This is a genomic window from Streptomyces sp. NPDC102274, assembly GCF_044766385.1.
GTDB lineage: Bacteria > Actinomycetota > Actinomycetes > Streptomycetales > Streptomycetaceae > Streptomyces.
The window spans coordinates 337,382-391,744 of the sequence record NZ_JBIWLW010000004.1 but is presented as its reverse complement, the minus strand read 5'-3'; the positions used below and the strand labels follow the sequence as shown (position 1 = coordinate 391,744).

The 54,363-nt window shown below is 70.4% G+C and carries 57 protein-coding genes and 1 pseudogene (1 of these 58 running past the window's edge); 22 read left to right on the top strand and 36 right to left on the bottom strand.

What is annotated here, in order from left to right; translation table 11 throughout:
• Positions 1–36: 36 nt before the first annotated feature.
• Both ACIRQP_RS08405 and ACIRQP_RS08400 read left to right on the top strand, forming a co-directional pair.
• Positions 37–573: an RNA polymerase sigma factor gene (locus ACIRQP_RS08405; protein WP_403885400.1), complete on the top strand. Its 537-nt coding sequence runs from the start codon at positions 37–39 to the stop codon at positions 571–573.
• Positions 564–1,223, top strand: coding sequence for a hypothetical protein (locus ACIRQP_RS08400; RefSeq protein ID WP_403885280.1), 660 nt, complete (start codon positions 564–566; stop codon positions 1,221–1,223). The genes ACIRQP_RS08405 and ACIRQP_RS08400 overlap by 10 nt, the downstream gene beginning before the upstream one ends.
• A 509-nt stretch (positions 1,224–1,732) precedes the next feature.
• On the opposite strand, the gene ACIRQP_RS08395 is transcribed toward ACIRQP_RS08400, so the two are convergent.
• Positions 1,733–2,119: a peptide ligase PGM1-related protein gene (locus ACIRQP_RS08395; RefSeq protein WP_403885277.1), complete on the bottom strand. Its 387-nt coding sequence runs from the start codon at positions 2,117–2,119 to the stop codon at positions 1,733–1,735.
• A gap of 508 nt (positions 2,120–2,627) precedes the next feature.
• A pseudogene (locus ACIRQP_RS08390) lies at positions 2,628–2,957 on the bottom strand (hypothetical protein); the annotation flags it as partial.
• A gap of 289 nt (positions 2,958–3,246) precedes the next feature.
• Between ACIRQP_RS08390 and ACIRQP_RS08385 the strand changes: the two are divergent.
• From ACIRQP_RS08385 to ACIRQP_RS08375, 3 genes are read left to right on the top strand one after another with little or no spacing between them, the layout of a single operon-like run.
• Entirely contained in the window at positions 3,247–3,930 is a 684-nt protein-coding gene (locus ACIRQP_RS08385) for a HemK2/MTQ2 family protein methyltransferase (protein WP_403885274.1), read from the top strand.
• On the top strand, positions 3,914–4,201 hold the full coding sequence (locus ACIRQP_RS08380) for a CDGSH iron-sulfur domain-containing protein (protein ID WP_403885271.1): 288 nt from the start codon (positions 3,914–3,916) through the stop codon (positions 4,199–4,201). Before ACIRQP_RS08385 ends, ACIRQP_RS08380 begins: the two co-directional genes overlap by 17 nt.
• Positions 4,198–5,238, top strand: a complete 1,041-nt coding sequence (locus tag ACIRQP_RS08375) for an iron-containing redox enzyme family protein (protein WP_403885268.1) — start codon at positions 4,198–4,200, stop codon at positions 5,236–5,238. The genes ACIRQP_RS08380 and ACIRQP_RS08375 overlap by 4 nt, the downstream gene beginning before the upstream one ends.
• Before the next feature lie 203 nt (positions 5,239–5,441).
• On the opposite strand, the gene ACIRQP_RS08370 is transcribed toward ACIRQP_RS08375, so the two are convergent.
• The 6 genes from ACIRQP_RS08370 to ACIRQP_RS08345 all read right to left on the bottom strand — a co-directional run bounded on the left by ACIRQP_RS08370 (position 5,442) and on the right by ACIRQP_RS08345 (position 10,004).
• Positions 5,442–5,852 carry a gas vesicle protein K gene (locus ACIRQP_RS08370; RefSeq protein WP_403885265.1) on the bottom strand — a complete coding sequence of 137 codons (411 nt, stop codon included), beginning with the start codon at positions 5,850–5,852 and terminating at the stop codon, positions 5,442–5,444.
• A complete protein-coding gene (locus ACIRQP_RS08365) occupies positions 5,849–6,136 on the bottom strand; it encodes a gas vesicle protein (protein WP_403885262.1) in 288 nt (95 codons plus the stop codon). The genes ACIRQP_RS08370 and ACIRQP_RS08365 overlap by 4 nt, the downstream gene beginning before the upstream one ends.
• A complete protein-coding gene (locus ACIRQP_RS08360) occupies positions 6,133–6,741 on the bottom strand; it encodes a GvpL/GvpF family gas vesicle protein (RefSeq protein WP_403885397.1) in 609 nt (202 codons plus the stop codon). The genes ACIRQP_RS08365 and ACIRQP_RS08360 overlap by 4 nt, the downstream gene beginning before the upstream one ends.
• A 97-nt stretch (positions 6,742–6,838) precedes the next feature.
• A complete protein-coding gene (locus ACIRQP_RS08355) occupies positions 6,839–8,467 on the bottom strand; it encodes a phytoene desaturase family protein (protein WP_403885260.1) in 1,629 nt (542 codons plus the stop codon).
• Complete coding sequence (locus tag ACIRQP_RS08350) at positions 8,464–8,979, bottom strand: SRPBCC family protein (RefSeq protein ID WP_403885257.1); 516 nt, start codon at positions 8,977–8,979, stop codon at positions 8,464–8,466. Before ACIRQP_RS08350 ends, ACIRQP_RS08355 begins: the two co-directional genes overlap by 4 nt.
• A 473-nt stretch (positions 8,980–9,452) precedes the next feature.
• Positions 9,453–10,004, bottom strand: a complete 552-nt coding sequence (locus tag ACIRQP_RS08345; RefSeq protein WP_403885254.1) for an isochorismatase family cysteine hydrolase — start codon at positions 10,002–10,004, stop codon at positions 9,453–9,455.
• Positions 10,005–10,126: 122 nt separating this feature from the next.
• On the opposite strand from ACIRQP_RS08345, the gene ACIRQP_RS08340 reads away from it, so the two are divergent.
• Positions 10,127–10,453, top strand: a complete 327-nt coding sequence (locus ACIRQP_RS08340) for a plasmid stabilization protein (RefSeq protein ID WP_403885251.1) — start codon at positions 10,127–10,129, stop codon at positions 10,451–10,453.
• 161 nt (positions 10,454–10,614) lie between these two features.
• Here ACIRQP_RS08340 and ACIRQP_RS08335 read toward each other — a convergent pair whose 3' ends face one another.
• The 4 genes from ACIRQP_RS08335 to ACIRQP_RS08320 all read right to left on the bottom strand — a co-directional run bounded on the left by ACIRQP_RS08335 (position 10,615) and on the right by ACIRQP_RS08320 (position 15,105).
• Entirely contained in the window at positions 10,615–11,394 is a 780-nt protein-coding gene (locus tag ACIRQP_RS08335) for an Fpg/Nei family DNA glycosylase (protein ID WP_403885248.1), read from the bottom strand.
• Between the two features lie 656 nt (positions 11,395–12,050).
• Positions 12,051–12,659, bottom strand: a complete 609-nt coding sequence (locus ACIRQP_RS08330) for a hypothetical protein (protein WP_403885245.1) — start codon at positions 12,657–12,659, stop codon at positions 12,051–12,053.
• A 114-nt stretch (positions 12,660–12,773) separates the two neighbouring features.
• A complete protein-coding gene (locus ACIRQP_RS08325) occupies positions 12,774–13,304 on the bottom strand; it encodes a hypothetical protein (RefSeq protein ID WP_403885242.1) in 531 nt (176 codons plus the stop codon).
• A gap of 175 nt (positions 13,305–13,479) precedes the next feature.
• Positions 13,480–15,105 (bottom strand): glycoside hydrolase family 20 protein, encoded by a 1,626-nt coding sequence (locus ACIRQP_RS08320; protein WP_403885239.1) that lies wholly within the window; start codon positions 15,103–15,105, stop codon positions 13,480–13,482.
• 439 nt (positions 15,106–15,544) lie between these two features.
• Here ACIRQP_RS08320 and ACIRQP_RS08315 point away from each other — a divergent pair, with 439 nt between their 5' ends.
• From ACIRQP_RS08315 to ACIRQP_RS08285, 7 genes are all read left to right on the top strand, one after another.
• Positions 15,545–16,102 (top strand): 2-oxo-4-hydroxy-4-carboxy-5-ureidoimidazoline decarboxylase, encoded by a 558-nt coding sequence (locus ACIRQP_RS08315; RefSeq protein ID WP_403885236.1) that lies wholly within the window; start codon positions 15,545–15,547, stop codon positions 16,100–16,102.
• A 169-nt stretch (positions 16,103–16,271) separates the two neighbouring features.
• Positions 16,272–16,652, top strand: coding sequence for a succinate dehydrogenase, cytochrome b556 subunit (gene sdhC, locus ACIRQP_RS08310; protein WP_356515869.1), 381 nt, complete (start codon positions 16,272–16,274; stop codon positions 16,650–16,652).
• Between the two features lie 10 nt (positions 16,653–16,662).
• Positions 16,663–17,154, top strand: a complete 492-nt coding sequence (locus ACIRQP_RS08305) for a succinate dehydrogenase hydrophobic membrane anchor subunit (RefSeq protein ID WP_403885233.1) — start codon at positions 16,663–16,665, stop codon at positions 17,152–17,154.
• 19 nt (positions 17,155–17,173) lie between these two features.
• Positions 17,174–18,928, top strand: a complete 1,755-nt coding sequence (sdhA, locus tag ACIRQP_RS08300) for a succinate dehydrogenase flavoprotein subunit (protein ID WP_403885230.1) — start codon at positions 17,174–17,176, stop codon at positions 18,926–18,928.
• Positions 18,928–19,716, top strand: a complete 789-nt coding sequence (locus tag ACIRQP_RS08295; RefSeq protein WP_403885227.1) for a succinate dehydrogenase iron-sulfur subunit — start codon at positions 18,928–18,930, stop codon at positions 19,714–19,716. Before sdhA ends, ACIRQP_RS08295 begins: the two co-directional genes overlap by 1 nt.
• A 124-nt stretch (positions 19,717–19,840) precedes the next feature.
• Positions 19,841–20,428: a hypothetical protein gene (locus tag ACIRQP_RS08290; RefSeq protein WP_403885225.1), complete on the top strand. Its 588-nt coding sequence runs from the start codon at positions 19,841–19,843 to the stop codon at positions 20,426–20,428.
• A 78-nt stretch (positions 20,429–20,506) separates the two neighbouring features.
• Complete coding sequence (locus ACIRQP_RS08285; RefSeq protein WP_403885222.1) at positions 20,507–20,704, top strand: hypothetical protein; 198 nt, start codon at positions 20,507–20,509, stop codon at positions 20,702–20,704.
• Between the two features lie 166 nt (positions 20,705–20,870).
• Here the strand turns inward: ACIRQP_RS08285 and ACIRQP_RS08280 are convergent, their stop codons facing one another.
• Positions 20,871–21,044, bottom strand: coding sequence for a hypothetical protein (locus tag ACIRQP_RS08280; protein WP_403885219.1), 174 nt, complete (start codon positions 21,042–21,044; stop codon positions 20,871–20,873).
• A gap of 120 nt (positions 21,045–21,164) precedes the next feature.
• On the opposite strand from ACIRQP_RS08280, the gene ACIRQP_RS08275 reads away from it, so the two are divergent.
• Both ACIRQP_RS08275 and ACIRQP_RS08270 read left to right on the top strand, forming a co-directional pair.
• A complete protein-coding gene (locus tag ACIRQP_RS08275) occupies positions 21,165–21,980 on the top strand; it encodes a helix-turn-helix domain-containing protein (protein ID WP_403885217.1) in 816 nt (271 codons plus the stop codon).
• Positions 21,980–22,180 (top strand): DUF397 domain-containing protein, encoded by a 201-nt coding sequence (locus tag ACIRQP_RS08270; RefSeq protein ID WP_403885214.1) that lies wholly within the window; start codon positions 21,980–21,982, stop codon positions 22,178–22,180. Before ACIRQP_RS08275 ends, ACIRQP_RS08270 begins: the two co-directional genes overlap by 1 nt.
• Before the next feature lie 328 nt (positions 22,181–22,508).
• Here ACIRQP_RS08270 and ACIRQP_RS08265 read toward each other — a convergent pair whose 3' ends face one another.
• Positions 22,509–23,018: a nucleotidyltransferase domain-containing protein gene (locus ACIRQP_RS08265; protein ID WP_403885211.1), complete on the bottom strand. Its 510-nt coding sequence runs from the start codon at positions 23,016–23,018 to the stop codon at positions 22,509–22,511.
• A gap of 154 nt (positions 23,019–23,172) precedes the next feature.
• On the opposite strand from ACIRQP_RS08265, the gene ACIRQP_RS08260 reads away from it, so the two are divergent.
• On the top strand, positions 23,173–23,994 hold the full coding sequence (locus ACIRQP_RS08260) for a TetR family transcriptional regulator (protein ID WP_403885394.1): 822 nt from the start codon (positions 23,173–23,175) through the stop codon (positions 23,992–23,994).
• 93 nt (positions 23,995–24,087) lie between these two features.
• On the opposite strand, the gene ACIRQP_RS08255 is transcribed toward ACIRQP_RS08260, so the two are convergent.
• Positions 24,088–25,401, bottom strand: coding sequence for a metallophosphoesterase (locus tag ACIRQP_RS08255; RefSeq protein ID WP_403885208.1), 1,314 nt, complete (start codon positions 25,399–25,401; stop codon positions 24,088–24,090).
• Between the two features lie 11 nt (positions 25,402–25,412).
• Positions 25,413–25,679 carry an SCO4848 family membrane protein gene (locus tag ACIRQP_RS08250; protein WP_403885391.1) on the bottom strand — a complete coding sequence of 89 codons (267 nt, stop codon included), beginning with the start codon at positions 25,677–25,679 and terminating at the stop codon, positions 25,413–25,415.
• Positions 25,680–25,827: 148 nt separating this feature from the next.
• Between ACIRQP_RS08250 and ACIRQP_RS08245 the strand changes: the two genes are divergently transcribed.
• Entirely contained in the window at positions 25,828–27,144 is a 1,317-nt protein-coding gene (locus ACIRQP_RS08245; RefSeq protein ID WP_403885205.1) for a D-alanyl-D-alanine carboxypeptidase family protein, read from the top strand.
• On the opposite strand, the gene ACIRQP_RS08240 is transcribed toward ACIRQP_RS08245, so the two are convergent.
• Positions 27,092–28,114, bottom strand: coding sequence for a YihY/virulence factor BrkB family protein (locus ACIRQP_RS08240; protein WP_403885202.1), 1,023 nt, complete (start codon positions 28,112–28,114; stop codon positions 27,092–27,094). The two genes, ACIRQP_RS08245 and ACIRQP_RS08240, sit on opposite strands and share 53 nt — an antisense overlap.
• A gap of 90 nt (positions 28,115–28,204) precedes the next feature.
• Between ACIRQP_RS08240 and ACIRQP_RS08235 the strand changes: the two genes are divergently transcribed.
• A complete protein-coding gene (locus ACIRQP_RS08235) occupies positions 28,205–29,635 on the top strand; it encodes an FAD-binding protein (RefSeq protein ID WP_403885199.1) in 1,431 nt (476 codons plus the stop codon).
• Between the two features lie 112 nt (positions 29,636–29,747).
• Complete coding sequence (locus ACIRQP_RS08230) at positions 29,748–30,503, top strand: decaprenylphospho-beta-D-erythro-pentofuranosid-2-ulose 2-reductase (protein ID WP_403885196.1); 756 nt, start codon at positions 29,748–29,750, stop codon at positions 30,501–30,503.
• Positions 30,504–30,587: 84 nt separating this feature from the next.
• Here ACIRQP_RS08230 and ACIRQP_RS08225 read toward each other — a convergent pair whose 3' ends face one another.
• The gene (locus tag ACIRQP_RS08225) at positions 30,588–31,187 is read right to left on the bottom strand and encodes a 2'-5' RNA ligase family protein (protein ID WP_403885388.1); all 600 of its coding nucleotides are present in this window, start codon (positions 31,185–31,187) and stop codon (positions 30,588–30,590) included.
• Positions 31,188–31,444: 257 nt separating this feature from the next.
• Complete coding sequence (trpS, locus tag ACIRQP_RS08220) at positions 31,445–32,458, bottom strand: tryptophan--tRNA ligase (RefSeq protein WP_403885193.1); 1,014 nt, start codon at positions 32,456–32,458, stop codon at positions 31,445–31,447.
• A gap of 295 nt (positions 32,459–32,753) precedes the next feature.
• Here trpS and rocD point away from each other — a divergent pair, with 295 nt between their 5' ends.
• A complete protein-coding gene (rocD, locus tag ACIRQP_RS08215; protein WP_403885190.1) occupies positions 32,754–33,959 on the top strand; it encodes an ornithine--oxo-acid transaminase in 1,206 nt (401 codons plus the stop codon).
• Between the two features lie 138 nt (positions 33,960–34,097).
• Here rocD and ACIRQP_RS08210 read toward each other — a convergent pair whose 3' ends face one another.
• From ACIRQP_RS08210 to ACIRQP_RS08195, 4 genes are all read right to left on the bottom strand, one after another.
• The gene (locus tag ACIRQP_RS08210; RefSeq protein ID WP_403885187.1) at positions 34,098–35,279 is read right to left on the bottom strand and encodes a glutathionylspermidine synthase family protein; all 1,182 of its coding nucleotides are present in this window, start codon (positions 35,277–35,279) and stop codon (positions 34,098–34,100) included.
• Between the two features lie 33 nt (positions 35,280–35,312).
• Entirely contained in the window at positions 35,313–35,597 is a 285-nt protein-coding gene (locus ACIRQP_RS08205) for a hypothetical protein (protein WP_403885184.1), read from the bottom strand.
• A 362-nt stretch (positions 35,598–35,959) separates the two neighbouring features.
• A complete protein-coding gene (locus tag ACIRQP_RS08200; protein WP_403885182.1) occupies positions 35,960–36,349 on the bottom strand; it encodes a VOC family protein in 390 nt (129 codons plus the stop codon).
• Positions 36,350–36,576: 227 nt separating this feature from the next.
• A complete protein-coding gene (locus ACIRQP_RS08195; RefSeq protein WP_403885179.1) occupies positions 36,577–38,004 on the bottom strand; it encodes a PLP-dependent aminotransferase family protein in 1,428 nt (475 codons plus the stop codon).
• A 47-nt stretch (positions 38,005–38,051) separates the two neighbouring features.
• Between ACIRQP_RS08195 and ACIRQP_RS08190 the strand changes: the two genes are divergently transcribed.
• Together ACIRQP_RS08190 and ACIRQP_RS08185 are read left to right on the top strand one after the other, a co-directional pair.
• Positions 38,052–38,579, top strand: coding sequence for a carboxymuconolactone decarboxylase family protein (locus tag ACIRQP_RS08190; protein ID WP_403885176.1), 528 nt, complete (start codon positions 38,052–38,054; stop codon positions 38,577–38,579).
• Positions 38,579–39,379 carry an isocitrate lyase/phosphoenolpyruvate mutase family protein gene (locus ACIRQP_RS08185; RefSeq protein WP_403885173.1) on the top strand — a complete coding sequence of 267 codons (801 nt, stop codon included), beginning with the start codon at positions 38,579–38,581 and terminating at the stop codon, positions 39,377–39,379. Before ACIRQP_RS08190 ends, ACIRQP_RS08185 begins: the two co-directional genes overlap by 1 nt.
• Here the strand turns inward: ACIRQP_RS08185 and ACIRQP_RS08180 are convergent.
• The 13 genes from ACIRQP_RS08180 to ACIRQP_RS08120 form a co-directional block, all read right to left on the bottom strand.
• Entirely contained in the window at positions 39,366–40,337 is a 972-nt protein-coding gene (locus ACIRQP_RS08180; RefSeq protein ID WP_403885170.1) for an ABC transporter substrate-binding protein, read from the bottom strand. The two genes, ACIRQP_RS08185 and ACIRQP_RS08180, sit on opposite strands and share 14 nt — an antisense overlap.
• 1 nt (position 40,338) lies before the next feature.
• The gene (locus ACIRQP_RS08175) at positions 40,339–42,384 is read right to left on the bottom strand and encodes an ABC transporter permease (RefSeq protein WP_403885167.1); all 2,046 of its coding nucleotides are present in this window, start codon (positions 42,382–42,384) and stop codon (positions 40,339–40,341) included.
• A complete protein-coding gene (locus ACIRQP_RS08170) occupies positions 42,381–43,646 on the bottom strand; it encodes a glycine betaine/L-proline ABC transporter ATP-binding protein (protein ID WP_403885164.1) in 1,266 nt (421 codons plus the stop codon). Before ACIRQP_RS08170 ends, ACIRQP_RS08175 begins: the two co-directional genes overlap by 4 nt.
• Positions 43,643–45,235: a GMC family oxidoreductase gene (locus ACIRQP_RS08165; RefSeq protein ID WP_403885161.1), complete on the bottom strand. Its 1,593-nt coding sequence runs from the start codon at positions 45,233–45,235 to the stop codon at positions 43,643–43,645. Before ACIRQP_RS08165 ends, ACIRQP_RS08170 begins: the two co-directional genes overlap by 4 nt.
• Before the next feature lie 84 nt (positions 45,236–45,319).
• Positions 45,320–46,822 carry an aldehyde dehydrogenase family protein gene (locus ACIRQP_RS08160; RefSeq protein ID WP_403885158.1) on the bottom strand — a complete coding sequence of 501 codons (1,503 nt, stop codon included), beginning with the start codon at positions 46,820–46,822 and terminating at the stop codon, positions 45,320–45,322.
• Between the two features lie 141 nt (positions 46,823–46,963).
• On the bottom strand, positions 46,964–47,470 hold the full coding sequence (locus ACIRQP_RS08155) for a hypothetical protein (RefSeq protein WP_403885155.1): 507 nt from the start codon (positions 47,468–47,470) through the stop codon (positions 46,964–46,966).
• On the bottom strand, positions 47,467–47,715 hold the full coding sequence (locus ACIRQP_RS08150) for a helix-turn-helix transcriptional regulator (protein WP_382878685.1): 249 nt from the start codon (positions 47,713–47,715) through the stop codon (positions 47,467–47,469). The genes ACIRQP_RS08155 and ACIRQP_RS08150 overlap by 4 nt, the downstream gene beginning before the upstream one ends.
• Positions 47,716–47,858: 143 nt before the next feature.
• Positions 47,859–48,848, bottom strand: a complete 990-nt coding sequence (locus tag ACIRQP_RS08145; RefSeq protein ID WP_403885152.1) for a malate dehydrogenase — start codon at positions 48,846–48,848, stop codon at positions 47,859–47,861.
• A gap of 205 nt (positions 48,849–49,053) precedes the next feature.
• Positions 49,054–50,187 carry a DUF2690 domain-containing protein gene (locus tag ACIRQP_RS08140; protein WP_403885149.1) on the bottom strand — a complete coding sequence of 378 codons (1,134 nt, stop codon included), beginning with the start codon at positions 50,185–50,187 and terminating at the stop codon, positions 49,054–49,056.
• A 496-nt stretch (positions 50,188–50,683) separates the two neighbouring features.
• Positions 50,684–51,664, bottom strand: a complete 981-nt coding sequence (locus tag ACIRQP_RS08135) for a helix-turn-helix domain-containing protein (RefSeq protein WP_403885146.1) — start codon at positions 51,662–51,664, stop codon at positions 50,684–50,686.
• Positions 51,661–52,464 carry a peptidoglycan-binding protein gene (locus tag ACIRQP_RS08130; protein WP_403885143.1) on the bottom strand — a complete coding sequence of 268 codons (804 nt, stop codon included), beginning with the start codon at positions 52,462–52,464 and terminating at the stop codon, positions 51,661–51,663. Before ACIRQP_RS08130 ends, ACIRQP_RS08135 begins: the two co-directional genes overlap by 4 nt.
• Before the next feature lie 426 nt (positions 52,465–52,890).
• The gene (locus tag ACIRQP_RS08125; RefSeq protein ID WP_403885140.1) at positions 52,891–53,646 is read right to left on the bottom strand and encodes a DUF3017 domain-containing protein; all 756 of its coding nucleotides are present in this window, start codon (positions 53,644–53,646) and stop codon (positions 52,891–52,893) included.
• Positions 53,647–53,676: 30 nt separating this feature from the next.
• Positions 53,677–54,363 carry the 3' portion of a bifunctional methylenetetrahydrofolate dehydrogenase/methenyltetrahydrofolate cyclohydrolase gene (locus tag ACIRQP_RS08120; RefSeq protein ID WP_403885137.1) on the bottom strand. It continues 177 nt past the right edge of the window, so only the last 687 of its 864 coding nucleotides appear in the window; the start codon falls outside the window, past its right edge — the gene reads right to left on this strand; its stop codon occupies positions 53,677–53,679.

The window sequence follows — 54,363 nt, the reverse complement described above, 5'->3', positions numbered from 1 at the left end:
GAGCGGACCGGTGATCCCGGCGACGACCTCGGCGGCCTGGACAACGGGCTATTGGTCGCCCGGGCCGCTGAAGGCGACGACGACGCGTTCGCCGTACTGGTCCACCGCCACAGCGCACCGCTGCTGGCACTCGCATACCACATGCTGGGTAACCTCTCGGACGCCGAGGAGGCCGTGCAGGACGCCTTCATCAGCGCATGGCGGCGCCTCCCGGAGTTCCGCGGGGACGCCACGTTCCGCACGTGGATGTATCGCATCGTCACCAACCGATGCCTCAACGTCCTGCGCGGGCAAGCGCCTGCGGTGTCCTTGGACACCGTTCCCGAACCGACGGCCCACGACGCCGGTGGCGAACCCGCCCGTGCCGCCGAAAACGCGGCTGCCACGGCCGCGTTGGCTCAGGCGCTCCATGACCTCCAGCCCGGCCAGCGCGCCTGCTGGATCCTGCGGGAGCTGCACGGACTGTCGTACGAGGAGGTCGCACAAGTCCTGGGCGAGAGCGAACAGACCGTACGCGGCAGGCTCTTCCGGGCACGGCGCACCCTGATGAAGGAGATGTCCTCATGGCGCTAGACAACCCCCGTGCCTCGCGCGCGTGCGACGAGTCGGCCGCCTCGCGCCAGGACGTCGACGCCGCAAAGCTCGTCGGGGACGAGCGGCTGCCCTGCGGGCGACTGGTCAGCCACGTCTGGCAGCAGGCCCGCGCCTTCATCGACCAGAACGACCCCCACGCGGCCGACTGCGTGTTCTGCCGACAGGCGGTCGAGGGGCTGACAGCCCTGGACAACACCACCCGCACACTCCGCGCGGAACACCTCAGCGCTCACACCGTCGCGCGGCGGGTCATGCGCGCGGTACGCGCCGAGGTGCGGCTCGGTCGACTGCTGCCCTTGGACGATCCCGCGCAAGAACTGCGGATCGCGGAGACCGCGGTGGCGAAGGTCCTGCGTGGGGCCGCCGACCGCGTCCCCGGAGTGCGCGCCGCGAGCTGCCGCCTCAGCCCCGACGACGGCAGCACCAAGGTGACCATCACCATGACCCTCGCCATGACCCTCGACCAGCCCCTCCCCGGTCGGGCCACCGCGGTGCGCCGGGCCGTCGCGTACGCCGCCGCACAAGGGCTCGGTCTCGCCATCAGCGACATCGACCTGAGAATCGTGTCCGTACTGGAGCCCCTGACGCCCACAGCCTCTGCCGAACCCGCGGAACGGAAGAGGAGCTGACTGTGACCGCCGGAAACACAACACGCATCGAGCGCACCGCCGCCCGGGCGGCGCTGGCGGTCCCCGGGGTGGCCGGACTGCAGCCCAGCCTCCGCCAGGCCCTGGCCGGCGCCGCCACCCGAGTCCGGGAGGCCATCGGCTCCCCGGCACTGTCCCCCGAGGCCGGCATCCACGTCGAACACACCCCCGGAACCGGTGCCTGGCACGTCGAAGTCCGTTGCGTACTCACCGACGACCGCCGCGCTCTGGACACCGCACGCGATGTCCGCGACAACGTCCGATCGGCGGTCGGTTCACACGTAACCCGCCACGGCATACCGGAACCCGTCACCATCGTCGTTACCGTCACACGTATCACCGGACATCGCCCGTCACTCCACCCCCGAAACCACCGGGCCGTAACACCGACGGGGTCTCCCACCAGTCCCGTGTAAACAGCCGTGTCCCAAGGACGGCGGTCCGGTGCCGGTCCCACGGGTAGGGGCGTCGGTTGCACCCCTGCAAGCCGTTCAGCGCAGCGTCGCGTCCACTGCGGCGGCCAGCTCGGACAGCCGTTCCTGTCCCGTTGCGATCACCAGGTAGCGCCACGCGCCTCCGTCTGCCGGGCGGTCGGTGTGCAGGACCGCGCCGTCGCCCCGCTCAGCTTCGTATGCCAGGGACGCGTGGCGCAGCCGGGCCAGAGCCTGGGGGAAGGTGAGCGGCACCGCGGGCATGGTGGTGGCCATCAGCCAGGCGGGATTGGGGCCGGTGCGGCCGTTGCCGGACGTCAGGCGGCCAACCAGGGCGTGCGGCGTGGTCGTCGCGGTGCGCCGGACGTTGCTCTCTGTCGCGTACAGTCGGCCGTCCTCGCCCAGCAGAGCGTCGATTCCGTACGGTCCGACGTAGCCTTGCGCCAAGCAGATCACCCAGGGCCAGACCCCAGCGGTTCAGCTCATCACGCACCCCGGTTCGCTCGTCGCCAGGGAGCGGCGACCGATACCCGGTGAAGGTACCGCCGAGGGTGTCCATGCGACCGTCGAAGACCAGGCGTGGCCCCTCGAACGTGGCCAGGAACTGGGCGCTGACCGCTGCCGAGTGTGGCACGTGTTCTTCTACGATCCAGCAGCCTCGGGGGTCCTCGGCCCCGGCCGCAGGGTCGTCGCGGGTCACGAACCGCAGCCCGTAGCCACCGGCGGAGCGGTCCGGCTTGACGACGACGCGGGGGTATCGGGCCAGCATTCGGCCGACCGTGCCGGGCAGATCGCCGCCGCTGCAGACGCGGCCAGACGGTAGCCGCATGCCGACGTCGGCGGCGGCCGCCCGAAAGCCCGCTTTCGTGTTGTAGTCGGAAACCGCTGCCAGGGCTTCGGCGCCGATCGCCGGACCGGCCCGGCCCAGGGGAGAGACGGCCGCCCCGATCGCGTCGGCCAGCGCTAGCGTCGGAGCGTCCAGCGCGATCGGCAGCAGCCGCGCGCCCGAATACCGCATGACATGGCTCCGCAGCCGTTCGGCGAGCGGGCTGCGGTGGACCGTATCGGCGGTCGACCAACCTGGTTCATCACGGACCGTGATGATATCCACGGAGCCGTGTGGCAGGCCGAGGAGGGTGTGCACGTATGCGGTGAAGGGTTCGGACAGCACAACCGGCGACACCAGGGCGTCCCCCGGCCGGGCCAGAAACAGCTCGCGGGGAGCCTGCTCGGCCCATCGCGACAGCGTCGTGTGTTCTCGCAGGTCGAGAGCTACTGGGGACATGAAGTTGGCCAGGATGATCAGGGGCGCGTCTGCGCCGGGGGGCACGGCCATACGGCATCTGTTCCCGTCCGGCGGACCGGGAAGCGCCGTTGCGGAGAACGAACCCAACGGGCGGGGACCGGCGGCGCGCGGCCATACGCCGGACAGGGAGCATCGGACCCGACGAGATCCCCGGTGCAGCGGTACGCACGTTCCGTGACCGCCCCGAGTGGCCCCGCGTCCTCGTCACGCCGACCCTGGAAGACAGGTCGGGCGCGATTTCATCCGACGACGACGTGATGGTGGTTCCATGGCCGTACTACGAACCGACAGACCGCAGCGCATGCTGGCGATCCCCGGTGTCTACGCTCCGCAGCAGGACTCTCACCTGCTGATGCGGGCCATTCGCAGAGAGGGCGTCGGGCCAGGCATGGACGTTCTCGACCTCGGCACCGGGACCGGAGTCCTGGCCCTGGGCGCGGCCCGGCTCGGCGCCCGGGTGACAGCCATCGATGTCTCGCGGCGGGCGGTGCTGTGTGCCCGCGTAAACGCCGCACTGTCCCGCCGCCGAGTTGTGGTTTGCCGCCGTGACTTGTCCGCGATCGCGTCGTCGTTCGGCGGGCGGTACGACGTGGTAATCAGCAACCCGCCCTACGTCCCCACGCCCCCGGCCGGACTGCTGCGAAGCGGAGCGGCCCGTGCCTGGAACGGCGGACACGACGGGCGGGCCCTCGTGGACCAGGTCTGCGCCTGCGCCGCGAACGCGCTTCGGCCCCGGGGCGTGCTGCTTATGGTCCACTCCGGGCTGTGCGGGACCGAGACCACGATTGACCGGCTGACGGAGGCCGGCCTGCGCGCGCAGGTCAGTGACCGCATGCTGATCCCCTTCGGGCCGGTCATGCGTTCCCGACTGGCATGGCTGGGTGGACGGGGCCTGATGGACGAAGGACAAGACAAAGAGGAACTGGTGGTCATACGTGCCGAACAACCCTGAACGCCCCCGCCGGATACGCCTCGAACGCAACGGTCCGATGCTGGTGGAAGGGCCGGTCACCGTCACGGGCGATGACGGCGTGACCGTCACCTCGCAACGCTTCATGGTGGCGGTGTGCACGTGCCGCCGTAGCCGCACCTACCCGTGGTGCGACACCAGCCACCGCCGCAGAGCGTCCGAGCCGCCCAGACCCGCCGTCGGCACTGACACTGCCCCTTGGGCCGGCGACTCCCACCCCACCCGCGACGACAAGGGCGGAGACCCGGAATGACCGCGACGGCGTACATCGAGTCCCGACTCATCCGCCCGGGGCTGCCGACACCGCGCGGCGACCTGTCTGCGGCGATACTGGCGTCCCTGCGCGACGGGCAGCGCCCGCCACCCGGGCCGGAGGCAGTGGTGTCCGCGACCGATCCCTACGGCGGGGATGTCCAACTCGCGCTGTACGTAATGTATGAGCTGCACTATCAAGGGTTCGACGGCGTCGGCGACGACCGAGAGTGGGACCCGGACCTGCTGCGGCTACGCGCCGAGCTGGAGCGACGCTACCTGGACGCCCTGCGAGCGGACACGCCGGGCGCCGCGAGCGCCGAGGCGGCCCTGGCGCAGATCCTGTTAGAGCCCACCGACGACGGCACAGGCGTCAGCCACTATCTGCAGCATGAGGGCCGACTGGAACAACTACGCGAGTACGCGGCGCTGCGTTCCCTCTACCACCTCAAGGAGGCGGACCCGCATGCCTGGGTAATCCCGCGACTCCACGGGCGACCCAAGGCGGCCATGGTGGCGGTGGAGTTCGACGAGTTCGGTGCCGGGCGCGCCGAGCACATGCACGCGCGCCTCTTCGCCGACTTGATGGATGACCTCGGCCTGGAGCGCGGCTACGGCCGCTACGTCGACGAGGCACCCGCCGAGGCGCTGGCTCCGGTGACCATGATGTCCCTGCTCGGGCTGCACCGAACCCTGCGAGGCGCTCTGATCGGCCACTTCGCGGCCATCGAGGTGACCTCTTCACCGGGCTCGCAACGGCTGGCCGAGGCGATGCGCCGCAAGGATGCCGGACCGGCCGCGCAACGCTTCTACGACGAACACGTGGAGGCTGATGCCGTCCACGAACAAGTCGTCCGGCACGAGATCATCACCCCTCTGCTGGCGGACGAACCTCATCTGGAACCGGACGTGGTTTTCGGCGTCGAGGCCACCGGCCTGCTGGAGGGCCGGCTCGGCACGCACCTGCTGCACGAGTGGCGGCAGGGCCGGTCGGCACTGTGCCTCCCGCTGCAGCCGGCCGAGGACGGCGCAGGGTAGGCCCCGGGCGGACAGCTATTGGGCAGGCTGGGGCCGTGCCGTAACGCGCCGCCCGCTGGGGCATTCGACTTCACGGCCATAACCGGGAGGCAGGTGCGAGGTCGGGAAGCGCCCTGCTGATGGCGGACGCCGTAGGGGCGCGGCTGACGTGCACGAGAGCGGCCGCCGGGTGCGAGGACCACAAAGACCGCGACCGGCCTGGTTCACGGCGGGGGCAGCAGGGTGCCCAGCGGGCCCAGGTCCAAATTGAGGTCTTCCATGGTGAGGTCGTAGCGTTCACACAGTTCCGTCATGCGGTCATGGAGCAGCATGAGGGTCATCCCGATACGCTCTTCCTGAGCCTCGGTCAGATCACCTTGGTCGACCCGGTGAAGGGCTTGCCGTTCCATCAACTGCCGTAGCAGCTCGACGATGGTGAGCACCAGTTTCAACAGGCCGCGTTCGACGGTGTCCTTGTCGGTATGCAGTCGCCGGGAGAGCCGTTGGGCCCGGTTCTCGGAGGCCGGGAGATCGTCCGGGCCCGCGGGCAGCAGTCGGAAGACGTCAGAGGCTGCCTGGGTGACCTCATCCAGGTCGTGAATCGGCGATTCGTGTCCCCGATCGCGGCGGTTCATGGCGCTCTCCCCGACACCTGTCCGGGACGACGGCCCGCGACGGACGTCTCCGGCGATCGCTGTTCCGCGCGAATGGAGACAATGAGGGCCCGCAGAGAGATCCGTACGAGATCGACGTCCGCGATGGAGAGCGTCAGGTCGCCGGTCAGCACCACACCTCCGGTGAGCAGCCGGTCGAGGAGATCGATCAGCGCGATCTGCCGACCGGCAAGGGGGTGTGCGTCGTCGTCGGCCCATGGCCGGCGGTCGACGGGCTGTGCTGCGGGGCGAGCGCTGTGGGTCACTGGGTTCCCGCCTTCCGTTCCGTCGTTTCGGCTTCGGCGCCGCCTTCGCGGTGGGTCTCCTGGGCGTCGTCGGTGTCGTCCGAGGCGGTGAACGAGTACGGGGCCCACGGCCCGGTGATGTCCACACGGATGTCGTCGAAACTCTCGGCGGCGCCAAGGAGCCGTGTCTGGAACTCCTCGCCGCGTTCCCGGGGCACGAGATAGGCGTCGTTGGAGACGTTGTAGCCCGGACCCGTGGCGAGCTCCCCCTCCTGGAGGCGGTGCTGAACCCGGTCGACGGCAAGGCCGCGGGCGGCGGCGTCGATGCTCAGGACCGCGTCATGGGCCGCCCGCCAGGCATCCTCGCCAGACCTGCGCTGGCGCTGACGGCTGCGCAGGTAGTCGCGGCCCGGACTCGTGTCCGCCGCGGCCCGGACTCGTGTCCGCCGCGGCCCGGACTCGTGTCCGCCGCGGCCGACACGGCGGCCGGGGCCTGTGATCCGGGGCCGGGGAGGCAGCCCGTAGACCTTGACACCCCACTCCACATGGCCGGCCAGCCGATCGAGCAACCAGGCGAACTCGTCCGCACGCCGGTCCAGCATGTCGCGTACGCGGTTGTCGCGCAGTGCTCGTCGAGCGCTGTTCAGCCATGTCTACGGCCGAGCGAAGGCGGCCTCGCAGCTCATCCCAACTGACCTTACTAGTACTGTGCGATGTGCGGCGTCACGGGCCGTCGGTCTCGCCTCCGCGGCCTCGGCGGGCGAGTGCGCGCTGCGCCGTGGTGAGCAGTCGGCCGACGCCATGGGCGCGGAGTGCGGCGCGGGCCGCGTTGGCACCGGGCGCGCCGTGGACCGCGCCGCCGGGGTGGGCGGACGCGGAGGCCAGATAGAGGCCATGCACCGGCGTCTCGGGGCGGCCGGTCCCAGGGAGCGGCCGGAACACCGCCTGCTGGTGGAGAGCGGTTGTGCCGCCGTTGACCGCTCCGTCGCGCAGATTGCTGTCGGCGGCCTGGAGCGTGGGCGGCGCGAGGACGCGGCGGGCCAGGATGCGTTGGCGGAACCCGGGGGCGTACCGCTCGACCTGTTTCTCGATCCGGTCGGCCATGGCTTCCTGTTCGCCGCCGTCCCACCGTCCCTTCAGACCGTCGGGACCGGCATCTCCCCTGACGCGGTGCGGGACATGGGTGTACGCCCACGCCGACTCCGTGCCGGCGGGCGAGCGCGTCGCGTCGGACGTCGTCATCTGGCCGAGGAGTGCGAACGGCCGGTCGGGGATCCGGCCCATGGCGATCTGTGCCGCGAACCGCGTGAGGTCGTCCACCCCGTCGGCGAGATGCACGGTGCCGGCCGAGGCCGCCTCCGGAGCCGTCCAGGGCACGGGCCCGTCAAGGGCCCAGTCGACCTTGAAGGTGGCCCAGTCCCACTGGAAGCGGCGCAGATCCTCCCAGATCCGGGACGGCAGATGGTCGGCGCCGACGAGTTCGCGGTACAGATCCGGCGCCGATACGTCCGCCAGGACGGCTCTGCGTACGGGGACGGCCTCGCCCGTGGCGGTGCGGACCCCCACCGCCCGGCCACCCCGTACGACGACCCTCGTCACCCGCTCCCCACAGCGGACGACGACACCGCGCCGGCGCAACCGGCTCACCAGCGCCGCCGTCAGCTCGCCCGATCCACCGACCGGCACCGGAAAGCCGTACGTCTGGCCGAGCATGGACATCAGCCAGCCGAACCCGCCGCTGACCGCGGACTCCGGCCCCAGATCGGCGTGCAGTGCGTTGCCCGCGAGCAGCAGTCGGCCGCCCTCTCCGGCGAACTCCTCCTCACCGAGGCGTCGTACCGGCAGGAGCATGCTGCGTGCGAGCCGCAGTCCGCCCGCTCCGCGCAGCCGGGCCGCGAGCCCGGCTGTCGCCCGTACGGGTGGAAAGGGGGTGAAGAGCGCGCGCAGGAGGTCCTCGCGCAGCCGGTCCCAGATCCGGCAGAGGTCGGTCCAGGCCCGGCCGTCGCCGGGCGCGAAGGTGTCCAGTCCGGCCGCGGTCAAGCGGCGGTCGCGGTTGAGTACGGCGCAGCGTCCGTTCCGCAGGGGGTGCGCGACCACGTGAGGGGCATGGCTCCAGCGCAGTCCTTCCGCGTGCAGGTCGAGCCCGGCCAGTACGGGTGAGGCCGCGGCCATCGGGTAAAAGGCGCTGAACACGTCGCTCACGTAGTCGGGGTGGACTCCGCGGTCGCTGCGTACGGCACCGCCGGGCTCGTTCTGTTCCTCCAGCACCTCCACACTCCAGCCGGCGTCGGCGAGCAGGTTGGCCGCCACGAGTCCGTTGGGTCCGGCTCCGATCACCACGGCGTCGGTCATCGCTCCGTCCCTCCTCCGGTCGCCGTGCTTTCCCCGGGCGGGGCGGACGTAGCGGCCTCGGAAGAGCCGGGCGAGGCGGGGCTGTCGTGTTCCACCGCGTTCGCGAGCCGCGCGAGCATGCCGCGGTGCCGGATCTGCAGGAACGCGTCCATGACGAGGTTGTGGGCCGTACCGGCGAAGCCGCGCAGCGGGTGCTCGTCGACGATCACGAGCGTCTCGTCGCCCCAGGACCGGATGTCGAAGGCGATGCGCGCGGTGCCGAGACGCCCGCTGTGCGCCTCCACCTCAAGCCACTGCGGAGGCTCGTGACGCCGGACGACGGTATGTCCCCGCAACTCCTTGGAGCCCAGCCGCACCGTGTACGTGAGGGAGGAACCAACCTCTGGCCAGCGCCCCGCCCTGGGGAAGGAGCGTGCCGTGCCGACCACCCAGTCGGCGTATCGCGCCGGGTCCGAGAGGACCCTCCAGACAGCGGCCGGTTCGCGAGCGATGAGCTGGTGCCGTACGGCCATGTGCCCTCCCTGACGCATCGCTGTGAGCTGCGGTGAGTGCGGGTCCGAGTCCCGGAAGGCGCATGGCCTTCGGGGGGTGCGGATGCCGCCGTACGTCGATGAAAGCACCATATGAGCGATTTGGCGGCCCGGCTCGCGCCGTATGCCGTGCGCGCGTGTCCGGTCCGCGTTGTCCCGAGCATGCCGTCCGGCCGACAGGTGTTCGAGGCGGCTGAAGTCAAGTGGTGCCTGGCCGTCGGAACTTCGCGGGGACATTCTCGCAATGGTCGGAACACGTGAGATTCTGCCTCTGCGCCGGAGTGGACCGTTTCCATGCCGGTCGATCGGCTACCAGTAATGGCGGTGATGGCGCCGGACGAAAACGCCCACAAGCGGGATGTTTCCTCGTCGTTCGTCCCGCGACATGCATAGCCGGCGGAGGCAACGGGGGCTTCGCCGCCATTCGAGTTTCTTGGTGAGCGCCCGCAGCATGGTCAGGGTGCGAACGCGACGTGTTCGACGGGGCAGATCTGCGCGTTCATGTTGCGCTGCATCATACGCAGAGCGGCGTCCGCGAGATCGGCGTGGATATGGGCGACCGCATCGTCGGCGACGGTCACTTCAAAGCGTCTGACGTGCGCGTCAAGGGCCGAGTACAGGACACATTGCTCGGTTACCTGTCCGCACAGGATTACACGTCCGATGCCCAGCTGACCGAGCAGGTACGCCAGTGGCGTTTCGTAGAAGATCGAGTGCCGGGCCTTGACGACGAACAGTGACTCGCCGTCCGGCCGAATGGGATCGACGAGTTCCGCGTGCGGCCCGGACTGGACCCTCTCCAGGATCTCGCCGTGATGCGACCGCCATTCGCCGAAGTTGTCGTTCACGTAGATGACAGGAACTTTCGCTGCTCGTGCGCGTTCAAGGAGCTTCACGATGGAGGGCAGCGCATTCCTGACCGTGGGAAGGAGCCTTTCTGCATCGGGGTGGTCATAGGCGTTGATCATATCGATGACGATTACTGCGCATTTCATGCCTCCCACCATGGCATTAAGCGTTCGGTATTCCCAACGTGGCTTAGCCGGTCAGGGTGGCTCCCCAGCTGTGTTGCCTGGGCCCGCCCGGCGCTCCTGTGTCGCGGGCGGCGGCTTCGCGGGGTGAAGTGGGGATGCGACGTGTGAATGCCGTGCCGCTTCGAGGGCAGGCGCCGGGCACGTCATCCGAGGGTGCCGAGAAGCGCGGCACCTCCGAAGAGCGTGCCAAGGAGATCGCCTCGCGCTCCGTCAACAAGGAGCGAGCTCGGGCGGGACAGGCGAAGACGTCCAGCAGGGTCTCCACCCGCGACCCGAAGTCCGCCTCTCAGCGTGGCGGTGAGCGCTCACACAGAGGCCCTCAAGGACCGACGAGGGACCAGTTGTACGAGGAAGCGAAGAAGAACGTCGAGGGCCGCTCGTCGATGAGCGAGCAGCAACTCCGCGAGGCCCTCGGTCGCTGACCCGGGCAGCCCAGCGCGTGAAGGCGCGATACTACGCGGTGCACGCCCTGGTGGCCCCCGTCGGCCGTCGCTCGCCGTTCCCTGCCGGTCGGCCAACCATCGGGCGTTGGGCGGCTGTGCCGGAGCCTGGCGTGCCGCAGGTCGCGTTGACGATCACGTGATCAGCCTGGCTGGCACCGGGGGCACCACACCGTTCCACGCCCCGCGACGCGCCCCCGGCGCAGGGACTCGCCGCAACGCGGGCACGACGCGTCGGTACGGTCCCGGTGCCCCGTGAGCCAGGAATCGCGCGCCGGTACGCGGCCGGCGCGCACCGCGGACCGGAGAGTGCGCCGCATGTCCGTGTAGAGGCGGCCACGCTGCTCTTCCGTGAGTGTGTCGGCACGGTGAGCCGGGTTCAGCCGGGCCCGCCACAGAATTTCGTCGGCCAGCAGATTGCCGAGCCCCGCCAGCCGGGACTGGTCGATGAGGAGCGGCTTGACGCTTCCGCGCCGTCCGCCGAGGAGTTTGTCGAAGTCACCGCGGGCGATCTGCGTCGCGTCCGGCCCCTGACCGTCCAGAATCCGGGCGACGCCGGACTCCTCCGCCAGCCAGAGGCCCTTGAGCTTGCGCTGGTCGCGATAGCGCAGCTGCCGGTCATGTCCCACCGTGAACGCGACGCGGTCATGCGTGTGGAGTTCTTCGGCCGGGCGGCAGCACACGAGCAGTCCGGTCATGCCGAAGTGCAGGAGCACGGTGGGCCCGTCGGTACGGGCGAGTAGCCACTTCCCGCGCCGCTCGGGCTCGGCGAAGCTCCGCCCTTCCAGTTCGTGGCGGAGCCGCCGCGCGCTCACACCGTGCAGTACACCGGCGTCGTACACTTCGACGCGCTCGATCGTCCGCCCCTGGGCGCAGGACGCGAGACGGGAGCGAAACGCTTCGACATCAGGTAACTCCCGCACACCCTCTCGCAGGGGTACAGCCCGCGATTCAGCATGGGGACCTCACCGGCATCCCAGCACGTTAGGGATGGGGAGGGGTGATGACGGGTGACGAGGGAACAGTTTCCCCAGCACCATCCCAGCACGGAAAAACTAGGGGCCCGACTCCCACGAGTCGGACCCTGCTGACCTGGACGTTTGCCACATCGGCGACGTGGCGGTACGTCGCCTGCTAGACGTTGAATCGAAACTCGATCGCACGTCCCCGTCCTGCATGACGTACTCCTTGGCCTCCATGCGGGCCGCCCCACCGGCGAGTTATCAACCTCTGGCGCGGCAGCCCACAGGGGCCGACCCGACGGGTTGGACGCGTGGCCAACGCGTGACCAACAGCGGCCAGGAACAGTCAGAAACACCTAGATGAGGGCCGATCCAGGCGGTAAGCGAGAACCTGCACCAGAACCACAAAACTCCTGGTCAGAAGCCCTTTATGGCTCAGTCAGGCCAGGGGTGGCGGCCCCGGTCGTCCTCCCCTTGTCGCATGCGGAATCCACGCACATGCGGGCGAACGGATCCGGTCACCCCGATGGCCGAGCCCTGAAGATCCAGGTCCTCCGACCCCATCCGCCCCCGGCCCCACCGGCTCCGCACCGGCCTCACCGGCTCTTCCCGTTCGCTCAGCTCTCCGCCCGCGACCGGCGCGAGACCACCGCGCGCAGCACCCGCTGCCCCTCGGTCGACAGGTCCAGGGCCCGGCGCACCCCGGCGGCCCCGGCCGTCTCGGCGAGGACCTCCAGGATCGCGATCTGGCGCCGCAGTTCACCGGCGGCCAGCGGCCCGATCCCGTCCGTGCTCTCCGCGCCGTCCGCCGCGTCCGTCACCGCGCCGGTGTCCTCGCGGCACCGCGCGAGCCGTTCCGCCGCGGCGGCGGGGCCGCCCTCTCCCACCGGGTCGAACTGCTGATGGATCTCCAGCGCGACGACCGAGCAGGTGTCCGCCCAGGACCGCAGCGGACCGGCCGCCCACTCCGAGGGCGCGGCGCCGAGCATGGTCCGTACGAGCGCGGTGGTGACGTCGGGGGCCGGGCCGCACACGGCGTCCAGGGCCTCCCTTGACACCGACAGCCGCTCCGGCCAGCCCCGTTCGCCGCTGACGACGCCCGCCCACAGCGGTCGCAGGACCTCGGTCTCCTCGGCGAGCAGCGGCAGGCACCGGTCGAGGCAGGCGAGCCCGCTCGCGGCAAGGCCGCGCTCATCCGCTTCCGCGATCAGCTTCACCAGGCTCATTCACGTCTCCCGTCACGGACGCAGTACTGCCCCCTTGCCCCCTACTGCGTCGCACGGCTGGAATACGTCACTCGTAGATCGTCCGGAGCCATGCCCTCGGCTCGCTCCGTAGAGCTATACGCCGGGTTTTTCCGGTACGCCTGGGATTCCGAGCCCGTCGAGAAGGCGGAAGAACAACTCCTCGGCGAATGATTCCGGCCGCTGCAGGCGCAGCACTTCGAGGAGCGTCCAGGGCTCCACGGCGGCGCTCACCGCGCTGCCCGCCTCCGTGGCCCAGGCGACGGCCCGTCGCGTCGCGTCCTCCGCCGACAGGAAGAGCTCTTCGAGAACCATGTCGTTCACGGCGAGATGACGGGCCATCGGCTCCCGTGCCAGACAGGCGTACCAGGACCCGCTCTCAGGAGCCGCGGCCTCCACCGCCACGCATTCGCTGCCCATGACGAAGCCGAAGAGCACCGGCGATCCCATGGACCTGGCCAGCGCGCCCATGTCACCGATATCGGGCTCGCTCGGGTGCCGCCACACCTGCCAGCCGTCCGCCCTCTGTTGATGGAGCGTCAGATCGTGGCGCACGGCCGCCAGCGCCGGCTGCTCGGCGAGGGGACGCTCGCTCCCGCCCACGACGAAATAGCCCCAGAAACCCATATCCCGCTCCCCCGTACCCACGCATATGAGGGCTACAGCCTCACCCGGCCCGTATGACCCCGGCCTCGGCGGCACGGATCCGCCACAAGGCCGCCACTTCTCGTCCACAACGCACGGCGCGGCAGGCGCCGCCACTCTCGCGCCTGCCGCGCCCGCCGCCCCACCTCTCAGCCGGTCATCCGGCGCTGGTCACCTTCGCCGCCAGCGACTGGAACCCGCTCCAGCTCAGGGTCGGTTCGGCCGGGTTCCACAGCTTCTGGGAAATCGCCGCCAGCGGCAGCCTGATCCCGATCGCCACCTGGTCCTGGGTCTGCGCGTTCGGGAAGTCGCCCCAGACCGCGAACAGCCCGCCCTGGATCTGCTTCGAGTACCGCTCGGGCACCGGCGTCGTCCCGCGCAGGACCAGCGGGGTCCACTGCTCGTAGATCCGCTTCCCGGTCGGGTAGACGAAGTTGTTCGGCTGGCCGAGCACGTAGTACAGGTACTCGTCGTTGAAGTTCACGACCTTGCGCCCCTCGTTCAGATACTCCACGGGGGGCCGGGCCCCGATCTCCCGGCCGGTCCAGTACTGGACCTCCAGGGCCGGATCGGCCTTCACGACACCGCCCCGGAAGACGCCGTCGTTCCAGACCTTGACCGTCTTCTTGTACGGAGCCAGCGCCGCGGCCCGGTCGTTCGTCCAGGCGGTCGTCAGATCCTGGAGCGTGGCATTCGGCCCGTACTTCTGGACCGCGAGTTTCGCCAGCTTCGGGTACGACGCCTCGGGGTCGGACACGACCAGCGCCTGGTACTCGTCGGCGCCGAGGTTCCAGTACGGCCCGTTGAACAGCTGGGCGAACTCCCGGTCCAGTTCGTCGATGAGCTTCGCCGCCGCGGGCTGCGAGATGTCGATCGCACCCTTCGTGGGCACCCCGTTCACGTTGCGCAGCTGGAGCGAGGGGTAGGCGCGCAGGACCGCTCCCAGGTGTCCCGGTGAGTCGATCTCCGGCACGACGGTGATGTGCAGCTGTTCGCCGAGCTCCAGGATCTTCTTGACGTCGGCCCTGGAGAGATGCTGCGCGGAGACGATCTCCGGGTGGGTCCTGGACTCTATGCGGAAGCCCTGGTCGTCGGAGAAGTGCAGACCCAGCTGGTTGAGCTTGAGGTCCGCCATCTCGCGCATCCGGGCCTCGATCCAGCCCGGCGTGTAGTACTTGCGGGCGATGTCGAGGTTCAGCCCGCGCTGCGGGCGGGCGGGGCTGTCCTGTACGACGCCCTCCGGCATCACGCCGTCGGCGAGGATGGACTGCTTGAGCGTGCGGGTGCCGTAGAAGACCCCGGCCTGGCCGGGTCCGGTGATCAGCACCCGGCCACCGCTCGTGGTGAGCGTGTACGACTCGGCGGAGCCACCGCCGCTCTTCAGCGCCAGCTCGACATCGCCGGCCCGCGCCGCGACCTCGCCCCGGTAGCCGATCTTCAGCTCCTTGGCGAGCAGCTGGCCCTCGTCGGCGAGGCCCTCACCGCCCTTGGCTATGACGACCCCGCTGTTCGAGGCGGGTCTCCAGCCGGGACCGCGCGCCGCCTCGTGTTTCCGTACGGAGGGTATGCCGCGCGGCGAGCTGGAGAGCGGATACGACCGTGTGGGTGACGGCGTGGGGCTCACGGCGGAACGGTCCGCCTGCCCGGAGGCGGCCGCCGACCGCGACCGCGCGTCACTCGGTGAACCGGAACCCGTGCCCGTGGAGCCACATGCCGACACCGAGACGGCGGCGGCCAGCGCGACGACCGCTCCGGCGGCTCGGGCACCCTTTGATGACGACATCACTCGTAAACCTCCTGTGTGCGGCTGTCCAGCGAAAGTGCGACGGGATTACGACGAATACCGCGAAGGTCGCACGGCGGCGTCCATCGCGCGCGTCGAAACTCTCCCATCCGGGTGAAAATCGCGCATCCGCCGGACGTCCTCCGCGGAGCGTCGATAACGTTGACGAAGCAATTACCACTCCGCGCTCAACCACATCTCATGTGATCACGTCTCTCAGTACGCCTGTCGTCTCGTCTTGCGCCAGTACGCCCGTCGTCTCGTCCGCCCATCGCGTCCCTCACGCACTGCGCATGTCGCACTACTTCTGTCACACCGCAGCCGTCCCGCCGCGTTCGAGGAGCCCACGCTGTCCCGCGCGTCCCACGCCGGCCACACGACCGGCCACCACACGACCGGCCATACGAACGACCCCGCCGATGGCCGCGCGAACGAGCTCATGAACGGCCTCCGCCGTTTCAACGCCCTCCCGCCGGGCCTCGCCCAGGCCGCGCTGCTCGCCTGCTGCGGCAGCCGTCGGTGGGCCCAGCGGATGGCCGCGCACCGTCCGTACCACGACGTCGATTCGCTGCTCGCGGGCGCCGACGAGGCGAGCTACGACCTCTCCCACGCCGACCTCGCCGAGGCACTCGCCGCCGAGGCGTCCTCGGGCCCGCCCCACAGCGCGCCCGCGGCGGCCAGGACCGCGCTGCGCGCCGCGCACGCCGCGTACGAGAGCAGCTTCGGCCACGCCTTCGTGATCAGCCTCGACGGCCACCGCCCGGAGGAGTACCTCGACCACGTACTGGCCGGTATCCGCACCCGGCTCTCCCACGACCCGGACCACGAGAGATCCGTCTCCGCCGACGAACTGCGCCGACTCGCCCGGGGCCGGCTGGCCCGGCTGCTCGCCTCCGGCCTCACGGCCGGAGCGGCAGGATCCGCCGCGGTCACGGCCGACCACATAGCCGGAGACGGGCATTCAGGCTGTCCCGGTAGCCCGTCCGTGCCTGTTTGATTGCCTGTTTGATCACACCTATGGGCCCCCGGGCGAACGAACCGACAAGTCGTCGCTACGATGGCCGGGGCCGGTGGACCGTACCCGGCCGGGCGCGACCGACACCACTGTGCTTGATTGAGTAGAAGATGGCGGCCGGCCCCGATCCCCGCTCCCGGAGGGTTTTTCCGTGCCGGCTGGAACGCTGTACCGCGGCCGGGAAGGAATGTGGTCGTGGGTGGCTCATCGAGTCACCGGCGTGCTCATCTTCTTCTTCCTGTTCGTACACGTGCTGGACACCGCTCTCGTCCGTGTCTCACCCGAGGCATACGACGACACCGTCGCGATCTACAAGACGCCGGTCGTAGCGCTGCTCGAGTACGGCCTTGTGGCCGCCATTCTCTTCCACGCGCTCAACGGCCTGCGCGTCATCGCCGTGGACTTCTGGTCCAAGGGCCCGCGCTACCAGAAGCAGATGCTGTGGACCGCCGTGGGCATCTGGTTCATCCTGATGGTCGGCGCCCTCTACCCCGTGCTCGGCCACGCCGTGCGCGAAGTCTTCGGGAGCTGAGAGTCCGCCGATGTCTTCCAACAACACAGTCACTGAGACCTCTTCCGCGATCGGTGTCGTCGAGGGCGAGAGCCTGTACGACGTCGATCACCCGGCGCCCGTCATCGAGGCGCCGCGTCAGCGGACCAACAAGACCCCGAAGGCGACCCGCGGCAACTTCGAGATGGCCGCGTGGCTCTTCATGCGGCTGTCCGGTGTCGTACTGGTCGTGCTGGTCCTCGGTCACCTGTTGATCCAGCTGGTGCTGGACGGCGGCGTGTCCAAGATCGGCTTCGCCTTCGTGGCCGGCCGCTGGGCCTCCCCGTTCTGGCAGGTCTGGGACCTGCTGATGCTGTGGCTGGCGATGCTTCACGGGGCGAATGGCCTCCGCACGATCATCAACGACTACGCGGAGCGCGCCAACACGCGCCTGTGGCTCAAGGGCCTGCTGTACACCGCCACGGTGTTCACCATCCTTCTGGGCTCGCTGGTGATCTTCACCTTCGACCCGAACATCCGCTAAAGCCGGGGCTGACGAGACAATGAAGATCCATAAGTACGACACCGTCATCGTCGGCGCCGGTGGCGCCGGTATGCGCGCGGCCATCGAGTCGACCAAGCGCAGCCGTACCGCCGTGCTGACGAAGCTGTACCCGACCCGGTCCCACACGGGCGCCGCGCAGGGCGGCATGGCCGCCGCGCTCGCCAACGTGGAGGAGGACAACTGGGAGTGGCACACCTTCGACACGATCAAGGGCGGCGACTACCTGGTCGACCAGGACGCCGCCGAGATCCTGGCGAAGGAGGCCATCGACGCGGTCCTCGACCTGGAGAAGATGGGCCTGCCGTTCAACCGGACCCCGGACGGCACCATCGACCAGCGCCGCTTCGGCGGTCACTCCCGTAACCACGGCGAGGCGCCGGTCCGCCGGTCCTGCTACGCCGCGGACCGTACGGGCCACATGATCCTCCAGACGCTGTACCAGAACTGCGTCAAGGAGGGCGTGGAGTTCTTCAACGAGTTCTACGTCCTGGACCAGCTGCTGACCGAGGTCGACGGCGTCAAGGTGTCCGCCGGGGTCGTCGCGTACGAGCTCGCCACCGGCGAGATCCATGTCTTCCAGGCGAAGGCGGTCATCTACGCGTCCGGCGGCACCGGCAAGTTCTTCAAGGTGACCTCCAACGCGCACACCCTGACCGGCGACGGCCAGGCCGCCTGCTACCGGCGCGGACTGCCGCTGGAGGACATGGAGTTCTTCCAGTTCCACCCGACGGGCATCTGGCGCATGGGCATCCTGCTCACGGAGGGCGCCCGCGGTGAGGGCGGCATCCTGCGCAACAAGGACGGCGAGCGCTTCATGGAGAAGTACGCGCCCGTCATGAAGGACCTCGCCTCGCGCGATGTCGTCTCGCGCTCCATCTATACGGAGATCCGCGAGGGCCGCGGCTGCGGTCCCGAGGGCGACCACGTCTATCTGGACCTGACGCACCTCCCGCCGGAGCAGCTGGACGCCAAGCTGCCCGACATCACCGAGTTCGCCCGTACGTACCTGGGCATCGAGCCGTACACGGACCCGATCCCGATCCAGCCGACCGCGCACTACGCCATGGGCGGCATCCCCACCAACGTCCAGGGTGAGGTCCTCACGGACAACACGACGGTCGTTCCCGGTCTGTACGCGGCCGGCGAGGTCGCGTGCGTCTCGGTGCACGGCGCCAACCGGCTGGGCACCAACTCGCTGCTGGACATCAACGTCTTCGGACGCCGTTCGGGCATCGCCGCCGCCGAGTACGCCGCGCAGCACGACTACGTCGAGCTTCCCGACGACCCGGCGTCGCTGGTCGAGGCCCAGGTCGAGCGGCTGCGGGACTCCACGGGCAAGGAGCGGGTCGCCACGCTGCGCCTGGAGCTCCAGGAGTGCATGGACGCCAATGTGATGGTGTTCCGCACCGAGCAGACGATCAAGACGGCGGTCGCGAAGATCGCCGAGCTGCGCGAGCGCTATCTGAACGTGTCCGTCCAGGACAAGGGCAAGCGGTTCAACACGGACCTGCTGGAGGCCATCGAGCTGGGCAACCTGCTCGACCTCGCCGAGGTGATGGCGATCTCGGCCCTGGCGCGCAAGGAATCGCGCGGCGGCCACTACCGCGAGGACTACCCGAACCGCGACGACGTCAACTTCATGCGCCACACCATGGCGTACCGCGAGGTGGGCGACGACGGCACCGAGTCGATCAGGCTCGACTACAAGCCGGTCGTCCAGACCCGCTACCAGCCGATGGAGCGTAAGTACTGATGGCTACCCCGACCATGGACAAGCTGGAGGCGCTGGAGGCGGACTCCACCTCCTCGCATCTCATCGCGGTCACGTTCCGGATCCGCCGCTTCAACCCGGAGGTCTCCGCCGAGGCCGAGTGGGAGGACTTCCGGATCGACATCGATCCGAAGGAGCGCGTGCTCGACGCCCTCCACAAGATCAAGTGGGACATCGACGGCACACTCACCTTCCGGCGCTCCTGCGCGCACGGCATCTGCGGCTCCGACGCGATGCGTATCAACGGCCGTAACCGGCTGGCGTGCAAGACGCTGATCAAGGACATCATCTCCACGGACAAGACCGGGGCCGTCGGCAAGCCCGTCACGATCGAGGCAATAAAGGGACTCACGGTCCTCAAGGACCTGATCGTGGACATGGACCCGTTCTTCCAGGCGTACCGCGATGTGATGCCCTTCCTCGTCACCACCGGCAACGAGCCGACGCGCGAGCGGCTCCAGTCCGCCGAGGACCGCGAGCGCTTCGACGACACCACCAAGTGCATCCTGTGTGCGGCGTGCACGTCGTCGTGCCCGGTCTTCTGGAACGACGGGCAGTACTTCGGTCCCGCCGCGATCGTGAACGCGCACCGCTTCATCTTCGACTCGCGTGACGAGGCCGGGGAGCAGCGGCTTGAGATCCTCAACGACAAGGACGGCGTGTGGCGTTGCCGCACGACGTTCAACTGCACGGACGCCTGCCCGCGCGGTATCGAGGTAACGAAGGCGATCCAGGAAGTCAAGCGCGCGCTGATCACGCGCCGCTTCTGAACACACGGGGCTGAGCACCGGGCTCCGAAGGGCTCGTTTCTGTAGGTACGTCATACAGAAACGGGCCCTTCCTGTGTCAGGATCGATCCTGTCGACAGGCCCAGGGGAACGGGGAGATGAAGAGATGACTGAGCCCAATCCGTACGCGGACGGGGAGTACACATGGGGGCCGACGCCGGGCACGCCGCCGGGCACCTCGCCGACCGGCAGGCCGGGGGTCCCGGAGTACGACTTCCCCAACCCGACGCTCGCCGACGGAGCACCGGGCGCCGCCGTCGGCTACGGCTACCCCGGCGCCAACCCCGCCCCGGGTTACGGCTATCCGCAGTCCGGCGCCCCGTACCCGGTACCGACGGGCGCCGCCGGGACGCCGCTGGTGTCGATCGGTGACATCACGGTCGTGGGCGACTCGATCATCACCCCGTCGGGCACGCTGCCCCTGAGGGGCGCGGTCTGGAACGCGACGGACATGTCCCGTACGGAGGAGAAGATCCCGACGCACGCCATCATCCTGGCCATCGTCTTCTTCATCTTCTGTCTGCTCGGGCTGCTCTTCCTCCTGATGAAGGAGAAGACGACGACGGGCTTCATCCAGGTCACGGTCACCAGCGGCGGCAGGCACCACTCGACGATGATCCCGGCCCATCACGCGGGCACGTTCCAGATGGTCATGGGCCAGATCAGCTACGCGCGCTCGCTCAGCGCGATGTGATGTAGGGGTCGAGGGGTGGCCGGGGCGGGCCGGGACCCGCACCCGACCTCACGGCGTGCGCTTCTCCTCCGGCGGTGGGTGGCCGAAGATCCTCTCGAACAAGACGGCCTCATCCGGTTCCTGGACCGCGCCGAGCAGCGCACGGTGGAGCCGCCGATACGCGAGGCGTTGCCTCCGTCGCTCCAGCAGCCGCGCGACGACGCCGAACCGACGGCGCCGGCCTCGCCTCAGGGCCCACCACCCCCGCCGACAGGCGGCGCCGACGGCGGCTCGTAGTCCGGGCACATCGGATCGCCGCACTCGCACGGCGGCCACGTGAGCGCCGACGCCGGGGCCAGGTCCGCGCCTTCCGCACCGGGGGCGCCCTTCCGTACCAAGAGGACGCCGTCTGTCCCGAACGTGGCGATCAACAGCGACAGGCGCCGGCGCGCCTCACTCCCCGTCATGCGACCAACCGCCTGAGCCCGCACTCCACATGCTCCAACAGCGCGGGCGTCGGTTCGACGAAGTCCCGTGGCACCCACGCGGGCACCAACCGCCAGAAGCCCCCCGCCTCAACCGTCGCGGCCAACTCGTCCGGGTCGTCCGACCTCGTATCGGTGGCTTGTTCGGTCATGAGAGATGTACCTTCCGTTATCGCGTGCTTGCTTTGTGTGTTCAAGCTTCGGCGCCCACAAGCGTGTTCACCAGGCATCAGCCCATGACACGGAGTTCGTCATAACGGAGGGATACTCAGATGACGGCAGAGACCGATGGCCCTGACCCCACCTCGTCACTTCTGGCCTTCTTCGGAAGCGAATTGAAGCGAATTCGCACCGCGGCGGACGTATCGCAGGATGAAGCCGCTGTACGGGCGCACACGACGCAATCCATGATCAGCAAGGTGGAGTCGGCCAAGCGGGTGCCCTCTGAGGACTTGGCTTGCGACCTGGACACAGCGTTCGGCACGGACGGCCATTTCGGACGCCTGTACCCGCTCGTCATCACCTACGCATACCCGTCGTGGTTCTTACCGTTTGTCGAGCTGGAACGGGATGCCACGGCCATGCGCGTCTTCGAGAGTCAGATCATCCCGGGACTGTTGCAGACCGAGGACTACGCCCGTGCGATGCTCAGCGCCGTACGACCGGACAACCTTGACGACTTGGTTGCCGCCCGCATGACTCGCCAAGCGGTATTCGAGCGGGACGCGCCGCCACGGATCTGGTTCATCATCGACGAGAACACGTTACGACGACAGATCGGCGGGGCTTCCGTCATGCGGCAGCAGCTTGAACGACTCCTCGAACACGGGCAGGATCCGCGCTCCGTAATCCAGGTCGTGCCAAGCACTGTTGCGGCTCACGCCGGGCTGGCCGGACCATTCACGGTCTTGAGCTTCACCGAAGGCCCTGACGTGCTCTACGTCGATGGCTTCTCGCAAGGCCGAATTGCCTTGGATTCGAACGAGGTTGCTGCCGCCTCGCATGCCTATGATCTGCTGAGGGCAGACGCCCTGTCGCCCGAGAAGTCCGCCGATCTGATCGGTACGCATCTGAAAGGACTGAAGTAATGGCCAGTGCGAACACGCTGTCCGTCGAGTGGCGGAGCAGCAGTTACAGCACCAACGGTGGAAACTGCGTGGAAATAGGCGACGGCATCGCCCACACCGTTCCCGTCCGGGACTCCAAGAATCCCACCGGCCCCATCCTCATCGCCTCCGACGCGTCCTGGACCGCCTTCGTCGCCTTCGCCAAGACCGCCACCGTCTAACCCGTCCGCCAGGACCGCCAGATGTCTCAACCGTCCACGCCGTCCATCGCGTCGACCGAGGGGGCGGGCATCCGTGCCGGAAGGACCACAGCCGCATGCCCGCACCCGCCCCAGAACTGCCCTTCGCCGTGCAGAACACGACACCCCGCATCGAATACCGCCAGTTTCGCCTCGTCAACGAAGAGGCGGTCTGGAGGTACCGGACGACTGGGCTCAGTTGTCCCGGATCGTGATCGCGGCCGGTTGCGGCGCGCTGCTCCGTACGCGGCTCTTGCAGGTGGGGGCCACTCCCCCGAGCGAATCCCCCCTGATCTGACGAAGCCTTGGCTCACGCGTACGGCGGCGGCAGCGGTACGCCGAAGCGGCGGTGCAGCGCCAGGACGTCGCGGACGTCGTCGGCATCGATCTCGTACCCCGTGTGCGACCGCACCTGATACTCGGGTGTGCAGCAGGCGACGCGGCGGCCGAGGACCGTACCCGAGCCCGTCAACGAAGCTACCGGGTAAGCGAGGCCGTTCGGGCCGTGGACCAACTCGCCGTCGGCATCCGTCACGGTGGTGGTCGGATCGACGCTGTGCACGTCGACCTCGCGGCCCGCGCCGTCCACCAGGACGTAGTTGTACGGCCCGTCGTCGCGCATCAGCCGGAAGCCGTGGGCGCGCAGGGTGCGGTCGTAGCGGCCCAGGTCCCCGGTGGGAACGACGATGTCCAGGTCGCTGTGGGGCCGGGTCTGTTCCCCTAGCAGCGCGTCGACTCCCCAGCCGCCGTCGAGCCAGACCCTGATGCCCGCGCGATCGAGCAGGTCCAGGACGGCCAGTACATCCTCCGCGCTCATCATGGTGCGCCACTCTCCCCGATGCGCCCGCCCTCCGGCACCCGGTTTTCCACGTGTTCCCCGTGCGCCTTTCCGCGTGTCCCGTACGGCGCCGACCAGGAAGGGCGTGCGACGTACCCGCGCCTTCGCATTAGGCTCGGTCGGTGTGAAGGACGAGATGGACCAGAAGGACCGGGAACAGGATCAGAAGAACGTACGCGGAGTGCTGCGCTCCAAAGTCCCCAGGGCCCCCAAGGCCCCGGTCCCCAAGGCTCCCGTCCCCAAGGCTCCCGTCCCCAAGAGCGAGTTGACCCGCACGCTCATCCTCGAAACCGCGCTCCGGCTCTTCCAGGAGCGCGGTTTCGACAAGACGACCATGCGGGCCATCGCCGCGGAGGCCGGGGTCTCGGTCGGGAACGCCTACTACTACTTCTCGTCCAAGGAACATCTGGTCCAGGGCTTCTACGACCGGATCGGCGCCGAACACCGGCTGGCGGCGCGGGCCGTGCTCGACCGGGAGACCGAGCTGGAGGCACGTATGGCCGGCGTACTGACGGTCTGGATCGATGTCGCCGCCCCGTACCACGAGTTCGCCGCCCAGTTCTTCAAGAACGCCGCCGACCCCGAGAGCCCGCTGAGCCCCTTCTCCCCCGAATCGGAACACGCGCGCGACGCGGCCGTCGCCGTCCACCGCGAGGTGCTGGCCGGTTCCAAGGCGAAGGTCGCGGACGAACTGGCCGACCTGCTGCCGGAGTTGATGTGGCTCGCCCAGATGGGGCTGGTCCTGTACTGGGTCTTCGACCGCTCCGAGGGCAGCGAGCGGTCACGCCGGCTCGCCGAGCGCGGTGCCCGGCTGACCAGCAGGGGCATCGCGCTCTCGCGGTTCCGGGCGCTGCGGCCGCTCGTACGGGAAGTGCACGAGCTGTTCGAGGACTTCCTGCCGGGGATGGCCGAGGCGGCCGCGAGCCGCGCCTCCCGGAAGCCGAGCGGCCAGAGCTGACCGTCCGGAGCCACGCGGCACGGATCACATGACGTGGGTCACGTGACATGGGACACGGTTGGGCGCGGGCCTGGGCATGGGGCGCACCATGCCCTAAGCCTGGCGTGAGGCCAGCTCCACGACGGTGATGTCGGAGGGGGCCCCGACCCGCACCGGCGGACCCCAGGCGCCCGCGCCGCGCGACACGTACAGCTGGGTGTCGCCGTACCGCTCCAGACCGGCGACGGTCGGGTTGGCCAGGCCCGCGAGGAGATTGCCCGGCCACAGCTGACCGCCGTGGGTGTGTCCGGAGAGCTGGAGGTCGACGCCGTAGCGCACGGCGTCGTCGATGACGACGGGCTGGTGGGCGAGGAGTACGGACGCCCTGGCCCGGTCGCGGCCGTCGAGTGCCTTCGCGAAGTCGGGGCCCGTGTGCTCGCTCTCGCCGGCGACGTCGTTGACCCCGGCGAGATCGAAGCCGGGGATCTCCACGCGCTCGTTCTCCAGGGGCCGGAGGCCCAGTTCACGGACGTGGTCGACCCAGGCGTCGGCGCCCGAGAAGTACTCGTGGTTCCCGGTCACGAAGAACGAGCCGTGCTTGGCCCTGAGACCGGCGAGGGGCTCCGCCGCCGGACCCAGGTCCTCGACGCTGCCGTCCACCAGGTCACCGACGACGGCGATCAGGTCGGGCTGGGTGGAGTTGATGGTGTCCACGATGCGCTGGGCATGGGCGCGGCCCAGGGTCGGTCCGAGGTGGATGTCGCTGACGACGGCGATACGGAAGCCATGGGCGCCGCGCGCCAGCTTGGCGAGCGGGACGGTGACGCGCTTGACGCGGGGGCCGCGCAGGACTCCGTACGTGCCGTATCCGACGGTGGCGAGCGCGGCGGTGGCGGCGGCGCCGCCGACGACACGCGAGACGAACAGGCGGCGGGAGGGCGCGGGGGCGGGTGAGGTGGCCGGGGCGGGCGGTTCCGACAGGTCCGAACTCCCGTCGGATATGCCGGTACCGGGCTGCGTGCCCGGACCCGTGCTCACCGTCGTACGGGCAACGGCCTCCGCCGGGACCTCAGCCTCGCCCGGCGCGTCCGCCCCGGCCGTCGCGTCCCGGCGCTCCAGCAGCCGCCGCAGCAGCGGCCGTACGGCCTCGCCGACCAGCAGCGCCAGCAGCAGGTACAGCAGCGCCGCCAGCCACAGATAGCCCGGCCAGGCCAGCGCCTGCTGCGCCCGGAAGGGCATTCCCGAGCGCCCCGAGACCACGGCGCCGACCGACAGTAACGGCAGCACGACCACGGCGACGGTGCCCAGCCTGCGGGCGAGGCCGCCGGGGCTGGTCGTGTCGCGCACCAGGCGCCGCCAGAGGTACCAGTGCGCCCCGGCGACCAGCGATACGGCGGCGAGCGCCCCCAGAACGATCACGACGACCACGAACAGGCCCCCTATCCCAGTTGTTCATGTTGTTCGCGCTGTTCGCGCCGGAGGGCGCGCACGCCTCGGAACCCGATGACGCCAACGGCCGTCCCCAGAAGAAAGGACACGATGGCGAGCGTCAGGTGCACCCAGAAGTACCCCGTCGGATCACCGGCGTCGTCGAACGCGAGTCCACTGCCGTCCTGCCACAGGTTCTTGACGAAAGTGATCCAGATGAACCAGCTCCACACCCCGAAGGCGAGCAGGAACCAGGACACAGGGCGGTTGAGCTTCATGGATTCAGTATCACCGGCGCCGTCCGGGCGACGGCAGCCGGGTCCGGCGGGCAACCGGTCGGACGGGCGCGCGATACCGTCAGCGGCACCCACACGGCATCCGGACACGCCGGTAATGGACCCGATCAGCCCACCCGGGTCGGCGCCGATGCTCACGCCATGTACGTTTTCGATCGTGTCCGCTCTGAAAAAGACCGCCTTGACGGTCTCCGCCGCCGCATTGCTTCCCGTGATGATCGCCGTGCCCGCATCGGCCGACGGAAAGATCGACGGGCCCGACAACAACCAGCCGAAGCCGCCGGTCTCGATGTCCACGGTCGGCGGGGCCAAGCTCGGCCGGGCGGGCACGCAGGTGAACCTCGGCGCCGGCGCGCCGGTTCTGCCCAAACAACTGAGCGGCCGGTCCTGGATCGTCGCGGACGCCGAGTCGGGGGCGGTGCTGGCCTCGCACAACGCCCACTGGCGGCTCCCGCCGGCCTCCACACTCAAGATGCTCTTCGCGGACACGGTGCTGCCCAAGCTGCCCAAGAACAAGGTCTACAAGGTGGCACCCACCGATCTCGCGGGGGTGGGCGCGGGCAGCAGTCTGGTCGGTGTCAAGGAAAACCTCACCTACTCCGTCCACGATCTGTGGCTGGGGGTCTTCCTTCGCTCCGGCAACGACGCCGTCCATGTGCTCTCCGAGATGAACGGCGGGGTCCCCAAGACCGTCAAGGACATGCAGAAGCACGCCGAAGAGCTCCAGGCGCTGGACACGCACGTCGTGTCGCCCGACGGCTACGACGAGAAGAACCAGGTCTCCAGCGCGTACGACCTCACCCTGATCGCCCGCTCCGGGCTTCAGAAGAAGGACTTCCGGGAGTACTGCTCGACGGTGACGGCCAAGTTCCCCGGCGACGTGCAGAAGCCGAAGGAAGGCGAGAAGGTCGAGAAGGACAAGAACGGGCAACCGAAGCGCGACTCGTTCGAGATCCAGAACACCAACCGGCTGCTGACCGGCGCCCCCGGCGTCCAAACGTACAAGGGCATCGCCGGGGTGAAGAACGGCAACACCACGCACGCGGGCGCGACCTTCACCGGGGTCGCCGAGCGCGACGGCCGGGTGCTGCTGGTCACCGTCATGAACCCGTCCTCCACCGAGGGCCAGGCGGTCTACCAGGAGACGGCACGGCTGCTGGACTGGGGCTTCTCGGCAGCCGGGAAGGTGACTCCGGTCGGCGAGCTGGTGCCGCCCAAGTCCGCCCGTACGAACGCCTCGCCGAGCCCCAGCGCCGTGGGAGCGGATTCGGCCGGGACGGCCAGCGAGCCCGCCAAGCTCGCGGCCGCGAACGGCGAGGGCACGGGCGGTGTCGGGACGGCTCTCGCCCTCGTCGGCGGGGTGCTGGTCGTACTGGGAGGCGCGGTGTTCCTGATCAACCGGCGCTGGCCACTGCCCGACCTGGTCCGTCGCCGTCCGCGCGGGTAGCCCCGCCCGCGCGATTGCCGTTGCCCCGGCGCTGCTCGGTCTCCGGGCCGGTATCCCCCACGTCCGACTCCTGCGCCTCGTCCACCTCGTCTGCCCCCTCCGCCTCCGGCGCCTCGTCCGCCTTGCCGCGGGTCGCCGTCCAGGCGGCGCAGAACAGCAGCAGCTTCGCCGTGAAGTTGATCCACAGCAGCAGCGCCACCGGCACCCCGAACGCGCCGTACACGCTCTTCGCCGCCACGCCCCGCACATAGCCGCCGAGCAGCAGCTTGAGCAGTTCGAAGCCGATGGCGCCGATGAGTGCGGCGACGATGAGCCGGCGGCGCGGCGGATGGACGCGGGGCAGCAGCGTCAGCACGTACAGCAGCAGAACGAAGTCGGCGAGGACCGCCACGACGAGGGCGGCGGTCTGGAGCAGCACGCCGCCCGCGCCGTTCTCCGGGATGCCCAGCCGGTCGGCGGTCCAGCCGACGGCGGTCGAGCCGAAGCCGGAAGCCCCCAGTGAGACCACCCCGACCGCCCCCAGACCGACGAGCGCCACCGCGTCCTTGCCCTTGAGCAGGAACGGATTGCCCTCCTTCGCGTCGTCCAGCTCCCAGACGGCGCGCAGGCACTCGCGCATGGAGCCGACCCAGCCGATCCCGGTGAAGAGCAGCAGCGCGCCGGCCACCACCCCGACCGTGCCCGCGTTGGCCACCAGTCCGTTGATGTCCAGCTGTTGGGAGATGCCGGGAACCTGCTCCGCGATGGTGTGCTGCACCCGGGAGAGCTGGCTCTGGCTGAGCAGCGCGGCGCCGATCGCGGCGCCGACGGTGATCAGCGGGAAGAGCGCGATAAAGCTGATGAAGGTGATGGCGGCGGCCAGCCTGGACCAGTGGACGCGGTCGAGCGTCTCGTACGAACGCCAGGCGTGCGTCCGCATCAGCCTGGCCACGAACGGGCCGACAAGGGGCAGTTTCTTCAGCCAGTCCATGAACGACGTGTACCCGCTGATCGGAAAACCAGCGCGAGCATCACAACAAAGGCCACAAAGAATGCCGTATGGGGCGATACGGTCACCATCATGTCTGCCGACACCGCCCTCGACACCGACGTCCCCGCCGCTCTCGACGCCGCCCCTGTGGACGACGGCGTCGACCCGTTCGTCTCCCTCACCGGCTGGGGCCGTACCGCCCCGACGACCGCCCTGCTGGTCCGCCCCCGTTCGTACGAGGAGGCGGTGGCCGCCGTACGCGCGACCGGAAGCCGCGGTTCCATCGCCCGCGGCCTCGGCCGGGCCCATGGCGACGCGGCGCGGAACGCGGGCGGCGCGGTCCTCGACATGACCGCGCTGGACCGGATCCACGCCATCGACGCGGACACGGGCGTCGTCGTGTGCGGCGCGGGCGTGAGTCTGCACCGGCTGCTGGAGGTGCTGCTGCCGCTGGGGTGGTTCGTGCCGGTGATGCCCGGGACGCGCTATGTGACGGTCGGCGGGGCGATCGGCGCCGATATCCACGGCATGAACCATCCCGGGTCCGGCTCCTTCGCCCGTCATGTGCTGTCGGTGGAGCTGCTGACCGCCGACGGCGAGGTACGCACGGTCCCTCGCGGCACCCCGCTCTTCGACGCGACGACGGGCGGGCTCGGCCTGACGGGCGTGGTCCTCTCGGCGACCGTACGGCTGCACCGCGTGGCGACCTCCCTGATGTCCGTCGACACCGAACGGGCCAGGGATCTGGACGATCTGCTCGCCCGGCTCGCCACCTCCCGCCCCGGCCACCGGTACGCGAGCGCCCGGATCGATCTGCTGGCCCGGGGGGCGGCTCTGGGGCGCGCGGTGCTGATCCGCGCGGAGCACGCGCCGCTGGACGCCCTCCCCCCGCGCGCCCGGCGGCGCCCACTGGCTCCGCGCCCGCTCCCCTTCCGGCCGGGAGATCTCACGGCCGCGCCCGCGCTCGTACCGCCGGGGCTGCTGGGACGGACCGCGGCCGGGCTCGTCAACGCGCTCGGATACCGCGCGGCGCCGCCGCGCAGGACCGGGGAGCTGCGGCGGCTCACGGCGTTCTTCCATCCGCTGGACGGTGTGCCGCACTGGAACCGGATCTACGGGCGCGACGGCTTCGTCCGGTACCAGTTCGTCGTCGGATACGGGCAGGAGGCGGCCCTGCGGCGGATCGTGGAGCGGATGGCACGCCGGGGCTGCCCGTCCTTCCTCGCCGAGCTCAGACGTTTCGGGGAGGCGGATCCGGGGTGGCTGTCGTTCCCGATGGCCGGGTGGGCGCTGGCCCTTGACCTGCCCGCGGGGCTGACCGGTCTCGGACCTTTCCTGGACGAGCTGGACCAGGACGTCGCGGCGGCCGGAGGCCGGGTCTGTCTCGCGAAGGACGCCCGGCTGCGGCCGGATCTGCTGGCCGCGATGTATCCGCGGCTGGACGAGTTCCGCGCACTGCGCGCCGAACTGGATCCGCGCGCGGTCTTCGTCTCGGACCTGTCACGCCGGCTGTCTCTGTAGCCGTAGCCGTAGCCGTAGCCGTAGCCGTAGCAACACCCGTACCAACACCCGTACGTACCCGTATTCGTCACCGTCTGTTGCCCTACTGCCTTCACCTGAGGAGCGATTCACGATGAAGGACGCCTTCGGAACCCCGCAGTCCCTGCTCATCCTCGGCGGTACGTCGGAGATCGGGCTCGCCACCGCGCGCCGGCTGATCGCCCGCCGGACCCGTACCGTCTGGCTGGCGGGCCGCCCCTCCCCCGCCCTGGACACCGCCGCCGACCGGTTGCGGACCCTGGGCGCGGACGTCCGTACCGTCGCCTTCGACGCCCTGGACCCGGGCTCCCACGAGGAGGTGCTCGGCAAGGTCTTCGCGGAAGGCGACATCGATATGGTGCTGCTCGCCTTCGGAGTCCTCGGCGACCAGGCGCACGACGAGGCAGAGCCGCTCGCGGCGGTCCGGGTGGCGCAGACCAACTACACCGGAGCGGTCTCGGCGGGGCTGGTGTGCGCGGGCGCGTTGCAGACGCAGGGGCACGGTTCGCTGGTGGTGCTGTCGTCGGTGGCCGGCGAGCGGGCCCGTCGCGCGGACTTCATCTACGCGTCGAGCAAGGCGGGCCTGGACGCGTTCGCGCAGGGGCTGGGGGACGCCATGTACGGCACGGGGGTGCAGGTCATGGTCGTACGGCCCGGCTTCGTACGGTCGAGGGCGACGGCCGGCCGGCCGGAAACGCCACCGGCCACGACACCGGAGGCGGTGGCCGCGGCCATCGAGCTGGGGCTGCGGCGGCGCTCGGAGACCGTATGGGTGCCGGCGGCGCTACGGGTGGTGATGGCGGCGGTGCGCCATCTGCCGCGCCCGCTGTTCCGTAGGCTGCCGGTCTGAGTCAGGGGCCTCCGGGGCCGAAACTCGGCGCAAGAACACGGAAGTCGGCGCAGGGAGGCGGGACTCAGCGCGGGGAGACGGGACTCAGTACAGGGAGGCGGGCCGGTCGACGGGGGTGGCGACGGGGGTGGTCTGCGGGGGCACCCCCGAGCTCTCCCCGTCACCGCCGAACTCGTACTCCTGCAGCTTGCGCCACACGGCGTCCGCGCCCTGCTCGTACAGCGCGAAGGAGGTACAGCTCCAGGCCGCGCCGTACTCGGACAGCTCCTCATAGGCCCGGTCCATCGCCTCCTCGGCGATGCCGTGCGCCACCGTCACATGGGGGTGATACGGGAACTGGAGCTCGCGTACGAGCGGTCCCGACGACTCCCTGACCCGCTTCTGCAGCCACGTGCAGGCCGACGCGCCCTCGACCACCTGGATGAAGACCACCGGCGAGAGCGGGCGGAACGTACCGGTGCCGGACAGCCGCATCGGGAACGGCCTGCTTGCCGACGCGACGGCGGCGAGATGCGCCTCGATCGCGGGCAGCGCCGACGCGTCGACCTCGGTGGGCGGCAGCAGCGTGACATGCGTGGGAATGCCGTGTGCGGCGGGATCACCGAAGCCCGCACGCCGGTCCTGGATCAGGCTGCCGTACGGCTCCGGGACCGCGATCGAAACGCCGAGCGTTACGGTCCCCACATCGATCTCCTCAGTCCCGTGGTCCATGTGTTGATGGTCTGCGTCTTCGCCGCCGCTCGCCAGTGTGACGGTCGCACCGCCCGGCCCTCCAGCGGTGGCCGGGGGCGTCCGGCGCGGTGGTCTGCCGTACCGGTGCACCCCACTGACCTCCGGTGTCTTCGCTCCGCGCCGGCATCCGGCCCCGCTTCCGCGCCGGTGCGCCGCCGGTACTCCTCAGTACCGCGCGAGTACTCCGTCGGTGCGTGGCCCGTACTCCGTCAGTGCTTGGCGGGGAGGAAGCCGACTCTGTCGTAGGTCTGCGCCAGGGTCTCGGCCGCGACCGCGCGGGCCTTCTCCGCGCCCTCGGCCAGGATCGAGTCCAGCGTCTCCGGATCGTCCAGGTACTCCTGCGTGCGGGACCTGAACGGGGTGACGAACTCGACCATCGCGTCCGCCAGGTCCGTCTTCAGCGCACCGTAGCCCTTACCAGTGTATTTGTCCTCCAGCTCCGCGACGGTGGTGCCCGTGAGCGTGGAGTAGATCGTGAGCAGATTGCTCACTCCGGGCTTGGCCTCGGTGTCGAACCGGATCTCCGTGCCGGTGTCGGTGACCGCGCTCTTGATCTTCTTCGCGGTGGCCTTCGGCTCGTCGAGCAGATTGATCAGGCCCTTGGGCGTGGACGCCGACTTGCTCATCTTGATGGCCGGATCCTGGAGGTCGTAGATCTTCGCGACCTCCTTGACGATGTGCGGCGCCGGGACCGTGAACGTCTGTCCGAAGCGGCTGTTGAAGCGCTCGGCGAGATCACGGGTCAGCTCGACGTGCTGCCGCTGGTCCTCACCGACCGGGACGGCGTTCGCCTGGTACAGCAGGATGTCGGCGACCTGGAGGATCGGGTATGTGAAGAGCCCGACCGTGGCGCGGTCCGCGCCCTGTTTCGCGGACTTGTCCTTGAACTGCGTCATCCGGGAGGCCTCACCGAAGCCGGTGATGCAGTTCATGACCCAGGCGAGCTGGGCGTGCTCGGGCACATGACTCTGGATGAAGAGCGTGCAGCGCCGCGGGTCGAGGCCGGCGGCGAGCAGCTGGGCCGCGGCGAGACGCGTATTGGCGCGCAGCTCGGCCGGGTCCTGGGGAATGGTGATCGCGTGCAGGTCGACGACCATGTAGAAGGCGTCATGGGTTTCTTGCAGCGCGACGTACTGGCGCACCGCACCGAGGTAGTTCCCGAGGTGGAACGAGCCTGCGGTGGGCTGGATTCCGGAGAGCGCGCGGGGACGATCAGAGGCCATGTTCACCATTCTCTCAGGTATGACCGACAGGTCGGGAACGCAGCCGGGACGGAGACGAGGCGGAGACCGGACGGAGACGGGACGGAGACGAGGGGGAGACGAGGCGGGAGGGACAGGGCCGGCGGTCGCCCGGCGTCCGGTTTCTGTTCAGTCGGGGCATGCCGAGGGCAAGGTTTCCTCGTCCACACTGCGAGCGACGATAGAAAGTGGGGCTTCGCCCCACCCGCACCGCACAGCTTGTCCCGCACAGCCCGCACAGCCCGCACAGCTTGTCCTGACCCGATCGGAGAAACCCGTGTCGACAACGGAGAGTGCCATCGCCTCGGCGGAGGCCCACAGTGCGCACAACTACCACCCACTGCCCATCGTGGTCGCCTCGGCGGACGGCGCGTGGATGACCGATGTCGAGGGGCGGCGCTTCCTCGACATGCTCGCCGGGTACTCGGCACTCAATTTCGGCCATGGCAACAGGAGGCTCATCGACGCCGCGAAGGCCCAGCTGGAGAGGGTGACGCTCACTTCCCGGGCGTTCCACCACGACCGGTTCGCCGACTTCTGTACACAGCTGGCCGAGCTGTGCGGCATGGAGATGGTGCTGCCCATGAACACCGGCGCGGAGGCGGTGGAGACCGCCGTGAAGACCGCCAGGAAGTGGGGCTACCGGGTCAAGGGCGTGCCGGACGGCATGGCGAAGATCGTCGTCGCGGCCAATAACTTCCACGGCCGTACGACCACGATCGTCAGCTTCTCCACGGACACGGAGGCGCGGGCGGACTTCGGCCCGTACACGCCCGGCTTCGAGATCGTTCCGTACGGGGATCTCACCGCGATGGACGCGGCGATGACCGAGAACACCGTGGCCGTGCTCCTGGAGCCGATCCAGGGCGAGGCCGGGGTCCTGGTGCCACCGGCGGGCTATCTCGCCCGGGTGCGGGAGCTGACCCGGCAGCGGAACGTGCTCTTCATCGCGGACGAGATCCAGTCGGGTCTGGGCCGGACGGGGAAGACCTTCGCCTGCGAGCACGAGGGCGTGGTGCCCGACATGTATGTCCTGGGCAAGGCGCTGGGCGGCGGGGTGGTGCCGGTGTCGGCCGTGGTGTCCTCGGCCGAGGTCCTCGGCGTGTACCGGCCCGGCGAGCACGGCTCGACCTTCGGCGGCAATCCGCTCGCCTGCGCGGTGGCGCTGGAGGTCATCGCGATGCTGCGGACGGGCGAGTTCCAGCAGCGCGCGGCGGAGCTGGGCGACCATCTCCACCACGAACTGGGCCTGCTGGCGGGCGGCGGCGCCGTGGAGACGGTGCGTGGCCGGGGTCTGTGGGCGGGGGTGGACATCGTGCCGTCCCGCGGGACGGGCCGGGAGATCTCGGAGCGGCTGATGGACCGGGGCGTGCTGGTGAAGGACACGCACGGCTCCACGATCCGGATCGCCCCGCCGCTGGTGATCAGCAAGGAGGACCTGGACTGGGGCCTGGACCAGCTCAGGGCGGTGCTGGCCGACTAGGTCCCGGACAGGGCCCAGGACCCGGAGAATCTGGGCCCTGTCCCGCCGGACAGGGCCCAGGCCTGTCTTCAAAGTCCCGCCTGCCCGGCGACGCCCGGCAGGCCTCTCGGTCGGACGGCGCTACTTTGAAGACAGGCCCTAGAGGATCACGTGCGGCAGGAAGCGGGCGTACTCGTCGGTGATCAGGCCCGAGGACTCGCGGATACCGAGGCCCGCCGCCTCGTCCTCGACGACCCACGCGCCGAGCACCACGCGGTTGCCGTCGAAGTCGGGCAGCGGCGCCAACTCCTGGTAGCAGCACGGCTCGTCCCGCGGCACCGGCGGCGCCCCCGGCTCATGAACGGTGACGCCGGCGCCTTCCCGGCCGAGGAGGGGCTTGGCCACATAGCCGCGGGAGGCGGCCAGTTCGCGGGGGCCGTCGAGATGGGAGGGCAGCAGGTTGGGGTGGCCGGGGTGGAGTTCCCAGAGGATCGCCAGGAGCGCCTTGTTGGAGAGGAGCATCTTCCAGGCGGGTTCGATCCAGCAGGTGGTGCCCGTACCGCCGCCGTTGTCCAGGGTGTCCTGGACATACGGGCCGAAGCGGTCGGTGGCCAGCCACTCCCAGGGGTAGAGCTTGAAGCAGCTGCGGATGAAGCGCAGCCGGTCGTCGACGAAACGGCCCGACAGCCGGTCCCAGCCGATCTGTTCGACGGAGAGCGCCTCCGTGTCCAGGCCGGCCTGCTCGGCGGTCTCGCGCAGATACGCGACCGTCATCAGGTCCTCGCCCAGTTCGTCGCCGTCGGAGTGCGCGAAGTGCACCGGGCCGGGCGGAAGGAGGCCGGACTGCCGTTTCCAGGCGTCGACCAGCCGCTCGTGCAGGGAGTTCCACTGGTCGCCGTGGGGGAACCGGTCCTCCATCCAGAACCACTGGGCGCTCGCGGCCTCGACCAGTGAAGTGGGGGTGTCGGCGTTGTACTCCAGCATCTTGGCCGGACCCGTGCCGTCGTAGCGCAGGTCGAACCGCCCGTAGATGGAGGGCAGTTCGGTGCGGCGCCGCCAGGACTCGGCTATCAGGGCGGCGAGCCGGGGGTCGGTGATGCCGAGGTCGGCGAAGCGGTCGTGCTCGACGATATGCGCGGCGGCGCCCAGACACAGCGCGTGCAGCTCTTCGACGACCTCTTCGAGGGCCTCGACCTCGGGCAGCGTGAAGGAGTAGTAGGCGCTCTCGTCCCAGTACGGCCGCAGCGAGTCGTCCGGGTAGCGGGTGAGCGGGTAGATGACGCCCTGTTCCTCGACTATCCGCTGCCAGTCGGGGCGGGGCTCTGTGATGTGACGTTTCATCAGCGGATCACCGGTCGGCCGGCCCGCACGCTCTCAGCCGCCGCCGGAGCCGGCGGAGCAGCCGAGACCGCCCCGGTCCACGGCCGACTTGTCGAAACTGCCGCCCTCGACCTTGCCCTTGCTGCTCGATCCGCCGTAGTAGTACGAGCCGCTGCCCCCGCTCTTGCACTCGGCGCTGGGCAGGGTCTCCCGGCTCGTCCGGTCGGCGCACCGCCTGTCCGGGTCCGACCCGCAGGACGTGATCGTGACGGCGAGGACCCCCATGCTCCCGAGCACGACCGTGCTCGACCTCAGCCTCCGTTGACGCGTAGCGGCCATGTGCCCGCCCCTTCCCCCCATTGTTGTGAACACAATAAGTCGCCCCACCGCCTCGCCGTAAAGGCGGTACGCGGTCTTTCCTCGGCCACTGCCCCAGTGGGAGCGCGTATCTACCTCTTGGGGGGATCCGCGCGCTCGGCCGGGGTACTACCGTCCCGCGGCGCGTCGGATCTCACCCTCCACCGGCAGCAGATCCGTGATCATCTCCCAGACCCGCTTCGGGCACGGGCCGGCCGGCTCGGCAGGCAGCCACGTCCTGCCTCAGGACGTGGCGAACTCTCGCGCGGCGCACCGGCCGACGCCGTCCGCCCGGCGGCGGGCCCCCGGACGCCGCCGGGCAGGCGGGACTTTGAAGACAGGCCCTAGCTCCCGCCTCCTCCGTAGGGGCGGGTGATCGCTTCCAGGGCGTGGCCCACGGGATCCAGGAAGTACACGCCGCGCCCGCCGTCGTTGTGGTTGATCTCGCCGGGACGCTCGCGGTGCGGATCCGCGTAGTACGTGAGCCCCGCGTCCTGGATCCGCTGAAAGATCCCGTCGAACTCCGCCTCGGTGACCAGGAAGGCGTAGTGCTGTACGGCGATCGACTCTTCCGGAGTGGTCGCGAAGTCGAGGGTGACGCCGTTGCTCAGTTCCACAGGGATGAACGGGCCCCACTCGTCCCCGACCTCAAGGTCGAGGATCCGCGCGAGAAACTCGGCGGATTCCCGGTTGTTCTTGGAATGGACGATGGTGTGATTCAGCTGGACTGGCATTGTGGAATGCCTCCGTAAGGGCACGCTGACAGGCACCTCCATGCCTCACCCGGACGGTGACCGACACGCGATGCCGTGCTGACCAGCGTAGGCCGGGCCCCGGGGGCTGTCGCGCCCGTTGCTCCCTACGGACCCACTACGGCGGTACGGCGCGGCACTCCGAAAACCGCACTCCGAAAGCCGCACCCCGGAAACCACACCCCGGCGCGGCATCCCTCCGGTACGGCTTACGGCAGTACCCGGCACAGCGCGTCCAGCGCGCCCGTCCACGCGCTGTCCGGCGGGGTGGCGTAGCCGACCACCAGGGCGTCCCGCGCCGGCGGCGCCGAGGGGTGGGTGAAGCGGGAGATGCCCTCCACCGCGAGCCCCTGCCAGGCCGCGGCCTCGACAATCGAGCGCTCGGTGCCGGGTGGCAGTTCGATGACGGCGTGCAGCCCGGCCGCGATCCCGGTCACGCTGATGCCGGGCGCCCGCTCCGCCAGCGCCTCCACGAGCTGGTCGCGGCGGCGCCGGTAGCGCAGCCGCATGGAACGGACATGACGGTCGTACGCGCCCGAGGCGATGAACTCCGCGAGCGTGAGCTGGTCCAGCGCGCTCGACATCCACTCGGCCTCGCCCTTCGCCGCCACCACCTCTCGGGCCAACTCGTCGGGCAGCACCAGCCATCCGAGCCGCAGCCCCGGCGCCAGGGACTTGCTCGCCGTGCCGAAGTACACGACCCGCTCGGGGTCGAGCCCTTGAAGGGCCCCCACGGGCTGGCGGTCGTAGCGGAACTCCCCGTCGTAGTCGTCCTCCAGGATCAGCCCGCCCGTACCGCGCGCCCAGTCCACGGCCGCCGCGCGCCGGTCGGGGCGGAGCGCCACGCCCGTCGGGAACTGGTGCGCGGGCGTCAGCAGCACCGCGCCGACGCCACGGGCGCCCGCCGGGTCCGGCGGGTCGGCCAGGTCCTCGGTGCGCGTGCCGCGCGCGTCCAGCGGGAGCGCGGGGGTCCGCAGCCCTGCTCCGGTCAGCACGTCCCGGTGGATGTCGAGGCCGTACGACTCGGTGGCCACCGCCCGCACCCGGCGCGCGGCCAGGACCTTCCCGACCAGTGCCAGCCCATGGACGAAGCCCGAGCAGACCACGATCCGCGCGGGGTCGGCGTACACACCGCGCGCCCGCGCCAGATAGTCGGCGAGGACGGTGCGCAGCTCGATCCGACCCCGCGGGTCGCCGTACCCGAAGGCTTCGTGCGGCGCGGCCGTCAGCGCGCGGCGGGCGGCCGTGAGCCACCGCGCCCGGGGGAACGCGGCGAGGTCGGGGGTGCCCGGCATCAGGCTGTACGTGGGCCCGCGCCGGACCTGCTGCCTTCTGGGCGCGGCGGGCGCGGGTCTGCGGGGCGCGGCGCGCCGGGCCACCCGGGTCCCCGAGCCCTGCCGCGCGGTGAGCCAGCCCTCGGCGACCAGCTCGGCGTACGCGTCGGCGACGGTGTTGCGTGCGATGCCCAGATCGGCGGCGAGCGAGCGGGACGACGGCAGCCGGGTGCCGGGCGTGAGACGGCCCGTACGGACGGCGTCGCGCAGGGCGTCCATGAGCCCGGCGCGCAGCCCGGAACCGCGCAGCTCCAGATACAGATCGACACCGGCGATCCGCGTATTGGCCCGGGAATCCATCATGCAAGTGGACCATACCGCTGTGACACTGGGCACGTAGCGTCGTACCCATGACGACGACGGACACGACGACGGCGGACACAGTGGACGCATCCAAGGGGTACGCCCCGGAGCAGAGCCCCCGCCTGGACATGGCCAAGCTCGCCCCCGAGGTCTACAAGGCCATGGTCCGGCTGGACGCGGCGGCCCGGCAGGGCGTGGATCCGACCGTGCTCGAACTGGTCAAGATCCGCGCCTCCCAGATCAACCACTGCGCGTTCTGTCTTGACATGCACTCGAAGGACGCGCTGGCGGCCGGCGAGTCGGCGGAGCGGATCATTCAGCTCAGCGCCTGGGAGGAGTCGCGGCACTTCTACACGCCGAAGGAGATCGCGGCGATCGAGCTGACCGAGGCGGTCACCGTGCTGACCGACGGTTTCGTGCCGGACGAGGTGTACGAGAAGGCCGCGGCCCACTTCGACGAGACCGAGCTCGCCCATCTGATCTCCGCGATCACGGTGATCAACGCCTGGAACCGGTTCGGGGTGACCACCCGGATGGCCCCGGGCCACTACCAGCCCGGTCAGTTCAAGCACTGATGACGGTGACAGTCACGGCTTTCCGCGCCCTGCACCACGGCCGCGCCGCCGCCGACCCGCTGGTCCTGCCGGGCCCGTGGGACGTGGCCAGCGCCCGCGTCTTCGCCGACGCGGGCTTTCCCGCCCTCGCCACGCCGAGCGCGGGGGTCGCGGCCTCGCTCGGTTACGAGGACGGCGCGACCCCGCCCGACGAGATGTTCGCCGCGGTCACGCGCATCGCCCGCGCCGTCTCCGTACCCGTATCGGCCGATGTGGAGGACGGCTACGGCCTCTCCCCCCGCGAACTCGTCGGCCGCCTGCTGGACGCGGGCGCGGTCGGCTGCAATCTGGAGGACTCCTCGGGTGGCGCCCTCAAGGACCCGCACCGGCAAGCCGACTGGCTGGCGGAGGTACGGGCCGAGGCGGGCGACGCCCTCTTCATCAACGCGCGCGTCGACACTTTCGTCCGAGGCGTCGACGACCCGGCGGAGGCGGTGGCGCGGGCCCGTCTCTATGTGGCGGCGGGCGCCGATTGCGTCTACCCGATCGCCGCGCCGCCCGAGTCGCTGCCCGCGCTGCGGACGGGCATCGAGGGGCCGCTCAACGTGATCGGTCTGCCGACGGGCCCGTCCCCGACCGAACTGGGCACGCTGGGCGCGACCCGCGTCACCTTCGGCCCATTCCTGCAACGGCGCGCGATGGCGGCGCTCAGGGAGGTCGCGGACCAGCTCCCGCGTGGGTGGGCACGCCCGGCGACGAGCCGTTCCGCCGTCCTCGGGCCGCCGCCCCCGTCTTCGCCGCCGCCCCCTACTTCTTCGTGAGCCACTTCTTCCAGGTCGGGCCGTTCCCTTCGACCCACTTCGCGGCGGCCTCCTCCGGGGTGAGCTTCTGCTCCGCGATCATCAGGGCGACCTCGTTCTGCTGCTCGGTCGTCCAGGTGAAGTTCTCCAGGAACCGTGCCGCGCTCCCGCCCTTCTTCGCGAAGTCCGCGTTGAGGAACTTCTGGAGCGGGGTGTGCGGATAGGCGCAGGCGACCTTCTCGGGATCGGCGTCGCAGCCCTCCTTGTACGCCGGGAGCTTCACCTCCGTCATGGGCACCTTCTGGAACAGCCACTGCGGCTTGTACCAGTAGGTGAGGAAGGGCTTCTCCTCCTTGGCGAACTGCTCGATCTGGGTGATCTGCGCCGCCTCCGAGCCCGCGAAGACGACCTGGTAGTCCAGATCCAGGTTGTTCACCAGCGCCTTGTCGTTGGTGACGTACGACGGCGAGCCGTCGAGCAGTTGCCCCTTGCCGCCGCTCTCCGCGGTGCGGAGCTGGGAGGCGTACTTGTCGAGGTTGCGCCAGTCCGTGACGTCCGGGTGCCGCTCGGCGAAGTACGTCGGTACGAACCAGCCGATATGGCCGGTGACCCCGAGGCCGCCGCCCGGCGCGATCGTCTTCTTCTCGTCGACGTACCGGGCTTCCTGATCCGGGTGGCCCCAGTCCTCCAGGATGGCGTCGACCCGGCCCTGGCTGAGGGCGTCCCAGGCGGGGACCTCGTCGACCTGGACGGTGTCCACGCGGTAGCCCAGCTCGTGTTCGAGCAGATACGACGCCACGGCCACATTGGCCTGCGCGCCGACCCACGACTGCACGGAGAGGGTGACGGTCTTCGCACCCTGCGCGTTGGCGTACGGGGACGCCTGCTTGGTCATGTCGGCCGCGCCGCAGCCGGTGACGGCGAGCAGGGCACCGGCCGAGGCGAGAGCCAGAGCGGCGTGTGTACGGGTACGAGCCATGTCAGGCCGCCTTCCTGGTCCGGCCGGTACGGCGTCGCGTACGGGTGTGCGTACGGCGCGTACGGCGTTCGGTGGGCTGGGTCACCCGGTCGAGCATCAGACCGAGACAGACGATGGCCGCGCCCGCGACGAGCCCGGTCGCCAAGTCGCCCTGGGCAAGCCCGAACACGACGTCGTACCCGAGCGCCCCGCCGCCCACCAGACCGCCGATGATGACGACGGCGAGCACCAGGACGACGCCCTGGTTGAGCGCGAGGCGCAGCGCGGGTCCCGCGAGCGGCAGTTGGACCTGGCGCAGCTGCTGGCCGCCGGTCGCGCCGAGCGAGCGCGCCGACTCCATGGCGGCAGGATCGACCTGGCGCAGGCCCTGGGTGGTGATACGGACGACCGCCGGCAGCGCGTACACGACGGCGGCGGCGACCGCGGGGGCGCGCCCGACGCCGAAGAGCGCGACCACCGGGATCAGATAGACGAACTGCGGCAGGGTCTGGAAGACGTCCAGTACGGGCCTGAGCAGCGCTTCCACCCGTGAGCTGCGGGCGGCGGTGATGCCCGCGGCGAATCCGATCACCAGCGTGACGGCGACGGCCGCCAGCACCTGCGAGAGCGTGTCCAGCGACGGCTTCCACACCCCGAGGACACCGATCGCGGCCATGGCGAGCACGGCGGTCAGCGCGGTCTGCCAGGTGCCGATCAGCAGCGCGAGGGCGGCGACGAGCAGCAGGACCGCCCACCAGGGCACGGCCTGGAGGCCGCCGCGCAGCGGGTCGAGCACCCAGGTGGTGAAGCGACCGGCCCAGTCGGCGGTGCCGCCGATGACGGGGACTCCGGAGTAGAGATGGGCGGTCATCCAGTCGACGGCCCGGTTGACGGGCTCGGCGATGTCGACGGTCCAGCTCCCGGGCCAGTCGAGCCGGTCCGTCAGACGTCCCGCGATCGCTACGAGGACGGTCGCCAGGGCTGCGACGGCCCAGCCGAGCAGGCCGCGCCCGCCGCGGTCTCCAGCACCGGAACCGGCCCCCGGATCGGAACCCGTTCCGGAGCCCGCCGTGCCGGAACCCGCCGCCGCCGTCGTACGGTCCAGGACCACCGCCAGCAGGACGATCGGCAGCCCCGCCGCCAGCGCCGCGCCCACATCGACCGAGGCCAGCGCCTGGTACACCCGGTCGCCGAGTCCCCCGGCGCCGATCACGGACGCGATCACGGCCATCGAGAGCGCCATCATGATCGTCTGGTTGAGGCCGAGCAGCAGTCGCTTACGGGCGAGCGGCAGCCGTGCGGTCAGCAGCCGCTGCCAGGCGGTCGCGCCGAGCGAGGAGACGGCCTCCATCACCCCCCGGTCGGCCTCGCGCAGCCCGAGCGCGGTCAGCCTGGCCATCGGCGGAGCCGCGTAGACGACGGTCGCGAGGACCGCCGCCGGGACGCCGATGCCGAAGACCAGCACGACGGGCAGCAGATACGCGAAGGCGGGCAGGACCTGCATGGTGTCGAGCAGCGGCCGCAGCGCCCGGTAGAGCCGGTCGGAGAGCCCGGCGGCGAGGCCGAGCAGAGCGCCGAGCACCACGGACGCGGTAACGGCGACCACCATGAGAGCGAGCGTCTGCATGGTGGGCACCCACATACCGAGCACACCACAGACAGCGAACGACACGGCGGCGGTGAGGGCGAGGCGCCCGCCCGCGACCCGCCAGGCGATCAGCCCGGCCGCCGCGGTGACCCCGGCCCAGCCGGCCGCGAGCAGCAGCAGATACACCCCGCGCACGGCGAGCACGACGGCGTTGCTGATGTGCCCGAAGAAGTAGAGGAAGAGCGGGTGGCTGTCGCGGTTGTCGATGATCCAGTCGCTGGCGCTGCCGAGCGGGGCCGACAGATCGACGGTCAGCGCGTCGGGCCAGGCGGTGCCCGGCCAGCGGGTGAGAGCCAGGGGTACGAGGACCGCCGCGAACACGGCGAGCGGCAGCAGTCTGCCGAGCGCGCGGCCACGGGGCGAGGAGAGCGCGGCGGGCGGGCCCCCGCGCTCGACGGGCGTGGTGGTGGCGGCGGTCATCGGAGCGCCGCCTTTCCGGCCTCCGCCCTCGCACCGGGGGCTCCGGGCGGCTCTCCGGGCCCCGTCGTGCCCGTCATGCCCGTGGCCTCCGCCGTACCCGCCGTACCCGCCACCACATTGAGGAGACTCTCTCGGTCGACGACACCGAGCAGCCTGCCCCCGTCGACCACGCGCGCCGCCGCGTCCCCGGAGCGCGCCACGGCCTCGATCGCCTCGGAAACGGTCGCCGTCGGCGGCAGCGCGGGCCCGGAGTGGGCGTCGCCCGCCAGCGGGCGGCGCATGGCGGCCCCGACGGTGATGACCTGCTCGCGCGGTACGTCACGGACGAAGTCCCGTACGTACGCGTTCGCGGGCCGGCCCACGATCTCCTCCGGCGTGCCCAGCTGTACGACACGGCCGTCCCGCATCAGCGCGATCCGGTCGCCGAGACGCAGCGCCTCGCTCAGATCGTGCGTGATGAAGACCATCGTGCGGTGCTCCTCGTGGTGCAGCCGGATAACCTCCTCCTGCATATCGCGGCGGATCAGCGGGTCGAGGGCGCTGAACGGCTCGTCGAAGAGCAGCACTTGGGGATCGACGGCGAGCGCGCGGGCCAGCCCGACGCGCTGCTGCTGACCGCCGGAGAGCTGGCCGGGGCGGCGGTCCTCCATACCGTCGAGGCCGACCTTGCCGATGACCTCGGCCGCCTTCTCGCGGCGCCGGGCCCGGCCCATGCCCTGGATCTCCAGGCCGTAGGCGACATTGTCGAGGACCGAGCGGTGCGGCAGCAGACCGAAGTGCTGGAAGACCATCGCGGCGCGGTGGCGCCGCAGTTCGCGCAGCCGGGCCCTGTCCATCGACAGGACGTCCTCGCCGTCGATGGCGACCGCGCCGGCCGTCGGCTCGATGAGCCGCGTCAGACAGCGGACGAGCGTGGACTTGCCGGAGCCCGACAGACCCATGACGACGAAGACCTCGCCCTTGCGGACGTCGAAGGAGACGTCGCGTACGGCGACGGTGCAGCCGGTACGTTCGCGCAGCTCGGCGGCGGTGAGCGCGGAGAGTTCCGGGTCGCCGGGGACACGGTCGGCCTTGGGGCCGAAGACCTTCCAGAGCTCGCGTACGGCGAAGACCGGCGGCCGTTCCGACACCTCGTTCTCCGTGCCGGGCGGGGTGAGGTCCTTGCCCGTCGGGTCGGCCGCGTATGCCGTCTCCGCCGCCGTTCCCGCGTCGCTCGTCGCTTCGTCACTCGTCGCTTCGTCACTCATTGTCTCGTCGCTCATCGCTTCGGGCCCTTCTGGTCGTCAGGAGCCCCGTCGCGGGCCTCGGTCAGCAGCTGGGCGCACTTCTCGCCGACCATCAGGACCCCGATCATGGGATTCACCGCGGGCATCGTCGGGAAGACGGACGCGTCGGCGATACGGATGGCCTCAAGCCCCCGGATCCTCAAGTCGGGTGCCACCACGGCCAGTTCATCGGTGACGGCGCCCATCCGGCAGGTGCCCGCCGGGTGGTACACCGTGTGCGCGCACTTACGGGCGTACTCGCTCAGCTCCTCGTCGGAGGTGACCTCGGGCCCCGGACAGACCTCCCGCTTCAGCCAGGCCGCCAGCGGCTCGGCGGCGGCGACCCTTCGCGCGATCCTGATGCCGTCGACGAGGGTCCGGCCGTCGTAGTCGTCCTCGTCGGTGAAGTAGCGGAAGTCCAGGGCCGGTTTGACCTCCGGGTCCGCGCTCGTGAGGTGGAGCCGGCCGCGGCTGCGCGGCTTGGGGATGTTCGGGGTCATCGACACACCGTGCGCGGGGCGCTCGTACCCGAGCCGCTCCGGATTGTCGGTGAACGGGATCTGGTAGAAGTGGAACATCAGGTCGGGCCCCTCGGCCGCCGGATCGCGCCGGACGAACAGCCCCGCGTCGGAGTCCATCGCCGAGTTCTCCGGGATCGGCCCGTCCGTCTCCCAGACGATCACCGACTCGGGGTGGTCGAGCAGGTTCTCCCCGACGCCCGGCAGATCGTGGACGACGGGTATGCCGAGCTTCTCCAGGTCGGCGCGCGGCCCGATGCCAGAGTGCAGCAGCAGCCGCGGGGTGTCCACGGCCCCCGCGCAGACGAGGACCTCGCGCCGGGCCCCGATCAGCCGCTCCTCGCCGTCCGCCGTCCGTACGTGCACGCCCCGCGCGCGCGTGCCCGCCAGCTCCAGCCGGAAGGCCCAGGTCTCCAGCAGCAGGTGGAGGTTCGGCCGGTCGAGGAAGGGATGGAGATACGCGACGGACGCGGACGACCGCTGGTTGTTCTCCGGGTGGTACGCGAGGTCGAAGAAGCCGGCGCCCTCGTGGAAGGGCTTCTTGTTGAAACCCTCGACGCGCGGGACGCCCAGCGCCCCGCGCGCCGCGTCCACGAAGTCACGGGCGATGGGGTTACGGTCCCGCTCGTCCACCGGCACGATGTTGTTCCGCAGTCGGCCGAAGTACGGGTCCATCGCGTCGGCGTCCCAGCCCTCGGCCCCGGCCGCCGCCCACTCGTCCCAGTCGGACGGCAGCGGCTTGAAGGCGATGAGCGTGTTGTGCGAGGAGCAGCCGCCGAGCACCCGGGCCCTGCTGTGCCGGATGTGCGAGTTGCCGCGCGGCTGTTCCGTCGTCGGATAGTCGTAGTCCAGCTCACCGCCCAGCAGTCCCATCCAGCGCCGCAGCGTCAGCACGTCCTGGCGGTCGACGTCGGAGGGGCCGCCCTCGATGACGGCGACAGTGATGTCCGGGTCCTCGGTGAGACGGGAGGCGATCACCGATCCGGCGGTGCCGCCGCCGACGACGACGTAGTCGTACACGTACTCGGGCTTCGGGTCAGGGGCGACCGTTGATCCCATTGATCCCATCGCTGGATCTGCTCCTCTGCTTGCGGTGGTGCACCGGCTCTCCGTGCGGGGCTGTCCGTGCGCGGCGCGGGGCTGTCGGGCTTGTCAGCCCGTGAACCAGCGGACCGGGCGCGGTGCCAGGTTCTGGTAGATGTGCTTGGCCTCGCGGTATTCGGCGAGCCCCGCGGGCCCCAGCTCCCGTCCGATGCCGGACTTGCCGAAGCCGCCCCACTCCGCCTGCGGCAGATACGGGTGGAAGTCGTTGATCCAGACGGTGCCGTGCCGCAGCCGTCCCGCCACGCGTCGCGCCCGCCCCGGGTCCGCGCTCCAGACGCCGCCCGCGAGCCCGTACTCGGTGTCGTTGGCGAGGGCCACGGCCTCGTCCTCCGTACGGAAGGTCTCCACCGTCAGCACGGGTCCGAAGACCTCTTCCCGCACGACCCGCATCCCGCGGTGGCACTGGTCGAGCACGGTCGGCTCGTAGAAGTAGCCCTCGGCGGGCCGGACGTCCGACGGCTCGGGCCGCTTGCCGCCGGAGCGCAGGACGGCGCCCTCGGCCAGCGCCGAGGCGACATACTCCTCGGTCCTCGCCAGTTGCCGCGCGGAGACGAGCGGTCCGCACTCCACGCCCTGCTCCGTACCGCGTCCGAGGCGGATGCGCCCGGCGCGGCGGGCGAGTTCACCGACGAAGCGCTCGCGTACGGACTCCTCGATGATCAGCCGCGCGCCGGCGGAGCAGACCTGGCCGCTGTGGATGAACGCGGCGTTCAGGGCCTGGTCGACGGCGGTGTCGAACCCCTCGTCGGTGGCGCAGGCGTCCGCGAAGACGACGTTCGGGTTCTTGCCGCCGAGTTCGAGGGCGACCTTCTTCACGCCGGACGCGGCGGCGCGCATGACCCGCGTACCGCTGCCGAGCCCGCCGGTGAACGAGACCAGGTCCACGTCCGGGTGCTCGGACATCCGGGCGCCCACCGGGTCGCCCGCGCCGGTCACCAGGTTGGCGACGCCGGGCGGCAGCCCCGCCTCGGCGAGCAGGTCGATGAGGTCGACCGTGGAGAGCGGGGTCAGCTCGCTCGGCTTGACGACAAAGGTGTTGCCTGCCGCGAGCGCCGGGGCGATCTTCCAACTCGCTTGCAGCAGCGGGTAGTTCCAGGGAGTGATCAGCGCGCAGACGCCGACGGGCTCATGGACGACCACGCTGTGGACGGTGTCGGAGCCGGCGTCGACGACCCGCCCGCCACTCTCGTTCATCACGAGATCCGCGAAGTAGCGGAAGGCGTCGGCGACGCAGTCGACGTCGACGCGCCCCTCCTCCAGCGTCTTGCCCGAATCCCTGCTCTCCAGCAGCGCTATCTTCTCGCGGTTGCGGATCAGCAGATCGGCGGTCGTCCGCAGCAGCCGGGCCCGCTCGGCGACCGGGGTACGGGGCCACGGGCCCTCGTCGAAGGCCGTGCGCGCGGCGGCGATCGCGGCGTCGGCATCCTCGGCGCCGCCCTCGGACACGACGGCGAGGACCGTCGCGTCGGCGGGGTCGAGGATGTCTCGTGTGGCGCCGGAGGCGGCTTCACGCCACTTTCCGTCCACATGAATCGTCTGTTGTGCCGACACGTCGCGTATCGCCTTCCATTCCCGGAGCGCTCACCACCAGCAAGAACTGGCGATCCGGGCGCCTGCCCCAGGGCGCGGAAAGCATGCGTGCCGGGTGACCGGAAGTGTTACGGGTCACCCGGCCGGGGCGTGTCCGCCCGATCACTCGTCGTCGGGCTCGTTCTGTACGGTCAGCCCGGCCACCCACAGAGGCATCAGCCAGTGCGGAACCAGGACCCCGACCAGTACGGGAGTGACCAGCGCCTCCATCCGTACGTCCCCGAGCCAGCCGAGGAAACCGATGCCGACGGCGGCGGCCAGCAGCAGGAGCGTGGTCATCCGGTGGGCGCGCGCGAGGACGCGGTCACGCTCCCTGAGCTGCCGCTCGTCCAGCGCACGGCCGCGCAGCTCCAGCAGTCCGCGCGTGGCGCCATTGATCACGCCTGTCGCGACACACCACGGCAGCAGCACCCCGAAGACGACGAAGACGGGCCACACCCGCCCGGCGAAGACCAGGACGATCCAGCCCGAGACACCGACGGCGGTCAGGGCGATATGCGCGCAGACGACGGCGCGCCTGCGAGCGACCGTCGCGTAGAGCGGCCGCGCCTCGCGTCTGTTCATCAGCGCGTACATCCGCCGGTCGTGCTTCGTCAGTCCTGTGGTCATCGCCGCTTCCTCCCGTAGACCTCGTCCGTGAGCGGGCTGAAGGGTTCGAGGGAGAACAACGCCTCCACGGGGAGGCCGAAGAACTCCGCGATCCTCAACGCCAGGTCGAGGCTGGGGTTGTACTGGCCCCGTTCGATATAGCCGACGGTCTGGTAATGGGCCCCGACCGCCTCGGCCAACTGCTGCCGGGACACCTTCCGTTCGGCCCTGACGACCGCCAGCCTATTGTGAACCTGCTCGCTCATGTATAAGAAATACTACATTCGGGTGGAGGTGCGCAATAGCTCGCGCGGGTGCGCTGCGACTTCCGGCGGCTCCCCGCGGCTCCCCGCACAACGAAAACGCCCCCGGTGAGAACCGGGGGCGTTCGGGGAAATGGTGAGTGGGGTCAGATCAGACCGAGCTCGCGCACCGCGTCGCGCTCCTCGGCCAGCTCCCGCACCGAGGCGTCGATCCGGGTCCGCGAGAAGTCGTTGATCTCCAGGCCCTGGACGATCTCGTACACACCGTTCTTGGTGGTGACGGGGAAGGAGGAAATGAGCCCCTCCGCGACACCGTAGGAACCGTCCGACGGGATACCCATGGAGGTCCAGTCGCCCTCGGCCGTGCCGTTGACCCAGGTGTGGATGTGGTCGATGGCGGCGTTGGCGGCGGAGGCGGCCGAGGAGGCGCCACGGGCCTCGATGATCGCCGCGCCGCGCTTGGCGACGGTCGGGATGAACGTGTCGGCCAGCCACGCCTCGTCGTTGACGGTCTCCGCGGCGTTCTTGCCGGCGATCTCCGCGTGGAAGATGTCCGGGTACTGCGTGGCGGAGTGGTTGCCCCAGATCGTCAGCCGCTTGATGTCGGAGACGGCGGCGCCGGTCTTCGCGGCGAGCTGCGAGATGGCGCGGTTGTGGTCGAGGCGGGTCATCGCGGTGAAACGCTCGGCCGGTACATCGGGCGCGGCGGCGCGCGCGATCAGCGCGTTGGTGTTGGCCGGGTTGCCGACGACGAGGACCTTGATGTCGTCCGCGGCGTGGTCGTTGATGGCCTTGCCCTGCGGCTTGAAGATGCCGCCGTTGGCGGCGAGCAGGTCGCCGCGCTCCATGCCCTTGGTACGGGGGCGGGCGCCGACCAGCAGCGCGACATTGGCGCCGTCGAAGGCGACGTTCGGGTCGTCCGTGATCTCGATGCCGCTGAGCAGCGGGAACGCGCAGTCGTCCAGCTCCATCGCGGTGCCCTCGGCGGCCTTGATGCCCTGCGGGATCTCAAGGAGACGCAGCTTGACCGGCACATCCGAGCCGAGCAGATGACCGGAGGCGATGCGGAAGAGCAGCGCGTAGCCGATCTGGCCGGCCGCGCCGGTGACGGTGACATTCACGGGAGTGCGGGTCATGGCGATCTCCGTAAGACAGCTGGCGGTGGGGGTCCCTGCCCCTGGTGCGGGACATCTCCCCATCGCTGAACTGAATCTTGACGTGAAGAGATATCCGGCGGTCAGGCTATCCGACCCGGGAGACCTCGGTCCCACGCACCCTTGTGGCACGGCTCACGACAGGGGCCGGGACGGCGTGGCGTGGCGCTCGTCGACACCCTGCCGGTCACCGTACCGGCGTGCAGCCCGTCTCGCCCGAGGCGAGTGTCGCGCATGCCTTGGCGCCCGCGGAGTCCGGTGCGGCGACCATCGCGGTGTAGGCGTTCGTGGCCGTCTCGACCTCGCCGGTCTGGCCGCTCGTCTCCCCGCCCGCGGTGATCCGTACCTCGTCGCCCACGACCGCCCGGGTGATCCGGGCCCAGGCCGCCGAGCAGGCCTTGCTGTAGCGGACCTCGATCAGGGCCGTTCCGACGGTCGCGCTGGAGACGGTCTCGACGAACTCGCCGCCGCAGCCCATCTCTTCGGGGTCCTTGCCGGTGCAGGCGTCGCCGCCGCACTTCACCCCGGCCGGCAGTACGGGGGCGCTGCTGGACGGCGAGGGCGACGGGGGCTCGGCGACGGTCCGCTCACCGCTGTCACCGCCCATATCGGTCAGCAGCACCGCGGCGGCTATCACCAGCGCCGCGCCCACGACACCCGCGACGAAGATCGTTATCTTGCGCCGGCCGCGCTTCCCGCCCGCCGACGGCGGCCCGGCGGGAGACGGGCCGGCGGGAGACGGGCCGGCGGGAGACGGGCCGGCGGGAGACGGGCCGGCGGGAGACGGGCCGCCCGGCCGCGGCGGACCGCCGGGACCCCGCTGCTGCGGTACGGAGGGCGCCCCGGGCCCGCGTATGACACCGAGCTCGACGGTCGCGCCGGCCGGCCGGCCCCCGGGGCCACCGGATCCCCCAGGGCCCCCGGGGCCACCGGATCCCCCAGGGCCACCGGGGCCACCGGGGCCACCGACCGAGTTCTGGCCGAACTCCCCGAGCGCCGAACGCGCCTGGGAGATCCGTATCGCTTCCATCGTCATGTCGTGGCGCATCTCGGACCGGCTCCAGGCGCGCTCCGCCAGCTCCCACATCGTGGTCAGATGTCCCTGATGCGTGCCCGTCACCTCGGCCAGCGCGACGATCGCGCCCTTGGGCGCGAGCAGCCGCCCGTTCAGATAGCGCTCCCACGACGTCTTGCTGTAGCCGGTCCTGTCGGACACGGCGGCGATGCTCAGACCACTGCGGTCGACGAGCCCGCGCAGCTGGCTCGTGAACTCGCTGACCTCCGGATCGAGCCCTTCCGGTAGCGCCTTCCAACGAGGCATTCTGTGCCTCCCCCTTGTCCCCCCGCACGTGGTGGTTGTGCCCCGCGCTGTCCCCCCGGCCACCCGCTGCCCTCCCCCGCAGTCGGCGGCGCCCTCCCCCGGTCACTCGCCGCCGCGGGCCACCCGTCTCGGGCTACCCACAGGAATGCACCGGGCAAGGATGTCAGTTCCTCGATCGACAGCGCACAGGAGCATTCGGGACAGTCCTCACGCCCCGTCGCGCGCCCCCGTACCGAACTTCGCACAGTCTCGCATCCGTTGCCCGCCGATCACACCTTGGCGGAATGGTCACTTCCGCGCCACAGGCACCGGGCGAGCCTTGAATGATCTTGGCCGGTCCATGACGCTTATCTCATTCCTACAGACCGACGGCGCCCGTTCTCCCTCGGGGGAGGGGACGGGCGCCGTCACCTTTCCTTTCAGGGGTTTCCTCAGGGGTTTCCCACATCGCTCCGCTTCCCGTACGGCGGCCGACGCGCAAGCGGACAGTTGGTGTTCACGACGCCGGCGCCCCGGGCACTCGGCCCAAACACTCCTGTTCGCCGCCGCCCTCGGGCAGGAGACAGGCCCGCGCCTCGGACGGATCGTCGGCAGGCACCATGGGCGTCACGAGATAGCGGCCGGTGTCCCGCCGGGCGACCGCCGCGATCCGCTGCTCCCGCCGGCCGGGTACGGTCAGCACGACCCGGTCCCCCACCCGCAGCCCGGTCGCCCGCACCCACACCGTGCGGCACGTTTCGCCGTACCGCAGTTGCAGCCGTTGGCCGCCCGTCGCGGTGAGCGAGCCGAGAGTGGTCATCGCGCCCTCGACGCCGCACTCCATGGGAGCCGGATCCTCGCCTTCGCACGCCAGGCCGGTACAGCTGGGCCGCGGCGGGCCGGCCTGGCTCCACACCGCGTCCTGGTCGGCGTCCCGCCGCGCTCCGTCGTCGCCCGACAGCAATGTCCCGAGCACCGTCGCCACGGTGACGACGGCCACCCCGGCCGTCGCGGCGAGCACAACGGTCAGGCGTCTGCCGCGCGGCGCCTCTCCTGGGGGCAGTGGCGTCTTCGGCATCGCCGGCGCCGCTGATCCCGCTTGTCCTGCCTGTGCGGGTACGGGCGGGACCGGCGGGGAGGACCCTCGTACAGCCCCGGCCCCGGCCCCTGCCCCGGCCCCGGCCCCTGCCCCGGCCCCGCCTCCGGGCCCGGTGTCCGCCGCCGCCCGGCCGCTCCACGCGGCGTCCGCCAGCTCCCAGAGCGCGAGCAGCCGCGCCGAGGGCTCGCCCGCCAGCGCGCACAGGGCCACCACCGCCTGTCGCGGCGGCGGCTTCGTACCGTTGAGATAGCGCTGCCAGGACGACTTGCTGTACGGCGTACGCCCGGCGAGCGCGACCAGGCTCAGCCCCGTACGGGCCCGGAGCGCGCTCAACTCGCCCGCGAGCCGGTCGCACTCCGCCGCCCGCTTCTCCGCCGCGTTCTCCAGGGCGCCGCTCACCGGCGCAGCTCCGCCCAGGTGTCGGGCCCCACGATGCCGTCGCTGACCAGCTTCCGCACCTTCTGGAACTCCTCCACGGCGGACTTCACACCCGGGCCGTAGAGCCCGTCGATCTCGCCCGGATCGAAGCCGTGGCGCTTCAACTGGCACTGCACCTCGACCACATCGGGTCCACTGCCGTTGATGCCGACCAGCGCTTCGACGGTGGTGCTGTGCCCGGCGTAGGCCGCGCCGTCCTTACGTCCGCTGTCGTCGCATTCGTACGTGCGGCCGGGACCGTACGTCACCGGCTTCGTACCCTCGTCGCCTCCGCTCCCGTCGCTTCCGGCCACCAGCAGCCCCGCCGTGAAGGCGATGGCCGCGGCCGCGATCGCACCGGCGAGCGCGTACCGTAACGGCACCAGCCGCCGATCGGACGGACCCGCCCCGGGCTCCGGGGCCCCGGACATGGGCGTCCCGAGCGGCTCGTTCTCACCCGCGCTCACCGCACCCGCCCCGGCACCCGCACCCACCGCATTCGTCCCGGCGGCGGGCTCGGGCGGTTGCCGCTCGGCCACTTCGTGCAGGACGAGCAGCTTCGTCGGATCCGCCCCGCAGACCCTGGCCAGTTCCTCGACGGCCTTCCGGGGCACCGGTTGCTTTCCATTGAGATAGCGCTCCCAGGAGGAGCGGCTGTATCCCGTCTTCGCCGCGAGCGCGGCAAGGCCCAGGCCGGAGTGATCCTTCAACCGTCGCAACTGAACGATGAGTTGTCGGTCCTTCTCGGGCAGTCCTGACGGGAGCGATTTCCAACGCGGCATGTCCACCTCATGCGTGATCGGGCTCCTTCGGGTTCCACGTCCCCTTCCTCCCCGCGAACGGCGGGCTCGCAACCCCCGGTTCCATGGGCGATGCGGAGCCGTCGCCATCCAGCCAGGCCGCTTCGCCGCGACAACCGGCCCACGGCGTCCCACAACATCCCATGGGAGACGGCGTCCCTACAGGTCAGGGTCGCGCGCGTCCCACAGATGCCCGGTTCGGCGGGCTTGCCTGGCGGCGGTACGAGGTGACGCGGAAGAGTCTGTGGTGCACACCGGGCGGCGCGGTCCACCCCGCGCCGCCCTCTGGTAACAAACGGGGAAATATCGACGTCCGCTTCCTCAAGGCACGGAACGAGCACCGCACACGGACGGCGGTCCGTCCTCCTCGGGGGAGAGGACGGGCCGCCGTCACAGGCGTGGCACGCGCTACGGAACGGTCGAGTGGACGACGTCCTCCAAGAACGGGATCTCCAGCCACGGCTTGGGCTGCGTCATCAGGCTGAGCAGCACGATCGCGAGACCCAGCAGGCCGTACGTGAGCATGTCGGTGAAGCGTGACCGTACGGCCAGCATTCCCACGGAGGGCAGGACGCGACGCAGGACGGCGCCGCCGACGAGGGCCACGCCGATCAGGATGGTGCCTACCCGGAACGCCTCCGCGAAGGGGTGCGCACCGACGATCAGCAGACCGAGACCGATCGTCCCGAGGACGCTGAGCAGGGGCCACTGCCGGGCGGGCGCCGGGGCGTCCGGGGGCGCGGCCCGGCCGCCGCCCTCGGGCCGTGCGGTGTCGCGGGTGAGCGAGAACCGCCGGCCGCGCTGCTCCGAGGTGCCGGTCCCGTCCGGAGTGCCCGGCGCGTCAGCCGTACCCGGCGCGTCAGCCGCGTGAGCCCTGTCCGGGGCATCGACCGTGTCGGCCGTGTCCGAGGCGCCGGCCGTGTCCGAGGCGCCGGTCACGTCCTGGGCAGCGGTCCCGTCCTGGGCAGTCACGTCCGGGGCCGAGGGGTCCGTACCCGTCGTACGCTCCGCAGCCCTCGTGCCCTTCGTCACGGCGTCGGCGCCAAGAGCACCCGCCGCCGCCACCGGCCCGGGTTCCACGACCGCCTGCCCGTCGGCCTCCGGCGCCTGCCGTGTCCCGCGCCGCGACCGGGCCGCGTCGCCCGCGCTCGTACCAGCACCCATCAGTGACGCCCCTTTCCGTTCGGCTCGCGTTCAGCCCGCGTCCGCGGCGGCGCGTTCGGCCGCCTCGACCACATTGACGAGCAGTTGGGCTCGCGTCATCGGACCGACGCCGCCCGGGTTCGGCGAGATCCAGCCCGCCACCTCCGCGACGTCCGGGTGGACATCGCCGACGATCTTGCCGTCACCGTCCCGGCTGACCCCGACGTCGAGGACGGCCGCGCCCGGCTTCACGTCCTCGGGCTTGATGATGTGCGGCACCCCGGCGGCGGCCACGATGATGTCGGCCTGCTTGAGGTGCGCCGACAGATCGCGGGTGCCGGTGTGGCACTGCGTGACCGTCGCGTTCTCGGACTTACGGGTCAGCAGCAGCGGGATCGAGCGGCCGACGGTGATCCCGCGGCCCACGACCACGACATGCGCGCCCTTGATCTCGACGCCGTGGTGGCGCAGCAGCTGGATGATGCCGTACGGGGTGCAGGGCAGCGGACCCGTCTCGTTGAGCACCAGCCGGCCGAGGCTCATGGGGTGCAGCCCGTCGGCGTCCTTGGCCGGATCCATCAGCTCCAGCACCCGGTTGGTGTCGATGCCCTTGGGCAGTGGCAGCTGCACGATGTAGCCGGTGCACTCGGGGTTGGCGTTCAGCTCCGCGACCACGGCCTCGATCTCCGCCTGGGAGGCGGTGTCGGGCAGTTCGCGCTGGATCGAGGCGATACCGAC

Excerpts from the sequence above, each read along its gene's own strand:
- ACIRQP_RS08260 (WP_403885394.1), top strand. The coding sequence starts at position 23,173 with ATGGACCAGAAGGACCGGGAACAGGATCAGAAGAACGTACGCGGAGTG.
- ACIRQP_RS08340 (WP_403885251.1), top strand. The coding sequence starts at position 10,127 with ATGCGACGTGTGAATGCCGTGCCGCTTCGAGGGCAGGCGCCGGGCACG.
- ACIRQP_RS08185 (WP_403885173.1), top strand. The coding sequence starts at position 38,579 with ATGACGGTGACAGTCACGGCTTTCCGCGCCCTGCACCACGGCCGCGCC.
- ACIRQP_RS08325 (WP_403885242.1), bottom strand. The coding sequence starts at position 13,304 with ATGGGTTTCTGGGGCTATTTCGTCGTGGGCGGGAGCGAGCGTCCCCTC.
- ACIRQP_RS08140 (WP_403885149.1), bottom strand. The coding sequence starts at position 50,187 with ATGCCTCGTTGGAAGGCGCTACCGGAAGGGCTCGATCCGGAGGTCAGC.
- ACIRQP_RS08330 (WP_403885245.1), bottom strand. The coding sequence starts at position 12,659 with ATGAGCCTGGTGAAGCTGATCGCGGAAGCGGATGAGCGCGGCCTTGCC.
- ACIRQP_RS08150 (WP_382878685.1), bottom strand. The coding sequence starts at position 47,715 with ATGAGCGAGCAGGTTCACAATAGGCTGGCGGTCGTCAGGGCCGAACGG.
- ACIRQP_RS08210 (WP_403885187.1), bottom strand. The coding sequence starts at position 35,279 with ATGAAACGTCACATCACAGAGCCCCGCCCCGACTGGCAGCGGATAGTC.
- ACIRQP_RS08180 (WP_403885170.1), bottom strand. The coding sequence starts at position 40,337 with ATGGCTCGTACCCGTACACACGCCGCTCTGGCTCTCGCCTCGGCCGGT.
- ACIRQP_RS08350 (WP_403885257.1), bottom strand. The coding sequence starts at position 8,979 with ATGGCCGTACGGCACCAGCTCATCGCTCGCGAACCGGCCGCTGTCTGG.
- ACIRQP_RS08375 (WP_403885268.1), top strand. The coding sequence starts at position 4,198 with ATGACCGCGACGGCGTACATCGAGTCCCGACTCATCCGCCCGGGGCTG.
- ACIRQP_RS08170 (WP_403885164.1), bottom strand. The coding sequence starts at position 43,646 with ATGAGCGACGAGACAATGAGTGACGAAGCGACGAGTGACGAAGCGACG.
- ACIRQP_RS08130 (WP_403885143.1), bottom strand. The coding sequence starts at position 52,464 with ATGCCGCGTTGGAAATCGCTCCCGTCAGGACTGCCCGAGAAGGACCGA.
- ACIRQP_RS08250 (WP_403885391.1), bottom strand. The coding sequence starts at position 25,679 with ATGAAGCTCAACCGCCCTGTGTCCTGGTTCCTGCTCGCCTTCGGGGTG.
- ACIRQP_RS08400 (WP_403885280.1), top strand. The coding sequence starts at position 564 with ATGGCGCTAGACAACCCCCGTGCCTCGCGCGCGTGCGACGAGTCGGCC.
- ACIRQP_RS08200 (WP_403885182.1), bottom strand. The coding sequence starts at position 36,349 with ATGCCAGTCCAGCTGAATCACACCATCGTCCATTCCAAGAACAACCGG.
- ACIRQP_RS08275 (WP_403885217.1), top strand. The coding sequence starts at position 21,165 with ATGACGGCAGAGACCGATGGCCCTGACCCCACCTCGTCACTTCTGGCC.
- ACIRQP_RS08355 (WP_403885260.1), bottom strand. The coding sequence starts at position 8,467 with ATGACCGACGCCGTGGTGATCGGAGCCGGACCCAACGGACTCGTGGCG.
- ACIRQP_RS08165 (WP_403885161.1), bottom strand. The coding sequence starts at position 45,235 with ATGGGATCAATGGGATCAACGGTCGCCCCTGACCCGAAGCCCGAGTAC.
- ACIRQP_RS08240 (WP_403885202.1), bottom strand. The coding sequence starts at position 28,114 with ATGGACTGGCTGAAGAAACTGCCCCTTGTCGGCCCGTTCGTGGCCAGG.
- ACIRQP_RS08265 (WP_403885211.1), bottom strand. The coding sequence starts at position 23,018 with ATGATGAGCGCGGAGGATGTACTGGCCGTCCTGGACCTGCTCGATCGC.
- ACIRQP_RS08315 (WP_403885236.1), top strand. The coding sequence starts at position 15,545 with ATGAACGGCCTCCGCCGTTTCAACGCCCTCCCGCCGGGCCTCGCCCAG.
- ACIRQP_RS08245 (WP_403885205.1), top strand. The coding sequence starts at position 25,828 with ATGCTCACGCCATGTACGTTTTCGATCGTGTCCGCTCTGAAAAAGACC.
- ACIRQP_RS08320 (WP_403885239.1), bottom strand. The coding sequence starts at position 15,105 with ATGTCGTCATCAAAGGGTGCCCGAGCCGCCGGAGCGGTCGTCGCGCTG.
- trpS (WP_403885193.1), bottom strand. The coding sequence starts at position 32,458 with ATGGCCTCTGATCGTCCCCGCGCGCTCTCCGGAATCCAGCCCACCGCA.
- ACIRQP_RS08385 (WP_403885274.1), top strand. The coding sequence starts at position 3,247 with ATGGCCGTACTACGAACCGACAGACCGCAGCGCATGCTGGCGATCCCC.
- ACIRQP_RS08270 (WP_403885214.1), top strand. The coding sequence starts at position 21,980 with ATGGCCAGTGCGAACACGCTGTCCGTCGAGTGGCGGAGCAGCAGTTAC.
- sdhA (WP_403885230.1), top strand. The coding sequence starts at position 17,174 with ATGAAGATCCATAAGTACGACACCGTCATCGTCGGCGCCGGTGGCGCC.
- ACIRQP_RS08305 (WP_403885233.1), top strand. The coding sequence starts at position 16,663 with ATGTCTTCCAACAACACAGTCACTGAGACCTCTTCCGCGATCGGTGTC.
- ACIRQP_RS08175 (WP_403885167.1), bottom strand. The coding sequence starts at position 42,384 with ATGACCGCCGCCACCACCACGCCCGTCGAGCGCGGGGGCCCGCCCGCC.
- ACIRQP_RS08145 (WP_403885152.1), bottom strand. The coding sequence starts at position 48,848 with ATGACCCGCACTCCCGTGAATGTCACCGTCACCGGCGCGGCCGGCCAG.
- ACIRQP_RS08190 (WP_403885176.1), top strand. The coding sequence starts at position 38,052 with ATGACGACGACGGACACGACGACGGCGGACACAGTGGACGCATCCAAG.
- ACIRQP_RS08370 (WP_403885265.1), bottom strand. The coding sequence starts at position 5,852 with ATGAACCGCCGCGATCGGGGACACGAATCGCCGATTCACGACCTGGAT.
- ACIRQP_RS08235 (WP_403885199.1), top strand. The coding sequence starts at position 28,205 with ATGTCTGCCGACACCGCCCTCGACACCGACGTCCCCGCCGCTCTCGAC.
- ACIRQP_RS08230 (WP_403885196.1), top strand. The coding sequence starts at position 29,748 with ATGAAGGACGCCTTCGGAACCCCGCAGTCCCTGCTCATCCTCGGCGGT.
- ACIRQP_RS08195 (WP_403885179.1), bottom strand. The coding sequence starts at position 38,004 with ATGATGGATTCCCGGGCCAATACGCGGATCGCCGGTGTCGATCTGTAT.
- ACIRQP_RS08125 (WP_403885140.1), bottom strand. The coding sequence starts at position 53,646 with ATGGGTGCTGGTACGAGCGCGGGCGACGCGGCCCGGTCGCGGCGCGGG.
- ACIRQP_RS08155 (WP_403885155.1), bottom strand. The coding sequence starts at position 47,470 with ATGACCACAGGACTGACGAAGCACGACCGGCGGATGTACGCGCTGATG.
- ACIRQP_RS08205 (WP_403885184.1), bottom strand. The coding sequence starts at position 35,597 with ATGGCCGCTACGCGTCAACGGAGGCTGAGGTCGAGCACGGTCGTGCTC.
- ACIRQP_RS08280 (WP_403885219.1), bottom strand. The coding sequence starts at position 21,044 with ATGACCGAACAAGCCACCGATACGAGGTCGGACGACCCGGACGAGTTG.
- ACIRQP_RS08290 (WP_403885225.1), top strand. The coding sequence starts at position 19,841 with ATGACTGAGCCCAATCCGTACGCGGACGGGGAGTACACATGGGGGCCG.
- ACIRQP_RS08295 (WP_403885227.1), top strand. The coding sequence starts at position 18,928 with ATGGCTACCCCGACCATGGACAAGCTGGAGGCGCTGGAGGCGGACTCC.
- ACIRQP_RS08345 (WP_403885254.1), bottom strand. The coding sequence starts at position 10,004 with ATGGTGGGAGGCATGAAATGCGCAGTAATCGTCATCGATATGATCAAC.